At 55.2% G+C, this 44,018-nt stretch carries 30 protein-coding genes and 1 tRNA gene; 11 read left to right on the top strand and 20 right to left on the bottom strand.

Annotation, left to right across the window (positions count from 1 at the left end; translation table 11 throughout):
* Positions 1-146: 146 nt before the first annotated feature.
* Positions 147-2,243, bottom strand: coding sequence for a hypothetical protein (locus WKK33_RS03550; RefSeq protein WP_337932509.1), 2,097 nt, complete (start codon positions 2,241-2,243; stop codon positions 147-149).
* Between the two features lie 501 nt (positions 2,244-2,744).
* The gene (locus WKK33_RS03555; protein WP_215759445.1) at positions 2,745-4,379 is read right to left on the bottom strand and encodes an ABC-F family ATP-binding cassette domain-containing protein; all 1,635 of its coding nucleotides are present in this window, start codon (positions 4,377-4,379) and stop codon (positions 2,745-2,747) included.
* A gap of 279 nt (positions 4,380-4,658) precedes the next feature.
* On the opposite strand from WKK33_RS03555, the gene WKK33_RS03560 reads away from it, so the two are divergent.
* The gene (locus WKK33_RS03560; RefSeq protein WP_337932510.1) at positions 4,659-5,564 is read left to right on the top strand and encodes a tetratricopeptide repeat protein; all 906 of its coding nucleotides are present in this window, start codon (positions 4,659-4,661) and stop codon (positions 5,562-5,564) included.
* A 171-nt stretch (positions 5,565-5,735) separates the two neighbouring features.
* Here the strand turns inward: WKK33_RS03560 and WKK33_RS03565 are convergent, their stop codons facing one another.
* A complete protein-coding gene (locus WKK33_RS03565) occupies positions 5,736-7,370 on the bottom strand; it encodes a beta-N-acetylhexosaminidase (RefSeq protein WP_337932512.1) in 1,635 nt (544 codons plus the stop codon).
* 265 nt (positions 7,371-7,635) lie between these two features.
* Positions 7,636-8,319, bottom strand: coding sequence for a DUF4476 domain-containing protein (locus WKK33_RS03570; RefSeq protein ID WP_337932514.1), 684 nt, complete (start codon positions 8,317-8,319; stop codon positions 7,636-7,638).
* 300 nt (positions 8,320-8,619) lie between these two features.
* Here WKK33_RS03570 and WKK33_RS03575 point away from each other — a divergent pair, with 300 nt between their 5' ends.
* Positions 8,620-9,942, top strand: a complete 1,323-nt coding sequence (locus WKK33_RS03575; protein ID WP_337932516.1) for a DUF4421 family protein — start codon at positions 8,620-8,622, stop codon at positions 9,940-9,942.
* Positions 9,943-10,707: 765 nt separating this feature from the next.
* On the opposite strand, the gene WKK33_RS03580 is transcribed toward WKK33_RS03575, so the two are convergent.
* Complete coding sequence (locus WKK33_RS03580) at positions 10,708-12,051, bottom strand: MATE family efflux transporter (RefSeq protein WP_337932518.1); 1,344 nt, start codon at positions 12,049-12,051, stop codon at positions 10,708-10,710.
* Between the two features lie 215 nt (positions 12,052-12,266).
* Here WKK33_RS03580 and WKK33_RS03585 point away from each other — a divergent pair.
* A tRNA-Asn gene (locus WKK33_RS03585) sits at positions 12,267-12,340 on the top strand.
* A 417-nt stretch (positions 12,341-12,757) separates the two neighbouring features.
* Here WKK33_RS03585 and WKK33_RS03590 read toward each other — a convergent pair.
* Genes WKK33_RS03590 through WKK33_RS03605 form a run of 4 tightly spaced genes read right to left on the bottom strand, consistent with a single transcriptional unit; the run spans position 12,758 to position 15,019 of the window.
* On the bottom strand, positions 12,758-13,615 hold the full coding sequence (locus WKK33_RS03590; RefSeq protein WP_287770299.1) for a hypothetical protein: 858 nt from the start codon (positions 13,613-13,615) through the stop codon (positions 12,758-12,760).
* Positions 13,616-13,629: 14 nt separating this feature from the next.
* On the bottom strand, positions 13,630-14,079 hold the full coding sequence (locus WKK33_RS03595) for a DUF6108 family protein (protein ID WP_337570144.1): 450 nt from the start codon (positions 14,077-14,079) through the stop codon (positions 13,630-13,632).
* Between the two features lie 14 nt (positions 14,080-14,093).
* The gene (locus tag WKK33_RS03600) at positions 14,094-14,531 is read right to left on the bottom strand and encodes a hypothetical protein (protein ID WP_215759454.1); all 438 of its coding nucleotides are present in this window, start codon (positions 14,529-14,531) and stop codon (positions 14,094-14,096) included.
* Positions 14,528-15,019, bottom strand: a complete 492-nt coding sequence (locus WKK33_RS03605) for a sigma-70 family RNA polymerase sigma factor (protein WP_337932519.1) — start codon at positions 15,017-15,019, stop codon at positions 14,528-14,530. The genes WKK33_RS03600 and WKK33_RS03605 overlap by 4 nt, the downstream gene beginning before the upstream one ends.
* A gap of 247 nt (positions 15,020-15,266) precedes the next feature.
* On the opposite strand from WKK33_RS03605, the gene WKK33_RS03610 reads away from it, so the two are divergent.
* Positions 15,267-16,079 carry a hypothetical protein gene (locus tag WKK33_RS03610; RefSeq protein ID WP_337932521.1) on the top strand — a complete coding sequence of 271 codons (813 nt, stop codon included), beginning with the start codon at positions 15,267-15,269 and terminating at the stop codon, positions 16,077-16,079.
* A 376-nt stretch (positions 16,080-16,455) separates the two neighbouring features.
* Here the strand turns inward: WKK33_RS03610 and WKK33_RS03615 are convergent, their stop codons facing one another.
* The 3 genes from WKK33_RS03615 to asnB all read right to left on the bottom strand — a co-directional run bounded on the left by WKK33_RS03615 (position 16,456) and on the right by asnB (position 20,870).
* Positions 16,456-16,785: a heavy metal-associated domain-containing protein gene (locus WKK33_RS03615; protein ID WP_337932523.1), complete on the bottom strand. Its 330-nt coding sequence runs from the start codon at positions 16,783-16,785 to the stop codon at positions 16,456-16,458.
* Positions 16,782-18,830, bottom strand: coding sequence for a TonB-dependent receptor (locus tag WKK33_RS03620; RefSeq protein ID WP_337932525.1), 2,049 nt, complete (start codon positions 18,828-18,830; stop codon positions 16,782-16,784). Before WKK33_RS03620 ends, WKK33_RS03615 begins: the two co-directional genes overlap by 4 nt.
* A gap of 336 nt (positions 18,831-19,166) precedes the next feature.
* The gene (gene asnB / locus WKK33_RS03625) at positions 19,167-20,870 is read right to left on the bottom strand and encodes an asparagine synthase B (protein ID WP_337932527.1); all 1,704 of its coding nucleotides are present in this window, start codon (positions 20,868-20,870) and stop codon (positions 19,167-19,169) included.
* 326 nt (positions 20,871-21,196) lie between these two features.
* On the opposite strand from asnB, the gene dapF reads away from it, so the two are divergent.
* From dapF to WKK33_RS03640, 3 genes are all read left to right on the top strand, one after another.
* Entirely contained in the window at positions 21,197-22,045 is an 849-nt protein-coding gene (dapF, locus tag WKK33_RS03630; RefSeq protein WP_337932528.1) for a diaminopimelate epimerase, read from the top strand.
* A 208-nt stretch (positions 22,046-22,253) separates the two neighbouring features.
* Positions 22,254-23,486, top strand: coding sequence for an LL-diaminopimelate aminotransferase (locus WKK33_RS03635; RefSeq protein WP_337932529.1), 1,233 nt, complete (start codon positions 22,254-22,256; stop codon positions 23,484-23,486).
* 39 nt (positions 23,487-23,525) lie between these two features.
* Positions 23,526-25,712: a glutamine synthetase III gene (locus WKK33_RS03640; RefSeq protein WP_215759460.1), complete on the top strand. Its 2,187-nt coding sequence runs from the start codon at positions 23,526-23,528 to the stop codon at positions 25,710-25,712.
* 129 nt (positions 25,713-25,841) lie between these two features.
* On the opposite strand, the gene WKK33_RS03645 is transcribed toward WKK33_RS03640, so the two are convergent.
* A complete protein-coding gene (locus tag WKK33_RS03645; RefSeq protein WP_337932541.1) occupies positions 25,842-27,254 on the bottom strand; it encodes a hypothetical protein in 1,413 nt (470 codons plus the stop codon).
* A gap of 5 nt (positions 27,255-27,259) precedes the next feature.
* Positions 27,260-28,126, bottom strand: coding sequence for a helix-turn-helix domain-containing protein (locus WKK33_RS03650; protein ID WP_337932530.1), 867 nt, complete (start codon positions 28,124-28,126; stop codon positions 27,260-27,262).
* Between the two features lie 133 nt (positions 28,127-28,259).
* Here WKK33_RS03650 and WKK33_RS03655 point away from each other — a divergent pair, with 133 nt between their 5' ends.
* From WKK33_RS03655 to WKK33_RS03665, 3 genes are read left to right on the top strand one after another with little or no spacing between them, the layout of a single operon-like run.
* Positions 28,260-29,570, top strand: coding sequence for a TolC family protein (locus WKK33_RS03655; RefSeq protein ID WP_337932532.1), 1,311 nt, complete (start codon positions 28,260-28,262; stop codon positions 29,568-29,570).
* Positions 29,567-30,646 (top strand): HlyD family secretion protein, encoded by a 1,080-nt coding sequence (locus WKK33_RS03660; RefSeq protein WP_337932534.1) that lies wholly within the window; start codon positions 29,567-29,569, stop codon positions 30,644-30,646. Before WKK33_RS03655 ends, WKK33_RS03660 begins: the two co-directional genes overlap by 4 nt.
* Positions 30,647-30,690: 44 nt before the next feature.
* A complete protein-coding gene (locus WKK33_RS03665; RefSeq protein WP_337932535.1) occupies positions 30,691-32,244 on the top strand; it encodes a hypothetical protein in 1,554 nt (517 codons plus the stop codon).
* A gap of 457 nt (positions 32,245-32,701) precedes the next feature.
* Here WKK33_RS03665 and WKK33_RS03670 read toward each other — a convergent pair whose 3' ends face one another.
* The 6 genes from WKK33_RS03670 to WKK33_RS03695 form a co-directional block, all read right to left on the bottom strand.
* Positions 32,702-33,865: a HAMP domain-containing sensor histidine kinase gene (locus WKK33_RS03670; RefSeq protein ID WP_337468922.1), complete on the bottom strand. Its 1,164-nt coding sequence runs from the start codon at positions 33,863-33,865 to the stop codon at positions 32,702-32,704.
* A 173-nt stretch (positions 33,866-34,038) separates the two neighbouring features.
* Positions 34,039-35,454 (bottom strand): glutamate synthase subunit beta, encoded by a 1,416-nt coding sequence (locus tag WKK33_RS03675; RefSeq protein WP_337932537.1) that lies wholly within the window; start codon positions 35,452-35,454, stop codon positions 34,039-34,041.
* 134 nt (positions 35,455-35,588) lie between these two features.
* On the bottom strand, positions 35,589-40,214 hold the full coding sequence (gene gltB, locus WKK33_RS03680) for a glutamate synthase large subunit (protein ID WP_337932538.1): 4,626 nt from the start codon (positions 40,212-40,214) through the stop codon (positions 35,589-35,591).
* A 535-nt stretch (positions 40,215-40,749) separates the two neighbouring features.
* Positions 40,750-41,691 carry an SPFH domain-containing protein gene (locus WKK33_RS03685; RefSeq protein WP_215759465.1) on the bottom strand — a complete coding sequence of 314 codons (942 nt, stop codon included), beginning with the start codon at positions 41,689-41,691 and terminating at the stop codon, positions 40,750-40,752.
* 38 nt (positions 41,692-41,729) lie between these two features.
* On the bottom strand, positions 41,730-42,209 hold the full coding sequence (locus WKK33_RS03690; RefSeq protein WP_215759466.1) for an NfeD family protein: 480 nt from the start codon (positions 42,207-42,209) through the stop codon (positions 41,730-41,732).
* Positions 42,210-42,274: 65 nt separating this feature from the next.
* On the bottom strand, positions 42,275-42,967 hold the full coding sequence (locus WKK33_RS03695; RefSeq protein WP_215759467.1) for a hypothetical protein: 693 nt from the start codon (positions 42,965-42,967) through the stop codon (positions 42,275-42,277).
* 239 nt (positions 42,968-43,206) lie between these two features.
* Here WKK33_RS03695 and WKK33_RS03700 point away from each other — a divergent pair.
* A partial coding sequence (locus WKK33_RS03700) for a DMT family transporter (protein WP_337932539.1) occupies positions 43,207-44,018 on the top strand: 812 nt, incomplete at its 3' end.

The following is a 44,018-nucleotide window of genomic DNA, read 5'->3' on the forward strand; positions in this document are numbered from 1 at the left end:
CAACCACCGTCAGTTCGTGTACTCCGAGATACATGTCACCGAACAGTCCTCCTATAGTGTCATAGTCGAGTGTTCTTTTTATTGAGGCAAGTATGTTGTAGCGTATTATGACCAATGAAACATGCGCTAGCCCTTGTTCATTTGCATTATTCCAATATCGCCGACCCGGCACCATTTTGCCGTGAAGCCTCATTGTTTTGTTTTACGTGTTTGCCGAAGCCGAACACATAAGAAGCGCCCAATTTTACATAGCAATGACTATCCACGCCATAACCAGACTGCTTTCGGTCGAAATACCTGCTGTTCATCTCATTGCTTGAATTCTTCCAGCTCCATGTGAATGGATTTGCAATCTGGGCCAATACATTCCATGATGAGTTTCCCCATCCTATACTCAAGGAGTAGGTTTCTTTATGTTTAGTCCATAATCCATTTATTTCACTTCCCGGTGCACTCTTATCTGAGAAATATTGAGCACCTATATTCCATCCACCGAAATACCAATAAGCTTGCAGCGAGTAGTTCACATCTACATGATCCGAGTTGAAAGGTTCGCCGTTATGGCAGAAAGGCATTGCTATTTGTCCTGCAATCTGCAATCTGTTTTGTAGCAGCCTCACTCGTCCGTAGGCTCCCGTTGTCAATGATGTGAAACCGCCCATAGGCTGTTCTATTGTTCGTAATATTCCGGTTGAGGATGGAGTATATACAAAGGCGTATCGGTCGCGTACCGACCATGCAGTGGCATAGACTGAAAAGCTGATACTGTTGTTCGGTATGCAGGTGTAAGTTATGCCATAGTCGAAACTCTTGTAGGGCTTAAGGGCAGGGTTGCCGGTATAGCTCATCAACGGGTCTGACTGTACGACAGCTTCGCTACGGTAAGACGAGAGTGGCACGGAGGTCATGTAATGAAATACGGCTGAGATATAATTCTTATTGTTGAACGAGTACTGAACCGATGCGTCCGCCCAAGGTTGGGTGGAATGTTCGATGGTTTGTCTATACTTCGAGTGGTCGTAATTGTATCCCACACCTAAATATATATAGTATTTGTTCTTTGAAAATGAATAACCCAATCCCGGACCTATACGGTATGTAGTGAGTCGGTCGTACATGTCTGTAGTTCCTGAATATCTTGTCGAAGCTCTGTAAAACAGACCCTGACAGAAGATCTTCAGATTTCCATAGTTGCCGAACGAGTGGTTGAACTGCAGTCTGGCGCGGATGGAATGAGAATCGTCCTCGGCATAATTTGGAAATTCAGCTGTCCCCTCCCTATAAAGGCTTGATTGCCGAGAATGGGTATATGAGTAGACGGGGTAGAAGTTGATTGTATTTCTCTTTCCCAGGATGAAATTCCAGTTGCCCGAATATGACAGAGAGTTCTGACGCATGGCTTCATTCTTGTCGAAACTGATCAAGTCTATATTGTCGGGATTAATGCCGACAGTTCCCGTAGTGTTATTGATAGGCGTATGGTCGAAAGCTGCTCCGACAATGTTGCTGATAGTGATTTTATCGGTATTGTAGACAACTTTCAGGGTAGGCCACAATAATCTGTTGTGTCTGTCGGCAGCTATGACCGATTCTGTCCGTCTGAAAGTATTTTCCGAGCCGTCATTCTGAGGAAGTCGGTAGGTCTCGAAGCTTTCTGCGAAATCATGTGTCGATTTACTATACGAAGCTCCCAATCCCAAATCAAAGGTAAATCTCTTTGACTGGAATTTACCAAAAAGGTTAAGCTGACCGTCATTGGCTATAAAGCGTTCCGAGCCTAAAGCCTTTAAATATCCTCCATATTCATACCGTTTCATGACAAAGTTCACAACATGTGCATTACCAAGAAATCTTGGGTCGGATGGATAGTCATAATATTCAACCTTTTTGACATCGGTAGTTCTCATGTTCTTTAAATCATCGGCAGTAGCAGGAAGCCTGTCTATGAACACGGCTACAGGTCTGTTGCCCACGGTGTTTATCGTTGTGCCTGCTCCAAGTGCCAACTGAGGAATCGCCATACGGTTCAGTAAATCTATTCCGCTTTGTGAGGCGTTCTTCTGTTTTGAAGTGGGGAAATATGTTGAAACAGAGGCTGATATGTTTTGTTGGTCGGCCTCAACCACCACCTCCTTTAATTGTATGGATAAAGAGTCTTTTGTTTTTACTTGTGCATCAAGGGTAAGGCAAAAGCTGATGCTGCCGAATAGCAAGAGTGCGATTTGAATTAAGAGATATCTCATAAGCAATCAAATTTTTGTTTCACCCCAATATCTTCCTTGGGGCTTATTAGACTAACGAATAAGGTATAGGATTATCAACAGTTATTAACGGTTCTTAACCATAACATGACATCCATCCTTATCTATTTCGCCAGTCTTTGTGATAAGAAATGCTAAGCTCGGGTTGGGGCAAAAAGGCGGAATGTCGTTGGCTGGTCTCACAGCAGCCCCGGCGATAAGAGGCTTATTCTGTCCGCTCGTGTGAGAGCGGCCGTTGCAATTCTTCGTCTTTGGTCGGGTTAGGCGTGGTTGGTTTGGTGGGCACCATGCGCTTTCGGGTCGGCAAGAGCTATGGGTCGGCAGGAGGAATATGAAGAACCGTTTGGGGTGGCATGGCCCCCAATGACAATCGGTCAAGCGAAGGCCGACCAACGAAGGGATTGGTGGGGCTTTGCTTGACCGATGTTTTTCCTGTAGCGAGGAAGGTGAAGGTTGGCGTTTGCCAGCCTGCCTGGGATGAGGCTATTTTCTTTCGAGTTCCTGCAGGCTCTCCATCTTCTTCGTTTCGAGGAACTCGTAGATGCCACACAGGTGTTCGCGTACGCGGCCATGGCCAAACTCGTAGACCTTGCTCACCAGACCATCGAGGAAATCGCGGTCGTGGCTCACCACGATGAGCGTTCCGTCGAAGTCTTGCAGGGCCTGCTTGAGCACATCCTTGGTCTTGAGGTCGAGGTGGTTGGTGGGCTCGTCGAGGATAAGCAGGTTCACGGGCTCCAGCAGGAGCTTGAGAATGGCCAGTCGGGTGCGCTCTCCGCCCGATAGCACCTTCACCTTCTTCGTGGAGTCTTCGCCTCCAAACATGAATGCGCCGAGGAGGTCGCGTATCTTGTTGCGTATCTCGCCCTTGGCCACATCGTCGATGGTTTGGAACACGGTGAGCTCTCCGTCGAGCAGCGAGGCCTGGTTCTGCGCAAAGTAGCCTATCTGCACGTTGTGGCCGAGCTCGAGCTTGCCCTCGTGCTGCAGTTGTCCCATGATACACTTCACCAGCGTCGACTTACCCTCGCCATTGCGTCCCACGAAGGCTATCTTGTCGCCTCGCTCCACGGTGAGGTTCACTCCGCCAAACACCTTCTTGTCGCCGAATGTCATGCCCACGTCGCTCATCTGCACGGGGTAGGCGCCGCTGCGTGGGCTTGGTGGGAATTTGAGTCGCAGGTGGCTGGTGTCCTCCTCGTCCACTTCGATGAGCTCCAGCTTCTCGAGCATCTTCACGCGGCTCTGCACCTGTAGCGTCTTGGAGTAGGTGCCCTTGAATCGCTCTATAAACTCCTTGGTCTCGGCGATCATCTTCTGCTGTTCCTCGTATTTCTTCATCTGCTGCTCTCGGCGCTCCTTTCTCAGCTCCAGGTATTGGCTGTAGGTGGCCTTGTAGTCGTAGATGCGTCCCATGGTCACCTCGATGGTACGTGTGGTGATGTTGTCCACAAACTTGCGGTCGTGGCTGATGACGACGACGGCCTTCGAACTGTTGCAGATGAAATCTTCCAACCATCCTATCGATTCGATGTCGAGGTGGTTGGTGGGCTCGTCGAGCAACAGCACGTCGGGCGACTTGAGCAACAGCTTGGCCAGTTCGATGCGCATGCGCCACCCTCCCGAGAACTCGCTGGTGGGACGGTCAAAGTCGGTGCGCTCGAAGCCCAGTCCGAGGAGCGTCTTCTCCACGTCTTCCTCGAAGTGGGTCATGTCGATGGCGTAGAACTTCTCGGAGAGCACCGACACCTTCTCGATGAGCTGCATGTAATCGTCGCTCTCGTAGTCGGTGCGCGTCGTGAGCTCGTTGTTGATGCGGTCGATCTCAGCCTGGATCTCGTGGAGGTGGGCAAATGCCTGGCACGTCTCCTCGAATACGGTTCGCCCGTCTTCGGTCATCAGGTGCTGAGGCAGGTAGGCAATGACGCAATCTTTCGGAGCCGAAACGCTACCCCTTGTGGCCGTTCTCACGCCGGCTATGATCTTGAGCAGGGTGCTCTTGCCTGCGCCATTCTTACCCATGAGGGCTATACGGTCCTTCTCATTGATCTGGAAGGAGATGTCTTTGAATAGGGTGGTGCCGCCAAACTCGACGGTCAGTCCATCAACTGAAATCATACTTGTTTCTTGGGCTTATGGTAAAAACGCTGCAAAATTAGGCAATTTTATCCGGATTTCCACGCATAATGCCAGAAACCTCACGGCCCCGTAACTTCCCAATCCTTTGCTCCCGTGCGGCATCCCCATTGCTCTCAGCCTGTGGTGACCCTCGGGCATGGGTGGGGCCTTGTGGCATGGGTGGAATGAAAAAATGGGGTGAAAGATTCTTTCGTTTAAGGGTTTTGTGCTAACTTCGCATCAACAAATAAGAATTCAAACCGAAACAATCCGATTGACATGAACTTTTTAAAGAAGCTGTTTGGCGTTCAGGATGCTCCTACCGACCCCAAACAAGAGGAAGAAAAGAATTTCGAGATGTTCAAATACGACGGCGTGCGCGCCCTCCAGCAGCATCAGTTTGAGTATGCCGCCAAGTGTTTTGACCACGCCCTTGAGCTCAACGCCGACGACCTCGAGTGCCGCGACTACCTTTCGCGGGCCTGTATCGCCACGGGCGACCTGCAGAAGGCTTACGGGCAACTGGAGGTGATCTCGCAGGCCGAGCCCGACAACGTGGCGGTGTGGCTGCGCATGGCCGAGGTGGCCTATATGATGGAAAACTACGCCATGATGGCTGAGGCTTGCCAGAAGGCACTTCCACTCGACGAGGAGAACGCCAACACCTATTTCATGTACGCCAAGGCTTGCAAGGGACTGGACGACGCCGCTAAGGCCGTGGACCTGCTCACCAAGGCCATCGACCTGCACGACGATTTCGACTCGGCCCGATTGTTGCGTGGCAATGTGCTGTTGGAGAGCGGCGAGCCCGACAAGGCTGCGCTCGACGCCAACTACCTCAACGAGCATATCGACGGCAACGAGGACGTGTTGCTGCTGACGGCGCGTGTGGAGAAAGCCTTGGGAAATCTTCAGGAGGCCGAGGCGTCATACGGCAAGGTGATCGACGCCAACCCGTTCTCCATCGAGGCTTACCGTGAGCGTGGCGAGGTTCGCAAGGCGTTGGGCGACAGCCAAGGCGCCAACGCCGATGAGGCTTACGCCCGCGAGATGGAGAGCAACGGCCCGGTTTCCACAGAAGGCATAGAGGAGAGCATCAAGCAGAAAATGCAGCAGATGGACCCCTACAAGGTGTTTTACAACGAATATCCAACGGCTCCGCCCGTACCCCCCAATCGGTCATAAGAACGAAACAGGTGAATTATTAGGGGGGATTTATTCTGATTTGCGGGAAAGAACTATCTTAACCACAGCGTGGGCTTTCGAGTCAAGAGGATGCGCATACTTGCACCCCTCTTGCCCGAAAGCCCACGCTGGCTTTTATCAATAGTTTAGGAAGATTCCTATCCTGTGTGTTTACTTCTTTTTGTCGCGCTTCCACATGTGCTTGGCGTAAACCAAGCCGTATGCGTCGTAGAGCTTCAGCATCCTGGTTTGGCGCACCTTGTAGTTCTCAAAGTCTTTCTGGCCCTGTGGGCGCCACTGCACCTCCGAGAGGGCACCCATGCGTGGCAACACCTGATACTCGGCCAACGACGGACCGGCGATATATTCGGTCCACAGGTTGCCCTGCACGCCAATGATGTGGCTGGCCGTCTCGGCGTCGGCTCCCTCGGGAACAGGTTCCAACGAATAGGTGCGCTCAATGGGCAGGTTGCCGCCAATGAGCAGAGGCTCTTCCCATTGCGACTCGCCCTGGCGGGTCTGATAGTAGTCGAAATAGACGTGCGACGAAGGCGACATGATGACGTCGTGGCCCATCTTGGCGCCGCGGGCGCCCGGAGCGGTGCCGCGCCAACTCATGATGGTGGCGCTTTGGTTGATGTCGCCGTCGAGAATCTCATCCCAACCGATGATGCGGCGGCCCTTGCTGTTCACAAACTTCTCGATGCGATTGGTGAAATAGCCTTGCAGCTTGCCCGGCGTGAGGTTCTCCTTGGCCATCAACGCCTTGCACTTGGGGCACTCCTTCCAGCGCACATTGGGCGTCTCGTCGCCACCGAGGTGAATGTATTCTGAGGGGAAGATGTCCATCATCTCGCTCAGCACATCCTCGCAAAACTGGTAGGTCTTCTCGTTGCCGAGGCAGAGCACATCGGGCATGATGCCCCAAATCGGGCTCACTTTATAAGGACCGCCCGTGCAACCCATGTCGGGGTAAGCAGCGAGCGCGGCGATCATGTGCCCCGGCATGTCGATCTCGGGAATGACGGTGATGAAGCGGTCGGCGGCGTACTTCACGATCTCGCGAGCCTCCTCCTGGGTGTAGTAGCCCCCATAGGGCGTGTCGTCGAACACGTCGGAGTTGTGGCCCAGCACCGTCTTCTCACGCACCGAGCCAATCTTGGCCAGGTCGGGATACTTCTTCACCTCGATGCGCCATCCCTGGTCGTCGGTGAGGTGCCAGTGGAAGACGTTCATGTTGTGCATGGCGATGAGGTCGATAAACTGCTTCACAAACTTCACGGGGAAGTAGTGGCGAGCGCAGTCGAGCATCACACCACGGTAACCAAACCGTGGAGCGTCTTTCAGCACCACGCCGGGAAGCGTTACCTCGGTCAGCGACTTGTCGACGGGGATCGACTTGCGAAGCGTCTGCACACCGTAGAACACGCCGGCTGCCGTGGCGCCCTCGATCACAACCCCCTTCTTGTCGACCGTAATTACGTAGCCTTCCTTGCCCTGCACCTTCTTGTTGAGGCGCAGGGTGATGGCGTTCTTCACCTTTGCCGAGGTGGTGGTGAGCCTCAATGCGGTAACGTCGGCAATGTAATCGCTCAGAAACTGTGCGTCATTCTTCAGTTGCTCGTCACCCTTGGGGTAGACGATCGGTGTGGCGCCAGTCAGCACGAAAGCCCCCTTCTGTGTGAGCGTAACCTCCTGAGGCAAAGGTATCACGTTGTAATCGGCCACACGGTTGTCGTCGGCCGCCATGGCTCCTGCAAACGACATAAAAGCCGCCAGGAGCACCATCAAGAATCTTTTGTTCATATCGAATGATTAATAGTTGTTTGCAACGGATCAAGGTAGCAGGGCCCGATGGCGCCCATCGCCCATCAAAGCCACAAGCAAAATTATGAAAAATACCGTTTGCAGCCAAACAAAACGGCAGAAATCGTTGTGGAGGGCGACAAGCGAAGGCATAAAAAACGTGGGCCATCGTTGGCGACGGCTCACGCTTTAGGGTTATATGGTGATGTAAGAAGTGTGATGTGGCGTGGTGGCCGCCGCATGGCAGAACGCCCGTTGGGGGCGATTAGTAGGCGCGGTTGGCTTGGCTGGTGCTTATGGTTATGATCTCGGCGGCCTTTTGCTTGTCGCTCTCAAACGAGAAGACGTTGTAAATGTCGATGGCGTTTTGCGGGTCTACGATGTAGGGCGCCATGAGGCTAAGGGCCTTCAGTTGGTCGCTACTGAAAGAGAGGAGCTTGATGATGCGCGCCGTTTGTGCGCACGAGAAGTTGTAGCCCAGGCAGGCCACCTCCAGCAGGTCGAGCTTGTTGTCGGCGAAGCTCGCTTTCTGCACCTTGCCATAGAGCACGTTGAAGGCGTCGTCGCTCAGTGGCCCGTTATAGTGGTCCGTTCCATCCGGGAGGATGTCGTCGCCGTAAGGGGGAAGCACCGGGTATAAGGGGCGGTTGGTGTTGCTGTCAGGCGTGCGGCTATAATAGGCCACCACTTGCTCGTTTCGGTCGAACACCACCGTGATGAGCTCGGTCGGCTTAAAGGGGCTCAACTCATTCTTGACATACTCCCATCTGTCGCCCGTAGCGTCGAAGCTGCGCATCTTGGGCTTGCCCAGAAGGTGCATCACCGCGCGCTTGGTCATGCCACGCTCCACGGTCTTGTTGTTATTATAGGTGTTGGCCGATGCCGACATGCATATAGCCAGCATCAGAAAGCTTGTGACGATAAGCGCCATCCATTCATTTCTCTTCATACGCTATGTGGTTTTGAGAGGGATTATGGTTTTATGATTCGCTTGCAAAGGTAGCGCAATTGTCGAAAAAGCGCAAGGTGCAAATCCCTATGGATGGGGTGGGGAATCCCTATGACCTTCAACCCAAATCGGTTATTAGGCCGAAATTGGGAAAATAGTAGGATGTTATACTAACAAGAATTGAAATCTAATGGCCGATTTGGGCTAAAAACAAACGGCCAACATGTAGATTTTTTGTCGCTTTTGCCTGCGGAAACAACGCAAAATATGTAACTTTGTAATCAACTATCATTACACAACATGGCAAGCAACAGATCGACATACACGCGCGGCAACGCCCATGGCGCCCTCAAGACTGCGACATTCAGACAAGCGAGAAGCCTCTTTCGCCCCTTCTGCGCGGGGCCAGGCATGGTCCTGCGGGTGGGATTGCTCCTCCTGGTCATGTCGTTGGCCATGCCGCTATGCAGCGTGGCCCAAAACAAGAAGCCCCGAAAGACGCTGCGCGAGATACTGCTGCGCGCCGACAGCCTGCGGCTCATGCTGAGACAGTCGGCCGACAAGGGCCACATGTTGCAATGGGGCGACTCGCTGGTCATGGAGGAAGTGAGGAAGGGCAACATGAGCGAGAAGAAGAAACAGAAGTTTATGGCCCGCTATGCCAAGCGCCGCATGAAGTTGGAGCGCTACGACAAGTTGCTCTTCCGGGGCGACTCGCTCCTGGCCGCCAACTACCGCAAGGTGAAATACGACACGGCCTACATCACGCGTCCCGACGCGCGGTGGACGGTGAAGTTCAACGGCAACCTGTCGGGCGCCCACATGGAAACGCGCGCCAAGACGGAGGACGCAACCAACCGCACCCGCCTGTTGGCCGAATTCAGGGGCACGCTCAGCATGGCGGTGGCTTACCGCGGACTGGGCCTGAGCCTGGCGGTCAACCCCGCCAAGCTCGTGGGCAAGAGCAAGGACTATGAGCTGAACCTCAACTCCTACAGCAACCGCTATGGCTTCGACGTGGTTTACCTCGCCTCGAAAACCTATCATGGCCATCAGGAGATGGGAGGCGAGCGAATCGACATAGACCGCGGACAGGTGTCGCAGAAAGCGCTCAACCTTAATTTCTACTACGCCTTCAACCACCGCCGGTTCTCTTTCCCCGCCGCCTTCAGCCAGAGCTACATACAAAGGCGAAGCGCCGGCAGTTGGATGGTGGGCGCCAGTTTCGACGGTTCGAAGACCACATTGGGCAACACCACCATCCGCCTCAACGAGTTTGCCGTGGGCGCGGGCTACGGCTACAACCTGGTGGCGCGGCCCCATTGGCTCTTCCACCTCTCGGCATTGCCCACCCTCACCGTCTACTCGCACGACTACACCAAGCAGACGCAGCCACAGGACGCCAGCGACGAGGACGCTGAACCCACCACCGAGCGCACCAACATGAAGTACCACTTCCCCTCGGCCATCGTTACCTGCCGAGGTGCCGTGGTCTATTCGTGGCGCAATAAGTTTATGGGCGCCCGAGCCATCTATAACTACTCGGTGGCCGGCGACGACGACCACCTGCAGGTCATGAGAAACAAGTGGCGGGTGAGAGCCTTCTTCGGCTTCAGGTTCTGAGGGTTTTAATGTCGGTAACGGTAGAACATTTAATGGAGAAAAGATAAGACAGTATCACAAAATTCCAATGGATTTGAGTCGAAAAATCACAAAATTCCATGGTTTTAACCTCTGTTTATCACAAAATTCCATGGTTTTTAGGATGTGAAATCACAAAATTCCTACTTTTCGGCCCTGTCAGATCACAAAACTCCTGTGCGCACCCCATAGCTTTTGTGATCCGACACGATGGTTGGCGCATCCCCATCCACTCCTTGCTTGACGCTTTGGGAGCCCCTGTCGCCATTCGTGGCTTGCGGTAAATATCGCAACAAACTATAGTGAAAACTACACACTTCTTTTCAACGACGGAAATGTTTGGCCGAAATACGCCATTCTCAGCGAGTTTACGCAATCTCCTAATATTCAGCGCTTTACGTTTTTAGCCCCGCGCTTTACGCATCGTGCTCTGCATTTTGCCTTGCCAAAGATGGCCTTTCGTGATGCGAAAGATGGCTTTCCGCAATGCGATACATGGTCTTTCGCATCACCGTTTGGCATGTTTGGCAACTCGATACATGGCTAACGGCAAACGCGCCGGGCGGTTTCGGCGACAAAATGGGGAAAAAACGGCGGGCCGGCACTCTGGTTCACGCAAAATCACGACACAACTTTTTGGCCAAATAACCCAACAAGTGGCGTTGCCATAAGGTAAAAAAGGAAGCACCCGCCTTACGGGCCGTTTGTACCGTAGGGCGGGTGCGGGTAAGATGGAAGGCCGTTGGCCTATGCGCGCGGTGTGGGTTGGCGCTGGGTCATTTGCCTGAACCGCCACCACATCATGATGCCCGCCGAGGTAAGGCCGAAGGGGAACGCCATCCAGACGCCCACCAAGCCAAACTTGAGCACAAAGCCACACAGGTAGCCCACGGGCAGCGAGATGATGAAAAAGGCGATGAACGCAATGATCATGAGGGGTTTCACGTCGGCTATGCCACGCAGGGCGTTGGCGTAATTGATCTGCAAACCGTCGCCAAACTGATAGATGAAGAACGGCAACATGAGCGTGAGCACCGTGGCCGACACCTCGGGCGAGTCGGTGAACCAACCGCCGATATGGTTGCGCAGCAAGAAGATGATGCCGCTCAGCACCAGCTCAAGCGCCACCATGACGTGCAAGCCCGCCGTCACCGTGTGGAGCATGTTCTTGTGGTCGCGCTGGCCATTGAAGTAGCTCGTGCGCACAGCCACGGCGGCCCCCAGCCCGTAATACACCATGAAGGTAAACTGCGATATGGTGCTCATCACCTGATGGGAGGCCAGGGCGATGGTGCCGAGCCATCCCACCATGATGATCGACAGCGAGAACGAAGCCGTCTCCATGCCCATCTCAAGGGCGATGGGTGTGCCGAGCGTGAACATGCGGCGTATCAATTGGCGTGGCCAGCCAAGGCTCCAGAAACCCTCGCGGTAGGGGCGCATGCTCTTGCGCATGAAGAACACGGCGAGAAACAGGCCCACCATGACCACGCGCGAGAGCAGGGTGGCCACACCGGCGCCCAGTACGCCCATCTCGGGCAGCCCGGCCTTACCATATATAAGGAGGTAGTTGCCCACAATGTTGATGAGGTTGCCCGAGAGCAGAATCCACATCGACGTGCGCGTCTCGGTGATGCTGTCGGTAAACTGCTTGAAGGCGTTGAACAACATCACAAAGGGCAGCGAGGCCAACAGCACGAGGTAGTAGGGGCGCATGTAGGGCATTAGCTCGTCGGGCTGGCCTATGTTGCCCAGGTTGAAGAAGAGCACCACCAGCGCAACCATCATCAGCAGGCCCGCCAGGGTGTTGGCCAGGAGCGCACAGCGCAGCGCATTGCCCGCCTGCGGCAGTTCGCCTCGTCCGAAGAGGCCGCCCACAATGGGCGTGAGGCCGTAGGAGAAGCCCGTGGCGGTGATGATGACGAGGTTCATGATGTTGTTGACAAACGAGGCCGCTCCCAGCTCCGTGGTGCTGTGGTGCCCCACCATCATGGTGTCGGCAAAGCCCAGGATGATCATTCCCAACTGCCCAATCATGATGGGCAGACCCAGGGAGAGAAGCGATCGGTAATGGTATGGATAAAATTTCATGTTCTTGTTTAGGATGAATGTGTGGCGTAACGGTGCCCGATTTCAAGGGTGCAAAATTAGTGCTTTTTATCCATATATACCCCCTAAAAGGCCCTCGAAGGGGGTGAAAACAATGAAAAATCACTTTTTTGATAAAAAATCTCTCGAAATGTTTGGTGGTTTCACAGAAAGTCCCTACCTTTGCAACCGCAATTCAGAAATGGATTACACATCAAGCTTCAGTAGCTCAGTTGGTTAGAGCACCTGACTGTTAATCAGGGGGTCGTTGGTTCAAGCCCATCCTGGAGCGCATCTAAAGGAGTTAAAGTTCAAAACTTTAGCTCCTTTAATTTTTTTGTCACTTGCCGTTTATCCCAAATAGCTCATTAGATTTCAGTGCTTGTTTGTGCTTGCCAACCCTTTCGTCGACACAAAAAATCCCTGCCAAGTCCTTGGTTTGTCGCCGATGGGGGCGCCGAGGAGGTGGCAGGGAAGAGAGAATGTGGAGAAATGGTGTGTTTGTGGTGGGTTAACCCCAAATCGGTCATTAGATTTCAATTCTTGTTAGTGTTTGTTTCGAGCAGGTTGCGACAGTCGCGTTGAAGGCATAGCGGGCTATGTCGAAACGCGAATGGAAGCAAGATGCCGAAAGAAACGCTGACAAGAGTTGGAAAGAATCAATAACAACCTACAATTTTACCTATTTCGGTCTAATGACTGATTGGGGTTAAATCATGAATCCCAACGACACGCTTTGGAACTTGGGCGCATACTCGGTGTCGAGGATGTTGCAAGGGTTGTACTTCACGTAGAAGTTGACAACGGGCGTGGTGATGGTGCCCATAAGGTCGATGGTGACCGGGTTGTGGTGAAGGTCCTTGTACTTGTCCTTGTGTTTCTCACCGTCGAGGCGATAGCGCGTCTTGACAGACGAGTGGCTGGTGCAGTTGATGACCGGACCGAGCGAGAAGCCCCAGTCTTTTTTCGAGTAGCTGTACATGATGGGGAAGATGAGGCTGAAGGTCTTCACGCGCGAGAATTTCGGGTCGGCGCCCTCGGGCAGCGGCACTACCGATACCGTTCCGTCGTTGGCCTTCACAAACTGGTTGCGGTTGGTCATGCGCCAGTTGCTCCATTCCACACCACAGCCAAAGGAGAAACGGTTGCCGTCGCGCCAAGGGTGTATGCCCCAGTCTACGTACATGCCGATGTTGGCGCCGCCCCAAAGGTTGGTCTTCACCACATCGTTGTTGCCTGTGGCACCGTTGAAACCGAGGAACACGTGGAACTCAGAGTCGTACAAGGGGCGGCGTGCGCGCTTCTTGCTAAACTTGTTGCCAAACCCGAAACTGAAGAGGTCGCCCGTGACAGACGTGCTCTCGTAGTTGCCGTCGGTGTTGCGAAGTGTGGTCTGGTAGTGGTAGTCGGGCTGTCGGTCGGTGCCGTCGACCTCCACTTGGAGCAGTGAGTCGTTGCTCACAACGGTTACCTTATGGGCGTTGTACACCGTTACGGTGTCGTCGGGTTCTGCGGCTTGTGCAATCGAGGCGGTCAGCAGGGCTGCCATGAGAATCATTGTTTTCATTTTTATGTTGCGTTTTAATTGTTTATTCTCTTCTTGAGTTCGGCGATGTTCTTCACCGTTCCCTCCATGTAGATGACGATGGTGTTGTACTGGTTGTTGCTCTCCTTGGAGCAAACGAAGCTAATGAAGCGGTTGGTGGTGCCTTGCGGTTTGAGCATGAGGGTGATCGACGTGTGCTTTTCCGACCGTTTCGTGGATGAGCCAAGCCTGTTGTTGGCCATGTCGTTCTCCACGATGGCGATACACTGGTCGCGCTCCCATCGCGTGGCCACGAAGCGTGCGCTGCGATAGTAGGTGAGGCCATACTTGCTGAGCGACCGTCCCTTCACCCTGGTAAGCACCATGCGCTCCTTGGGAACAACCTTGCCGTCGAATATTTGGTTCACCTTCAGGTTGGCCGATTGGGCGTGGCCCAGGGTCACCGACAGGGTTAGCAATAGTGATATGACGAATTTGAGTTTCATGATATATGGTATTTTTAGTATTGTCCGAATGCGTCTTTCAGTTCAGCCCCTACATTGGGTGCGGCGCTTTTGGCGTCGCCGAGGGTGCGTTCCACCTCGTTCATCACCGTCTCGCGGTCGGTCTGGCGCACGCCGTAGGCCACAATCTCATAGTCGCTGGTGTTGCGCTGGCTGAACCATAGCGTGGCGATGATGCCCGCCGTGGCCACGAGGGCGGCGGCTGCGGCGATGCGACGCCAACGGCGGCGGGGCTTGAGCGTGGCCACCTGGGCCTTGGGCGTGGGCTCGCAACCTTGCAACTGGCACATGTCGAGAAACATCTGCCGCACAGGCATGAGCTCGGGGCCGACGTTGGGCGACGTGAAATAGTCGTACAACTGTTGCTCCTCGCTGAGCGTGGTGGCACCCTCGAAGAACTTATCGATCAGCTGTGTTGCTTTAGTCTCATTCATATTGCTTTTTCTTGATAGCGTTTCACATATTCGTTTCTTACGGCCATGCGCGCTCGGCTGAGCGCTTTGCGGGCCGTGGCCTCGTTCATGCCCAGCGTGTGGGCTATGTAGGCCATGTCGCGCCCTTCGATGTGGCGCATGCGAAGCACCGTTTGTTGCACCAAGGGCAGCTCCGTAACGATGTCCATCATGCGGTCGACGGCCTCGTGGCGCTCGGCGGTTCCGTCGGCCTCGTCGACCTGGGGGAGCTGCGCCACGTCCTCGGTGTGGGGCGTGCGGCGAACGAAGTCGAGGCAGAGGTTGCGGGTTACAACCCTCGCCAGCGCAGCCATGGGGGAGCGCAGGTCGCCGTGCATGTCCCATAGGCGCACCAGGCAGTCTTGTACAATGTCCTCGGCCACGTCGGCGCGGCGGACATATTGCATGGCTTCGCTTACCAGGCTCTGGCGCAGGTGGGCTGCTTCGTTTTGGAATTCTTCGGGCGTCATTTCTTTCTTTTGTTCGCTTATAATACGCAAAGGTAGGTGGATTGTGACATGAAAACAAGCACTTTTTTGTTTTTTTTCTACACATCATTAACAACTTTCCCATATTGAACATGAGACGTTTCATAGGTTATTCTTTCAAATAATGCGTATTTTTGGATAAAAAGTTTGTTTGTCTTTGTCTTTTTTTGAAACAAACTTTAATTTTGCAACTGACTAAATTTAAGTACCAATTAAAACTAAACTGACAATGAAAAGAATCTTCCTGCTTTTAGCAACTATAGGATCAATGTTCCTTACGGCTTGCTCTACCCAAGATGACACTTCGCATTTAGAGATTAAGTCTTCTGCATCTACATTTGAGAATCCATACCTGTTCATTGGACAGCTTCATAATGAAGCTATGGATTCTGTAAAAGCTCAGAACGTAAGCATTGGAAATATTAAGGAATTTACGAAGGAATTTACGAATAGACATTATCACCAAGTGTCAAATTATTCCGAGGAGACACCGGTAGAAAAGGTCGAAATAGATAGCACCTTTAGATCTATTGATAATGGATTTGATATTGGTATGAAAACAAGATTGGCCAAAACAAGGGCAACTGTTGATCATTTGACAGATAGCCTTATTATGGCTTTTCCAGTAGAAGGAAAAAAATATATTGAAAGAATATATGATGTCTGCGATAGGGAAATGTACGATACTGTACAGATAAATATTATTTTCGATGATTTGGATAATTCAATACACGAAGACATCAACATCGATGACACATTAAGACATACTTTACTTGCAATTAGTTCAATTGGAAGAGCAACAAATATATACAATGCTCATGCAAATACAAACAAAACTCGGGGAGCGTCTGCAGGTTCGGTGTGCAGAGCGGATGTTTCCGGGGCAATATCTGGTATTTTCGGAAGAGCAGCTTTTGTCAGAGCAGCTTTTAGTGGTTTTGTGTTTGGTCCAGGTGGGGTAGTCACTAGTTTTGCGAGGGATGCTGTAAGAGGAGCTATAGTCGGTAGTGCAGTGAATCTGATAAGTGGTGGAAAATTTTGATTTCTTGCCATCCTATATTTAATGTAAGTATTTTAGAACTTATATAAGCATGGTGTTTTGTATAATTACTATTATAGTCTTGTCTTTAACGATAGTGGCGATTTATGCTCGTGATTGCAAAAGGAAGCATGAAGTTCTTCCTTTATTGAGCGTCTTAGTCTTTATTTTTTTAGGTAAGGTCTTGCGAGAGTCGTTTGATTTAAGCTTTGTAGAAATTATATTGATTTCCACTTTGTACATTTCCCTATTGGCTTTAGTAATAAAGATGTTCCTGTCCAAAAAATAAAGAGATGGGACACAATCGCACAAAGGGTGTGTCATTCCGTTTGGGGAATGACACGCCCTTTGTTGAATGGTACGAGGCAGGAACTCAGGCTTACATGTTGCTGCAACCCTGTGATGCCTCGCGCTCCACCTTCTCGTCGGCCTTCACCTGGCGAGCCTCGTAGCCAAACTTCTTGAATGCTTTCTGCAACTTCTCGGCTGAGGTCTTGTCGGCGTCATACTTCACCGTGACCTTCTGCTGCTCCACGCTGGTGTCGATGCGCTTCACGCCCTTCTCGTAGCGGAGGTTGCCCTTGATCTTCTTCTCGCAGCTGGCGCAGTGCATTTGTGGCTGGGTGGTGAAGATGACGGTCTTGATGTCTTTTGCTTGTACTGCCACACCCATCAGGGCGATGGCCAGCGTCATGATAACTTTTCTCATAATCTGTGTCCTATGTTAATTCTTATGCCTATATATCCAGTGATGCCCGTGATGGGAGCGTAGACCAGTGTGGGCTCGAAGGTGTGGGCCCAGGGGTTGTCGGCGCCAATGATGGGCTGTTTCTGCTTGTGGTTGGTGAGGTTCTCGCCGCCTATGTAGAGCGAGAAATGGCGGAAGTGGCGCGTCACCTGGGCGGTCAGGTTCTCGTAGGCCCTGAAGTGGGTGCCCCACGAGGGCGTGCCGTCGCTGGTGGTGTAGGGGCGGGGCAGGCGGCCGCCGCCGTTGAGGGCCAAGGTGGCGTCCAGTTGCCAGAGTTCCAACGGGTCGTGGTAGGAGGCGCTCACCAGGGCCTTGTAGCGGCTCTGCAGCGGTTTCCACAGGCGTTGGCCGCCATACGTCGACTTCACGAGGTTGTAGCGGTAGGCCGCTGTAACGTCCAACCCTTGGGCCACGGGGTAGGAGGCGTCCACTTGGATGGTGTGCGAATAGCTGCGCCCATCGAGGTTGGTGAGGTGCAACGTGTGGGGATCGCTGTCGTAGTCGATAACGAGTTGGCGGGTGAAGTGGGTGTAGTAATATTCCGCATTGATCTTCAGGGTGTTGCCGGCCACGGGCACATAGAGCGCAATGGTGGTGCCATAGTTCCATGCGGCTTCCTGCTGAGGCTCGTCCACGACTATCTGCCGACCGCTTGCCAACAGGTAGTTGTTCTCTGCAAGAGGGTGGGGCGAGCGGTAACCCTTGCCGGCGCTCAGCCGAAGGGTGAGAACGTTGTTGACTTGCCATTTCAGGTGGAAACGCGGTGTGAGAAACGTGCCGTACACATTGCTGTGGTCCACACGCAGGCCGGCCATGGCGATGAGGCGGTTGTGGTGGTTGAAGGTGTACTGGGCGTAACCGCCGGGGGTGGTCTCGCTCACGATCAAGCGGGCGGGCGCGTCGCCGAGGTTGTAGTCTTGGTGAAGGTAGTCGTAGTTCAGGCTCAGTCCGGCCGACAGGTTATGGTCGGATCCGATGCCTGTCTCGTACATCAGTTGGGCGTTGGCGTTCTTCTCGTTCACGTTGTAGGTCCGTAGACCGTAGTCCGCATCTTGCTGGTGCATCGACATGCGCCCCATGAGCGCAAGGTTGCCGCCGTGGGCCGCGTCGGTGATGAAGGCGTGCTTCATGTAGGCGCCATAGTGGTTGTTCTCCACGCCGATGTGGTACAGTCCCATGTCCTTCATGGCTTGTGCGTGGCCTTCCACCTGACCGCTCGACCGCTTCTCGTGGATCATTTCCACGCCGCCGTGGAACAGGTAGCGGCCCGCCTTGGCGTACCAACGGTTTTGCAGGTTGTATTGTCGCACGTTGGGCTCATCCTGGAAACCGTCGCCATTGCCGTCGTGGTGGCTCCAGTTGTTCTCGAAATGGCCCAGCAGTTCGGTGCTGAGGTTCTTGTTTCCTCGGATGTGGAAGTTGGCGTCGGCGTCGGTCACGAGGCGGGTCATCGTATTGCCGTAAACGCTGAGGTCGGCGCCGGTGTCTTCCTCAGGCTTCAGATACTCCACATTGATTTGTCCGGTCATGGCCTCATAGCCGTTTTTCACCGACGAGTTGCCTTTCGACACCTGTATGCTCTTCATCCAATTGCCTGGTATGTAGCTGAGTTGGTAGGGCAGGGCGGTGCCCCGGTAGGCGGGTTGCGCCTCGGTGAGGAGCTGCACGTAGGTGCCACTCAGGCCGAGGAGCTTGATCTGTTGGGCGCCTGTGGTGGCGTCGCTGTAGTTCACGTCGACGCTGGGATTGGTGACGAAGCTCTCGCCAAGGTTACAGCAAGCTGCCTTGAACAGTTCGTCGCGACCGATGTAAAGTGAGTTTTCTGCTCCCGACAGGCGGCGTGAGGTCATCATTCCTTTGCTTACGACGACCTCGTGGAGCTGTGTGGCGTGCCCAAGGGTGTCGGCAGGCGTGGCATGGTTGTTGCTGGGCGCTTGCGCCATGGCGTAGGCGGGAACCAGCATGCAGATGGCGGCAGTGTGTAATTTGCGGATGTTGTGTGTCATATTGTCATGATGTTTGGGGTTGCGTGGGGCGCGAAAGGCTGTTACGCCACTCATGGCTTATTTGTGTTTGCGGTTGCAAATTTACAACACGAAAGCGTCTGTCGTGTTACAATATTTTGGAAATGATTTATGTATGCGCCACCTATGTTGGTTTCTGCTGTCATGCGAAGGCTCTCTTGTTGCCACCTATGTTGGTTCCTGCTGTCATGTAAAGGCACCCTTGCTGCCATGAATGGCCGCTAAGGGTGCCTCGCGTTGTTTGACGAGTGAGCCTATGGTGACTGACCGACTCGTCTGGTTTTTGGGTAAAAGGCAATTGGTTGTATTGTTTTTGGATTAGTAAGCTTGCTCGTGCACGCCCTTCACGGCGCGACCGCTGGGGTCGTTCAGGTTTTTGAACGAGGCGTCCCAAGCCAAGGCTTCGGCTGTGGAGCACGCCACGCTTGGCACGCTTGGCACTGAACGGGCGGCTGAGTCGCTCGGGAAATGCTCAGCGAAGATGGAACGATAGCAGTATTCCTCCTTGTTGCGGGGTGGGTTGATGGGGAACCGTTCGGCGGCGTGCGCCATCTGCTCGTCGCTCACACTGCTCGCGGCGATCTGCTTCAGCGTGTCGATCCACGAGTAGCCCACTCCGTCGGAGAATTGTTCTTTTTGTCGCCATGCCACCTCTTCGGGCAATAGGTCGGCAAACGCGTCGCGCACTATCTTCTTCTCAATGGTGTGGCCGGGGCACAACTTGTACTCGGGGTTGAGGCTCATCGCCACGTCGAGAAACTCGCGGTCGAGGAACGGAACGCGCCCTTCCATGCCCCATGCCGACAAGCTCTTGTTGGCGCGAAGACAGTCGTAGAGGTGGAGCTTGGAGAGCTTGCGCAACGTCTCCTTGTGAAACTCGGTGGCGTTGGGTGCGCGGTGGAAGTAAAGGTATCCGCCGAAGATCTCGTCGGCGCCCTCTCCCGAGAGCACCATCTTGATGCCCATCGACTTGATGACGCGCGCCAGCAGGTACATGGGGGTAGAGGCGCGCACTGTGGTGACGTCGTAGGTCTCGATGAAATAGATGACATCGCGGATGGCGTCGAGACCTTCCTGGATGGTATAGTTGATCTCGTGGTGCACGGTTCCAATGTGATCGGCTACCAAACGGGCCTTGGCCAAGTCGGGAGCGCCTTTCAGGCCCACGGCAAACGAATGGAGGCGTGGCCAGTAAGCGGCCGTCTCTCCATCGTTCTCAATGCGTTTGGCCGAGTATTTCTCGGCGATGGCTGAGATGACGCTCGAGTCGAGACCGCCCGAAAGCAGCACGCCGTAGGGCACATCGCTCATCAACTGGCGCTTCACGGCGTCCATGAGGCCCTTGCGCACGGCTCGCACGCTATCGTTGTAGCTCAGTTCCGACACGGGCTTTCCTTCAAATTCCACATCCTTGAAACCTTGTGCGCCGCCCTCGCCAGTGAAGCTGTAGTAGGGCTTCATGCCAGGGTCCTTGCTCCAATAGTAATGCCCAGGCAGGAAAGGCTCGTAGCGATCGCACTGTCCTTCGAGGGCTTTCAACTCAGAAGCCACATAGACCGTGCCGTCGTTGTCGTAGCCTATATAAAGTGGTATGACGCCTATCGGGTCGCGGGCGATGAGGAACGAGTCGTCGTTGCGGTCGTAAAACGCGAAGGCAAAGATGCCCGAGAGGCGGTTTAGGCCATCCACGATGTCGCCCTTATGCATCAAGGGCAGGATCACCTCGCAGTCGGAACCGGTCTGAAACTGGTAATCGGCAAACTCAGCGCGCAGCGCTTGGTGGTTGTAAATCTCGCCATTGACGGCCAACACCTGCTTTTTGTCGGGCGAGAACAACGGTTGACGTCCCGACTCGGGGTCCACAATGCTCAGGCGTTCGTGGCAAAGGATGGCCGATCCGCCCGTGTAGATGCCGCTCCAGTCAGGTCCGCGGTGCCTGATTTTCTGGCTCATTCGCAATGCTTTCTGTCTCAAACCAGGGGTCTGCTCCTGGATATTGAATATTCCTACTATTCCGCACATGGTTGTTAAAGTTGTGAGTTAATAAGCAATATTGCTTTCTTTTTGTTATGTTGTAGGCGCAAAAGTACGACGTTTTGCTAATATTATGTTAATAATAGCTACTATTTGAAAGTTTGGTTTTGTGTTTTTCGCCAAAGTGTAAGCATTTGTAGATTGTAGCCTTACAGATTGCTTGCAAAGCAATGGCTGATGCTTTCAAATTCGTATTTTAACTAAAATAAAAGGTAGAAAACTGTGTTTGCGTAACGAATATCCTAACTTTTTGTTTTACCTTTGCAACGTATTTCAGACAAAAGGTTGATTGAAACGTTATAATTTGACGCAAAATGACACAGTTAGTTCACTTCACAAAGATGCATGGCGCGGGTAACGACTATATTTACGTTGACACCTCTTTATATGATGTGCCCAATCCCGCAGCCCAATCCATAGCTTGGAGCCGTCCCCATACGGGCATCGGAAGTGACGGATTGGTATTGATCGGCCGACCTCACGACAACACACAAGCAGATTTTTCGATGCGCATCTTCAACGCCGACGGTTCGGAGGCGATGATGTGCGGCAACGCCAGTCGCTGCATAGGCAAGTACTTATACGAGAAGGGCGTGTTTCATAAGCCTGTCATCAGGCTGCAAACACTCTCGGGAGTTAAGGTCTTGCAACTGCACATCACGGCTGACGACAAGGTGGAGAGTGTTACAGTCGACATGCTGGAGCCGCGGTTCGAGCAGCTCGAGCAGTACACCGGAGCTGAAATCAAACTGCCGGCCGACTTCGACGGACATGTTGTCGCGGCCAAGTTTGTGTCGATGGGCAATCCCCACTACGTGATATTTGTGGACAGAATGGAAGGACTCGATATTGCCCGAGCCGGCAAATTGTTAGAGAGAGACGAGGCGTTCCCCGAGCGTTGCAACATTGAGTTTGCGCAGCTTGTGGGCAACGACCAGATCCGCACGAGGGTTTGGGAGCGTGGCAGCGGCATCACCCAGGCTTGTGGCACGGGCGCTTGCGCCACGGCAGCCGCCGCGGCAAGCCTCGGTTTGGCTTCGCGCCATCCCGCCGTCCTCATGGATGGTGGTACGCTTGACATCCGATGGTCGGCCAACGACGACCATATCTATATGACAGGCCCGGCCGCATTTGTCTTCGAAGGCGACATCCCAATGGGCTGATTGGCCAGAAGGCGCGGTCGGTAGAACGCTTGCTTCGCAGGAATAGCTTGCTCGCCACAATGGCGGAAGTAGCAGGTTGCAATGGCGGAAGTCGCAAGAAGTAATGGCGGAAGTCGCAGGTTGCAATGGCGGAAGTTGCACGCCGTCGTGGCAAACCATCAGGACAACGACAACACGGACTTACAACAACATAAAAGGAATAGGTAATATGGCATTAATCAACGAGCATTTCTTAAAGCTACAGAAGAACTATCTCTTTGCCGACATAGCCAAGAAGGTGAATGCTTTCAAGGCTACCCACCCGAAGGCCGATGTTATCAGCCTGGGCATTGGTGATGTTACGCAGCCGCTTTGCCCCGCTGTCATTGAGGCGATGCATAAGGCTGTCGACGACATGGCGCACAAGGATACATTTCATGGCTATGGTCCCGAGCAGGGTTACCTCTGGCTTCGTGAGGCCATTGTGAAGAACGACTTCTTGCCGCGAGGCGTGCACCTCGACCCCGACGAGATCTTTGTGAACGACGGAGCTAAGAGCGACACGGGAAATATCGGCGAGTTGGTGCGGTGGGACAACTCCATGGCCGTAACCGATCCTATCTATCCAGTTTACGTCGACTCAAATGTGATGAACGGAAGGTCGGGCTATTTTGAGAACGGACATTGGAGCAACGTCACGTATATGCCCTGCACCGAGGACAACAACTTCATTCCGGTCATTCCCGACCATCGTGTCGACATGATCTACCTGTGCTATCCCAACAATCCCACAGGCATGGTCATCACTCGCGAGGAGTTGCGCAAGTGGGTCAATTATGCCATCCACAACGATTCCATCATCTTTTACGATGCAGCCTACGAGGCTTTCATCCGCGATGAGAACATACCCCATTCGATCTATGAGATCCGTGGCGCCCGCAAGGTGGCCATCGAATTCCATAGCTATTCGAAAACAGCCGGTTTCACCGGAGTGCGTTGCGGTTACACCGTTGTGCCCAAGGAGCTCACCGCAGCCACCATGGACGGCAACCGCCTGCCGCTCAATCCCTTCTGGTTGCGCCGCCAATCCACCAAGTTCAACGGCACCAGCTACATATCGCAGCGCGCCGCAGAGGCCATCTACACACCCGAGGGTAAGCGACAAACGCAAGCAACCATCAACTATTACATGGAGAACGCCCGCATCATGCATGAGGCGTTGAGCCAGTTGGGCTTCAAGGTCTATGGTGGAACCGACGCTCCTTACCTCTGGGTGAAGACCCCTGGCAACACCCCCTCCTGGCAGTTCTTCGAGGAATTGCTCTACGGAGCACAGATCGTTTGCACGCCGGGCGTGGGCTTCGGTCCATCGGGCGAGGGCTTTGTGCGACTCACCAGCTTCGGCGATCGCGCCAACTGCATTGAGGCCATGGAGCGAATCCGTAAGTGGATGAACAAGTAACAGAGAATAACGAACAAGCAAAAGAAATATCAAGTAAGTATGGAAAATCAAAGATTTCAGGCAGTAGCCGACGCTTCCAAGAAGAAGCCTGTGTCCGTGATGACTCCAGTAGAGAGACCATCGGAGTATTTCGCTAAGAAAGTGTTTAACCGCCAGAAGATGTATAAGTATCTTCCCGCCGATGTTTACAGCAAGCTCATCGACGTGATCGACAATGGCGCACAGCTCGATCGCAGCATCGCCGACGAGGTGGCGAAGGGCATGAAGCAGTGGGCCGACGAGAATGGCGTGACCCATTACACCCACTGGTTCCAGCCGCTGACTGAGGGAACGGCCGAGAAACACGACTCCTTTGTGGAGCACGACGGCAAGGGCGGCATGATCGAGGAATTCTCTGGCAAGTTGCTGGTGCAGCAGGAGCCCGACGCTTCGAGCTTCCCCTCAGGTGGTATCCGCTCCACTTTTGAGGCTCGCGGCTACTCGGCTTGGGACCCTACGTCGCCTGTGTTTATCATCGACGACACGCTTTGTATCCCCACCATCTTCATTTCCTACACGGGTGAGGCCCTCGACTACAAGGCTCCGTTGCTCCGTGCCCTCCACGCTGTGAACGTGGCCGCTACGGATGTGTGCCATTACTTCTATCCTGATGTGAAGAAGGTTACCTGCAACCTGGGTTGGGAGCAGGAGTATTTCCTCGTCGACGAGGATCTGTATGCCGCCCGTCCTGACCTCATCCTTACCGGTCGCACGCTGATGGGCCACGAGAGCGCCAAGAACCAGCAGATGGACGACCACTATTTCGGTACCATCCCTGAGCGTGTGGTGGCTTTCATGAAAGACCTGGAGATACAGGCCCTGGAGTTGGGCATCCCCGTTAAGACCCGCCACAACGAGGTGGCCCCCAACCAGTTTGAGTGTGCCCCGATCTTCGAGGAGACCAATCTGGCTGTCGACCATAACATGTTGCTCATGAGCCTCATGAAGCGCGTGGCCCACAAGCACGGCTTTGAGGTGCTGCTCCACGAGAAACCGTTTGATGGCATCAATGGTTCGGGAAAGCACAACAACTGGTCGCTCTCTACCGATACAGGCATCTTGCTCCATGGAACAGGCAAGACCCCCGAGGACAACCTGCGCTTTGTGGTGTTCACCGTGGAGACCCTGATGGGCGTATATCGTCATAACGGCCTGCTGAAGGCCTCTATCATGGATGCCGGCAACGCCCATCGTCTGGGCGCCAACGAGGCTCCTCCCGCCATTATCTCCTCATTCCTGGGTCGCACGGTGAGCGATGTGCTGAAGCATATCATGCAGGCCGACAAGGATGCGCTTGTCATCACGGGCAAGGAAGGTGTGCAGATCGACATCCCCGAGATTCCCGACATCATGCGCGACAACACCGACCGCAACCGCACCAGTCCGTTCGCCTTCACCGGCAACCGCTTTGAGTTCCGTGCTGTGGGTTCAAGCGCCAACTGCGCCAGCGCCCAGATCGTGCTCAATACCGCTGTGGCCGAGGCACTCAACGACTTCAAGGCCCGTGTGGACAAGCTCATTGCCGAGGGCGAGGATAAGTTTGCCGCCATCCTCAGCGTGGTTCGCGACGACATCAAGACCTGTGCGCCCATCCACTTCGATGGCAACGGATATTCCGACGAGTGGGTTGAGGAGGCTGCCAAGCGCGGTCTCGACACCGAGAAGTCGGCCCCCGTCATCTTCGATCGTTATCTCGACCCCGAGACCATCAAGATGTTTGAGTCGACCGGTGTGATGAAGAAGAACGAGCTGGAGGCCCGCAACGAGGTGAAATGGGAGACCTACACCAAGAAGATCCAGATTGAGGCACGTGTGCTGGGCGACCTCTCGCTCAACCACATCATCCCTGTGGCCACCCACTACCAGTCGATGATTGCCAAGGATGTGCAGAACCTTATGGTCATCTACGGAGCCGAGAAGGGTAAGAAACTGTCGGAGCGCATCATGAACATCATCGAGCAGATTTCCGAGCGCACAGCCGTCATTGAGGAGAATGTGGAGGCAATGGTTGAGGCCCGCAAGGTAGCCAACAAGATTCAGAATGAGCGCGAGAAGGCTATTGCCTACCACGACACCGTGGAGACGTTCTTCCAGCCCATCCGTTACCAGATCGATAAGCTCGAGTTGGTAGTGGCCGATGAGCTTTGGAGCTTGCCTAAGTATCGCGAACTGTTGTTCGTGAGATAAGCCAAAAGGCAATAATTAAATATAAGACTAAAAGAAACAGACAATCTATTTCTTTTATTGGTTGTTTAAGTGATGCGGAGCGTGGTTGTGAAATCACGCTCCGCTTTTGGTTGTTGTGGTTGTTTGGGCTTAGTAGATGGCGTCGATGGCCACGGGGAAGATGCGGCAGGGATCGAAGTATTCGGCGCAACTGTTGACCATTGCCTGCAGGTTGGGCTTGGCCATGCCCTGAAACACCTGCTTGCCGTTGATGGTAAGGGTGATGGGCTCATTGAGGTTCACCAGCTCATGGTTGAGATAAACCCTCAGTTTGCCGCCTGTGGCGGGTGTGTAGTTGCGGTTAAACTTCATCTCGATGCCCCACTGCTTGTCCTTCTGCGTGGTGATGTATTCCACGTTGCTCACGTTGATGTCGACGCGGTTGTTGTCGATGTTCATCTCGTAAAAGGTTCTTGCCTCCGACGGGCGCTCCAAAACCTGCAAGTTGTAGAAGCCTGAGCGGTGGCGTCCGTCCATCTCATAGTCCTCCCACAGCACCGTCTTGGGGTAGGGATTGCGCACAAATTGTTTGAGCCACGGAGTGGTGAGACCGTAGGGAACGTAATGTTGCATTTCAGGAAGGAGCTGTATGCGATGCCGGAAGAGCGGCTGCTTGTCTGTCGACAGCGGCCGAGCCAACTGCAAGGAATCGAACGCCACTTGCGTGTACCAGGTGAGTTGGTTGCGGTAGAACCCCCTGTCGTCGGCGCCCGTGAGGAACGAGAAACCTATGTTGGCGCAGTTTTCCACAGGCGCGTTCTTCAGTGGCTCACCGCCCGCCATGGGACCCGCTGCCGCCCAATAGTCGGCGTAGAACGACGCCAGGCGCTGACTGCCATATCCTCCCTCACTGATACCGAACACGTAGAGCCGGTTGGCGTCGACCTCACCGCTTGCCAAGGCCTGCCGAATCAGTTTTTCCCACGCATACTGCTTGGCCAGTTGCCACCAGCGATAATACTCGCCCTCGTTGGGAATCTGTGGGATGAAATAGATGGATGGTGCGTCTTGGAACCGTTGGCCCAGTTTGATGCCATTGGCCCATTCCGTTTGCTTGGGTCCCGACCCATGCAGATATAGGAAGAGCGGCGCCTTTGTGGTTGTCCCGTTCTCTGCCGAAGCACCCTTGCGGCCGTAGTAATAAGGCATCGTGGCGTTGGGTTCCAGGCAGGTGGGCAGGTTCCATGCGCTGTGCTTCTCCTGTTGGAGGTCGTCGGGCGCTATGAGTTTCTCTTCCTGTAGCCCCTTGTTTGCCTCACACCACGCCGTCCAAACCATCGCTTGGTAGTTGGCCACATTGTTGCCCTCTATCGGCGTTTGCAGTTGGGTGTCGGTCGGATGGTTTCTCACGAAAGCCTCTCGGCCGTCGTTCTCGAGCGTTTTCTGTTGTGTGGTCAACGACTGTAGGAAGAAGCCTTTCACCTTTTCCTGCAATCTCTTCGATTGCGCCGTGGCGTTGGTGGCGCAGGTAAGCGACACGAGGGTCGCCACCATGCAAATCATCTTGTTCATGATCTATTTAGGTTGTTAGTGTGTTTATTCTTTGATGAAGGGCTCGGCGCCGGCAGCACCTGTTGCAAATAGTGCTTCGGCGTGGTGCCACAGTGCTGCTTGAAGTAGCGTGTGAGCGCCGACTGATCGGGGAAATGAAACTCCGCTGCCACCTCTTTCAGGCTCATTGTGGTGTTGTAGAGCGTGAGTTTCAGTTGCTCCACGATGTAGTTGTCGATAATGCGCTTGGGTGGCAACCCCGTGTGTTCGCGCGACATCCGGCTCAGGTATTTCCGGCTGATGTTCATCATTTGCGCGTAAGCCGACACCTCGTGGCAATCCTTATGGTGCTCCTCGATGAGTTTCATAAACTGAGCGAAGAGTTGTTGGTTGCGTTGCGAGTCGCTGTTCTTTGCGCTGTGGCTCTTGGGGTTGAGGCGTATGTAATCGGCAAACCCGATGAAGAACGATTGCAGTTGCAGGCTCACGATGCGGCTTATCGACGGTGTGTACGGATCGTTGAAGTAGAAGTGGAGTATGTGAAAGATGCTTTTCATCACGCCTATCACCAGTGGCTCGTCGTGGCACAGTCTGTCTTCGCGAAGCTCCTGGTACACCTCGTGCTCAATGTTATGGCTTGCGCTACGCAGTATGTCTTGCGAATAGCGCAGTATGTCGGCCTCGAAGTCGTCGCTCACATCGCTCCACCGTATGACGTCGCCCGGGAAGAAGATGATGACACAGTCGGCATGCAACAGCCACGAGTCGAAATTGATGGTTACCGTGGCCGTTCCCTGTCGGCAGATAAGCAGCGAACCGTGCCCCACCGCATGCTGGCAGACGTGTATGTTGTTAGGTAGAAGGTGTGCGAGTTCTGTTTCCATTTCGTCTGCAAAGATAGCGATTTTTTCTTTATGTTGTTCCCAAATTGTCAAAAGCATGCGTTTTTTAATGATGCGCCGCCTGCCGAAATGACCGTACCTTTGCATCCGAAAAAAGAGAAAACATCATTTTATTATGCTTAAACGACAATTGTTGGCCACGGTGTTTGCCGTTGCCTTGTCGGTTGCTGGCACCGCCCAAACCACCCGCCAGCTCACCATCAGCGAGATGTTTGGCCTTTTGGAGCATGCCAATCGCAGCATACGCGCGAGCCAAACGAGTGTTGAGGTAGCCCGCGAGGGGGTGAAATCGGCGCGCAGCCAGCGCCTTCCCGACATCAACGCTCGCCTTTCCGCCAGTTTTATTGGCAACGCCCTGCTCATGGATCGCGACTTCAGCGAAGTGCATGGGCTCCACTCTCCCCACCTTGGCAACCAGTTTGTGGTCGACGCCCAGCAAACCATTTACGCCGGCGGAGCCATCGACGCCGGTGTGCGCCTCTCCGAACTGGGGCTGGAGAAGGCAGAGCTCGCCACCGACCTCACGCGCCAGCAACAACGCCTGTTGGTCTTGGGGCAATACCTCGACTTGGAGAAGTTGGCCCACCGCGAACGTGTTTTGCAGAGCAATATCGAGCTGACGGAGCGCCTCATAGCCCATATCGAGGAGCGCCACCAGCAAGGAGTGGCCCTGAAGAACGACATCACACGTTATGAGTTGCAGATGGAGACGTTGCGCCTGAACCTCACCAAACTGCGCAACCAGCGCGCGGTGATCAGCCATCAGCTATGCAACGCCCTCGGCATTGAGGGCGATGTGGCCCTGGAACCAGCCGATGATGTGTCGGCCATGACCTTCAGCCAGGATGGCGAGGCCCATTGGCAGCAGTCGGCGGCGGTGAACAGTCTGCAGTTGCGCCTGGCGACGGTCGACGAGCGCCTTTCGGGCCAACAGGAGCGTCTGGCCCGCAGCGCCATGCTGCCCAAGGTGGCCCTGGTGGCCTCCAACGATTTCAACGGCCCCATCACCTTCGAGTTGCCTCCCATCAACAAGAACCTGAACGTGTGGTACGTGGGCGTAGGTGTCAGCTACCCTCTCTCATCGCTTTTCAAGAGCAACAAGCGCGTGCGCCAGGCCCAACTGGAGACACGCCAAGCCACCGAGCGCAAGGCCGTGGCCCAGGAGCTACTGAACAACCAGATGCAGGCGGCCTGGGTGGCCTACCAGCAGAGCTATGTGGAGCTCGAGACCCAACAGAAGAGCGTGGAGCTGGCCCGCGAGAACTATGAGGTGGTGAACAATCGCTACCTGAACCAACTGGCGCTCATCACCGACATGCTCGACGCCAGTTCGATGCGCCTCGACGCCGAGCTGGCCGAGGCCGACGCGCGCATCAATATCGCTTACGCTTATTATAAAATGAAATTTATCGCAGGAGAATTATGAACAAGAAGAAACAAATATTGAGAGCCTACAACATCGTAGTCGTCGCCCTTCTGGTGCTTGGCGCCATCTATGTGTGCAGCCGTTTCGTGCATTTCGGCCACGTGGAGTTTACCGACAACGCCATGGTTCACCGCAACCAGACGCCGGTCAACACCCGTGTGCAGGGGTTCATCAAGGAGATCCGTTTCACCGAGTTTCAGCATGTGAAGAAGGGCGACACGCTGGTCATCATCGAGGATGCCGAGTATCGCTTGGCCTTGGCTCAGGCTGAGGCAGGCCTGAAAGGTCAGAAGAGCGGCAGCGGAGCCGTTACGGCCAGCATGGGCACCACGCAGCGCAACGTCAGCGTGGCCAGTGCGGGTGTGCAGGTGGCCCACGCCGGCATTGCCGAGGCGCAGGAAGGCATGGACAATGCGCGCCGCGACTATGAGCGTTTCAACGCCTTGCTCGCCAAGGGCGCCGTCACCCAGCAACAGTTCGACAACGCCAAGACACGCTATGAGCAGGCCCGCTCGCGTTGGCAGGCCGCCCGTGCCCGCATGGCGCAAGCCTCGGCCAGTAGAACCGCCACACAGAGCCTGACAGGCGAACAGAACCATCGGCTCGGTCAGAGTCGCGCAGGCGAGAGCGTGGCCGAAGCGCAGCTTCGTTTGGCGCAGCTCAACCTGGGCTACACAATCATCACGGCGCCTTGCGATGGCTATGTGGGCCGTAAGACGATCTATACCGGACAACTCGTGCAGCCGGGCCAACTGATGGTCGACATCGTTGATGACGGCAGCGTGTGGGTGGTGGCCAACTACCGCGAGTCGCAGTTGCGCCATATCCAACCGGGCGCCGCGGTGACGTTCGAGTGCGACGCCGTGCCTGGCGTGACCTACAAGGCGCGTGTGAAGGCCCTCTCGGCCGCATCGGGAGCCGCCATGGACCATATACCCGTAGACAACGCTACCGGCAACTTTGTGAAGGTGGAGCAGCGTGTGCCTGTGCGCATCGAACTGACGACCGACAATGAGGCCGCCGATGTGCGCCGTTTGCTCAGTGGCCTGAATGTGGAAACTCGGGTGGCCTATTAAGTCCGGGCGTAATCATTGTCAACCATCATAAACCCTGTTGCCCTATGCCCGGACCCATGATCGGACAGCCGTTTGCCATGCCCATGGTGAAGCCCTTCCTACCGAAGGCCCTTCAGCCTTGGCTCTATTTGGCGTGCGCTGTTGTCTTCCAACTTGTCAACACCATCTTCCTGGGTTCCATACAGCAAATGGTGGGCTCCACCCAGCTCATGCAGGAAGACATCATGTTTGTCTTTATTTGTGGCGAGGTGGGCGTTGCCATGCCCTTCCCCTTGCTGTTCCGCCTGAAGTTTCGGTTCACCAACCGCCAGTTGGAGCTCTTCGCCGTTGGCGGCATGACGGCTTGCCTGTTGCTCACCTTGGCCCTGTTCAACCTCACCGACGTGCACCAAACCATGCCGCTGCTCTGCCTGTTGTCGTACGCCTGTGGCTACTTCAAGCTCATGGCCACCTTCGAGATATTCAGTAACATACAGTTGTGGATGACGCCCAAGCGCGACTTCCGCATCTTCTTCCCCTTGCTCTACATGGTGGTGCTGGGCGACATCAGCGCCAGCTCGTGGATCAGTCAGCAGCTTACCTACTACACGGGCTCGTGGCAGAGCATGCAGTGGCTCCTTGTGGCACTGCTGCTGGTGGTGCTGTTGTTCATGTACGTGGCCACGCGTCCCTTCCGATTCATGAAACCCCTGCCGTTCATCTCCATCGATTGGCTGGGCTTGGTGCTGTGGTCGTTGTCGCTCCTCATGGCCATTTGGATCTTCCTCTATGGCGAACATTACAACTGGGCCGACAGTGGGGTGTGGCGAAGCGTGCTGCTTGTCGAGGTGGCTGTGGTGGTGCTCACCCTTTGGCGCATGTTCCACATACGCCATCCGTACATCTCGCCGCGCGCCTTTGGCTATAAGACATTGGTGCCTATCCTGCTGATGTTTGCCGCAGCCGAGGTGATGAACTCCACGCCCCAGGTGTTGCAAAACGCCTATACCGGTGCCGTTATGCACTGGGGTATGCTGTCGCTGTCGGGGCTCAACCTCGTTTCGTTGGCGGGATGCGTCACAGGCTGTCTCTTCTGCCTGTGGTGGATGAAGATGACCCGCCAACCCTACACGCGCCTGCTTACCGTAGGCTTTGGCCTGTTGCTCTGCTATCAGGTGGCCATGTACTTCCTGGTGTTCCCTGGTTTGCCCTTGGAGGCGCTGGTGGTGCCCACGTTCCTGCGTTCGTTTGGCTACTCCATCTTCTTCACCACGCTCACCGTTTACCTGGAGGAGCTCATGCCGTTCCACCATTTCTTCATGGGACTGACCATCTGTGGCTTCATTCGCAACGGCTTGGTGGCCAACATCACCGAGGGCGTGTACGGCTATCTGTTGCGCCTGCATGTCATGGACAATTTGGTGAGCGCTCATCCTTATACGCCCGAGATGAGCCTGCTCGCCGCCATCAAACTGCTGTTTGGCGTTACGTGCCTGGGAGGATGCGCTTTCATGCTCCTGTTGATGCTGTGGCATGTGGGGCCTGTGCGCTCCACCCTGAAGCGCCTGCCCTATTGGGGCAAGGTGGGGCAGGCCATGCGAAAGGAGTTGGGCCGATAGCCTTCGGTAATTAGGGGGGAATAACGGTTGTTGGGTATTTTGGTAAAAAAGTTGGTTCGGGATTTTTGATGAACCAGCGTATGAAACCGCCGTTTTTTCCCCATTTCATCGTCGAAACAGCCCGCTGGTTTTGCCATCGGGCATGTTTCGAGTTGCGGAAGATGCCTAACCTTGGCTCGATCGGGCATGTTTGGCGGTGCGATCGGGCATGTTTCGCAGTGCGAAAGGCCATCTTTCGCAAGGCGTCATGTGGAATGAGGGGTGTGGAATGTTTGCTTTTGAATGTAAGGCGCTGAATGTAAGGCAATTGCGTAAATGCGCTGAGAATGGCGTATTTCGGCCAAATATTTTCGTCGTGGAAAAGAAGTGTGTAGATTGATATGTAGATTGTTGCGAATTTACACAGGGTTTTTCATTCCCGTTCTGCCACACGTGGCGTGTGTCCCAAGGCGGAACGTTACTTTTTGAGTTCTATGCGGAATGTGGTGCCGTGGCCCACCTCGGAGCTCTTCACCCAGATGCGCCCCTTGTGGTACTCCTCCACGATGCGCTTGGCGAGGCTCAGGCCGAGTCCCCATCCACGCTTCTTGGTGGTAAATCCGGGCTTGAACACGTTGCTCAAGTCTTTCTTTCGTATGCCCTTGCCGGTGTCGCTCACCTCGATGATGGCTTTGGTGGGCGTTTCCTCTACGTGGAGCGTAATGGTGCCCGCCTCGCCTCCCATGGCGTCGACGGCGTTTTTCGAGAGGTTCTCAATGACCCACTCGAAGAGCGAGGCGTTGAGGTTCACCGTGATGTCGTGGTCGGGAAACTGCTTCACCATCTTCACCCGCTTGCTCGTGCGGCGGTCCATGTAGTCGATAACATGATCCATCACCTCGTTGAGGCTCGTGGGTACGGGCTCGGGCAGCGATCCTATCTTCGAGAAGCGGTCGGCTATGAGTTGCAGGCGCTTCACGTCCTTGTCGAGCTCGGGTATGAGGTCGTCGGCGGGATATTGCTCCTTCAGAATCTCCACCCAAGCCATAAGACTGCTGATGGGTGTGCCCAGTTGGTGTGCCGTTTCCTTGGATAGGCCCACCCACACCTTGTTTTGCTCGGCGCGCTTGGAGGTGAGCAGGGCGAAGATGGCCACCACCACGAAGAGCAGCACCACACCCAGTTGGGCGTAGGGGTAGAGGGCCAGTCGTTTCAGCACCAGCGAGTCGTCGTAGCAAACGTCGATATAGTCGTGCGTGTGCTCGTCGAGCGTGATGCGTATGTTGCGGTGTGCGGCCAGTAGGCGGTGGCCCTCCTGGGTGGCGCGTGCGAGACTGTCGGCGTAGTTGTCGGCCTGTATGTCCACGTTGCGGAAGACGGTTACCTTGCCATGCGAGTCGATGACAATAACGGGAATGGTGTTGTTCTCGTTGAGCACGGTGAGCACCAGTCCGAGGTCGGTGTTCTCATCGGCGTTGTTGAGCGAGCGCATGGCCTCGGCCCACACCTCCATGCGCGAGCGTTCTTGTTGTTCGAGGTCGTGTGTCAGAAAATTCGACACGACGAGTGAGCCTACGGCAATCAAGATGGCCGCGACAACAAGGATGATTTTCACCTGTCGTATTCTGTCAGTCCACTGCATGTTATCTAAACGTCGGTGTGGTGCCAATTATTGTTTTGTGGCCATTGATTTCTTCCTGCCGTGGTTTGACGACAAAAAATGGGCATTCCCCTGTGTCACAACTGACCTTGGAGGAATGCCCCGAACAAGTAATGATAGGAAAATCGTTACCGTCTATTGTTATGGCCTGAATACTATTCTTTTGGGCTTAGGAAAACATCGACCTTCTTGGCTGCGTCGCGACCGCTGGCCATGGCGCGCACCACGAGGCTTGCGCCACTGGCCGCGTCGCCGGCGACAAAAACGTTGCTTGCTAATTGTGGTTGCTCAGGCCGCAGGAAGCCCATGGCCAGTAGCACGACCTGTGCCTTGATGACCTCGGGCTTGCCAGCCTCCACCATGATGGGACGGCCCCCCTCAGGGTTGGGCTTCCAGTCGATGGGCTGCACGCGCACCCCCGTAAGCTTGCCATCCTTGCCCAGGAACTCCAGCGAATTGATGTTCCAACGCCTCACGCAGCCCTCCTCGTGCGACGAGGTGGTCTTCAGCGTGCGTGGCCAGTTGGGCCAGGGGTTCTTCGGGTCGTCGGGACCCACGGGCGGCTTGGGCATGATCTCGATCTGCGTAACGCTGCGGGCGCCCTGTCGGTGGGCCGTGCCGATGCAGTCGGAACCGGTGTCGCCACCGCCGATGACCAGCACATCCTTGTCCTTGGCGTTGACAAGCTGGTCTTTCTTGATCTCCTCGCCGGCCAGCACACGGTTTTGCTGGGCCAGCATCTCGAGGGCGAAATACACACCCTTGAGGTCGCGTCCTGGGATCTTGAGGTCGCGTGCCTGCGGTGTTCCGGTGCTCACCACAACGGCGTCGAACGCAGTGGAGAGCTCGTCGAATGTCATCACTTTGTCGGCGCTCAGCGTGGGGTCGTTCTGAATGTCGCCCACAGCCTTCTTGTCGCTCACCACATGCACGCCAAACACAAACTCGATGCCCTCCTCGCGCAGCATGCGCAGGCGGCGGTCGATGACCTCCTTGTTGAGCTTGAAGTTGGGGATGCCGTAGCGCAGCAGGCCGCCGGCGTTCTCGCGAGCTTCGTAAACGGTTACCTTGTAGCCCATGCGGTTGAGGCGGTTGGCGGCCACCAGACCAGCGGGACCAGCGCCTACGACCGCCACTTTCTTGCCGTTGCGCTCGGGAACGACGGGGCGTATGTAGTCTTCCTCCCAGGCATGCTCGGTGATGGCGGCCTTGTCCTCGCGGTTGGTGGTGGGCTGGTGCTCGATGAGGTTGAGCACACACGCCTTCTCGCAGAGGGCCGGGCAGATGCGGCCCGTAAACTCGGGGAAGTCGTTGGTGGCGTTGAGCAACTCGTAAGCCAGTCGCCAGTCGCCTTTGTAGAGGGCGTCGTTCCACTCGGGTGGCTTGTTGCCCAACGGGCAGGCGCTGTGGCAGAAGGGCACGCCGCAGTCCATGCAGCGGCTCGCCTGCAACTGGCGGTCGTGCGAGTTGAGGGTTTGCTCCACCTCGCCATAGTCGTGTATTCTATCGTGTATGGGCCGGTAGCCGGCCTCTTTGCGGTCTATTGTAAGAAATGCTTTTGGATTTCCCATGATTCCAAATGTTGATGATTGATGGTTGAATGTTGGGTTGTCGCCTTCGGCAATGTGGCGTGAAGCTTTGTCGCCTTCGGCTGCGTTGAATGAGGTGTGCCGCATGTGGCGTTATAGCCTTCGGTCATGTGGCCTCAATAGTCTCTCTGCATGTCGGCGATCTTCTGCTGCAGTTTGCGCACCTGCTCCTCTTGCAGCACACGCTTGTACTCGATAGGCACCACCTGGATGAAGTCCTCGATGTAGCGGTTCCAGTCGTCGAGCATGGTACGGGCCAATTTCGATCCGGTGTAGAGGTAGTGTTGGCGGATGAGTTCGTGCAGTTCCTTGCGGTAGCTGCTCTCCTCCACGAGGTTGATCTCCACCATGTCCATGTTGCAGAAGTAGTCGAAGTTGTGGTTCTTGTCCCACACGTAGGCCACGCCACCGCTCATGCCGGCTGCGAAGTTGCGGCCCGTCTCGCCGAGCACCACCACGCGTCCGCCGGTCATATACTCACAGCAGTGGTCGCCTGCGCCTTCCACGACGGCAATGGCGCCCGAGTTGCGCACACCGAACCGCTCACCCACCTTGCCGTTAACATAGAGCTCTCCGCTGGTGGCTCCGTAGAGGCCGGTGTTTCCGGCGATGATGTTGTCCTCGGCGGCGAAGTTGGAACGGATGGGCGGCAGTATCGATACGCGACCGCCTGAGAGGCCCTTGGCGAAGTAGTCGTTGGTGTCGCCCTCGAGCTTGAAGTCGACGCCGTTCACGAGGAATGCGCCGAAGCTCTGTCCGGCCGAACCCTTGAACTTCACGTTGATTTGCGCCCTGCGGGCCTTTGCCATCCGTTCGACCACGGCGCTCACGCTCTCGCCCGTGGCGTGCATCTCACGCTCGATCTTCTCGGTGCGCTGATGCTCCATGTAGCCCGAGAGCATGGCACCCACGGCGCGGTTGGTGTTGCGTATGCTATAGTCGAGGTCGATCTCGCCACCCGTCTCAATGGTGTTGGCGGCGGCCTTGATCATCTGCTCGTCGAGCACCCCTTCGAGGTCGTGCTCCTGCGCCTTGGTGCAGTAGAACGAGGTGTCGCCATGCTCCTGGTGCAGCAGGCGGGTAAAGTCGAGAGCGTTCCACTTGCGTGTGACGGCAGCCGCCTTGGCCTTGTCGGCGGCAAGCGGTGTGGCGGCCTTGGCCTCCAACGGCTTGCGCACGATGAGCTCCGTGTGGCCGATGATGTCGTCGAGGCGACGGTAGCCCATCTGTGCCAGATACTCGCGCACCTCCTCGGCGAGGAAGGTGAAGAAGTTGACCACGTGCTGGTAAGTGCCCATGAAATGGGCGCGCAACCTCGGGTCTTGGGTGGCAACACCCATGGGACAGGTGTTTTGCGAGCACTTGCGCATCATGACACATCCCAAGGTGATGAGCGCTGCTGTGCCAAAGGCATACTCCTCGGCGCCGAGCAGGGCCGTCATGATGACGTCGCGACCGGTCTTGAGTTGGCCATCCACCTGCAGGCGAACGAGCGAGCGGAGACCATTCTTGACCAATGTTTGTTGCGTCTCGGCCAGTCCGATCTCGGGAGAGATACCGGCAAAACGCATGCTGGAGGCAGGGCTGGCGCCCGTTCCGCCCTCAGCGCCCGATATGACGATGAGGTCGGCCTTGGCCTTCACCACACCGGCGGCGATGGTTCCCACACCGCTCTCGGCCACCAACTTCACGGATATGGCTGCGCGGGGATTGACGTTCTTCAAGTCGAAGATCAGTTGCTTCAGGTCTTCGATGGAGTAGATGTCGTGGTGAGGTGGGGGCGAGATGAGCGAAATGCCTGGAATGGAGTGGCGGGTCTTGGCGATGATCTCGTTGACCTTGAAGCCTGGGAGCTGGCCGCCCTCGCCCGGCTTGGCACCTTGGGCCACCTTGATCTGTATCTCCTCGGCGTTGACGAGATACTCGGTGGTGACACCGAAGCGGCCGGAGGCCACCTGCTTGGTCTTGCTCGACAGCGAGATGCCATCGACCGAGGTATGGAAGCGCTCCTCATCCTCGCCGCCCTCGCCCGTGTTGGAGCGTGCGCCGAGCTTGTTCATGGCCAGGGCCAAGGCTTCGTGGGCCTCCTTGCTCAGGGCGCCGAACGACATGGCGCCGGTGACGAAATGCTTGACGATAGACTCTACCGGCTCCACCTCGGCCACGTCGATGGGCGTGGCGGCGCGCTTGAAGTCGAAGAAGTCGCGAATGAAGATGGGCTCTTCCTTGTCGTCGGCCATCTGGGTGTACTTCTTAAACAGAGGATAGTCGCCGCGGCGGGTGGCCAGTTGCAACGTGGCGATGGTGTCGGGGTTCCAGGCGTGGCGAATGCCGTCGCGGCGCCAATGGAACTGTCCGAGCGTGGGAAGGGGCTTCTCTATGTAGGAAGGCTTCTTGCTCGCCTCCTCTTCGCGGAACGCTTCGTCGTGAAGGGCTATGGCGTCGTGGGCGATGGTCTTCAGGCCCACGCCACCGATGGAACTGTGGTCGGTGCCGAAATAGGTCTTCAGCAGCGACTCGGACAAGCCGATGGCCTCGAATATCTTAGCTCCCCGATAGCTGCGGATGGTGGATATGCCCATCTTGGCCATGATTTTGAACAGGCCCTTCTTTACGGCCTTGATGTAGTTGGCCTCGGCCGTGGGATAGTCTTCTTGTATCTTGCGCTGCTTCACGAGGTCGTCGAGGATGGCGTAGGTCATGTAGGGGCAGAGAGCCGACGCGCCATAGCCCAGGAGAAGGGCGGCGTGCATCACCTCGCGTATCTCGCCCGACTCGACGATAAGGGCCGTCTGTACGCGCTTCCCCACGGAGATGAGGTAATGGTGGACGGCGCTCACCGCCAGCAACGATGGGATGGCGACATGCGTGGTGTCGACGTCGCGGTCGGTGAGGATGATGTAGTTGTAGCCTTCGTCGACACTCTTCTCGGCGTCGTGGCAAAGGCGGTCGAGCGCGTCGCGCAAACCACTCTCACCTTGTTTGGCCTCAAAGACCATGGGCAACTTGATGGTGTTGAAGCCCTTGTAGCGTATGTTGCACAGAATGTCGAGCTGGGTGTTGGTGAGGATGGGGTGGGGAAGGCGCACCATCTTGCAGTTCGACTCGTTGGGATTGAGGATTCCTGTTCCCACGCGACCGATGTACTCGGTGAGGCTCATGACGAGATTCTCGCGGATGGAGTCGATGGCGGGGTTGGTAACCTGCGCGAACTGCTGGCGGAAATAGTTGAAGAAGATCTGCGGGCGGTCGCTGAGCACGGCAAGCGGCGTGTCGTTGCCCATCGAGGCCGTGGGCTCCTGGCCCTTCACGGCCATGGGAACGATGGTGTCTTCGATGTCTTCACGACCGAAGCCAAACTCCACACATTTGCTCTGGAGGTTGTCGACGGCGTTGCTCACCTTGCGTCCGCTGCGTATCTTCTCGAGCTGGATGCGGTTGGTGTTGAGCCATTGGCGGTAAGGATGCTCGTTGGCCAATTGCTCGCGAATCTCGCCATCGTAGTAGATCTTGCCCTCCTGGGTGTCGATGAGCAGAATCTTTCCGGGTTGCAAACGACCCTTCTCGGCAATCTCCGTGGGGTCGAAGTCCATGACGCCGACCTCCGACGCCACCACCATCGTGTCGTTCTTGGTGATGGTGTAACGCGCTGGGCGCAGACCGTTGCGGTCGAGCATGCCGCCGGCGAAGCGTCCGTCGGAGAAGAGCAGGGCGGCGGGGCCATCCCAAGGCTCCATGAGGATGGAATGGTACTCATAGAAGGCCTTCAGGTCTTCGGATATGGGGTTCTTGTCGTTGAAGCTCTCGGGAATCATGATCGACATGGCATGGGGAAGCGACAAACCGCTCATGACGAAGAACTCGAACACGTTGTCGAGGCTCGCCGAGTCGCTCATGCCCGGCTGTACGATGGGTGAGATGTTGCGGATGTCGCCCAGCGTTTCGCTCGACAGCACCGACTCGCGCGCCTTCATCCATCCACGGTTGCCTCGGATGGTGTTGATCTCACCGTTGTGGGCCACCATGCGGAAGGGTTGCGCCAGGCTCCACGTGGGGAATGTGTTGGTGGAGAAGCGACTGTGGACAATGGCCAGGCCACTGGTGAAGTAGTTGTTGGTGAGGTCGGGATAGTACTGCCGCAGTTGCAAGCTGGAGAGCATACCCTTGTAGATGATGCTCTTGCTCGACAGGGAGCATACGTAGAAGTCGTTGATGGGCATCTCGGGATGCTGGGCGCCCAACTGGGCCACGCGGTTCTCGATCTTCTTGCGGATGATGTATAATGTGCGCTCGAACGTCGTCACCTTGTCGTCGGTGACGCCGGTGATGAACACCTGTTTGATGTCGGGCTCGGTAGCCAGGGCAGCCTCGCCCAGACAGCCCGGGTTGGTGGGCACCGTGCGCAGGTGGGTGAGCGACAGGCCCTCGCGCTCGATCTCCTCGATCATGATTGAGAGAATGAGCTGTTGGCAGTTGGCTTCCTTCGGAAGGAACACTAAGCCGGTGCCATACTTTCCCTTCTCGGGCACCGGAATGCCTTGAAGCAAGATGAACTCGTGTGGTATTTGCAGCAAGATGCCAGCACCATCGCCCGTCTTGCCGTCGGCGCCTTCGGCACCACGGTGGCGTAGGTTCTCGAGAACCTTCAACGCGTTGTCGACGAGATCATGGCTCTTGTTTCCGTGGATGTTCACGACCATGCCCACACCACAAGCGTCGTGCTCGTAGGCTGCATTATACAATCCTTTCCCCCATAGAAATTACAATTAATCAGTAAAACAATAACTTTTCCTATCAAAGTGGTTGCAAAAATAACATTTTACTTTCGTTTTGAACACTTACAGATGTTGCAATCTATCTAAAAAATACAACAAAGTTAGAATTTAACATTTCTTTATTGCTTTCAAATCGTAAGATTATGCCCCATATTTTACGCCAATACTTTTAAGTTGACGTTTTGTAAAGGATTATCCCAAATCGGTCATTAGATTTCAATTCTTGTTAGTGTTTGTTTCGAGCAGGTTGCGACATTCTCGTTGAAGCCATAGCGGGCTATGGCGAAACGAGAATGGAAGCAAGATGCCGAAAGAAACGCAGGCAAGAGTTGGAAAGAAACCATAACATCCTACTATTTTCCTTATTTCGCTCTAATGACCGATTGGGGATTATTAGTTGTGATGGGACGAAAACGAAAAGGCGCAAGCCCTTGGGAGAAGTTGCTCCCGGGTTTGCGCCTCATTATGATTAAGAGAAAATGTATGGATTGCTGATGGCTTCCTACTGATTGAACAGTTCCTTGATGCCGCCCAGGCTTCCCATGAGGTTAGATGCCTCGTAAGGCAGGAAGACGGTCTTCGCCTTGTCGCCTGAGGCCACCTCCTTCATCATGGCGATATAGTTCTTGGCCAACAGATAGTTGGCGGGGTTGGTGGTCTTTCCTACGGCCTCGGTGATGCGGTCGATGGCTTGCGCCTCGGCCTCGGCCTTGCGGATGCGGGCCTGCGCCTCACCCTCGGCCAAGAGAATGGCCTGTTGTTTCTCGGCCTCGGCACGGTTGATCTTGGCTTGCTTCTCACCCTCCGACTGAAGGATTTGGGCCTGCTTCGTGCCCTCCGAGTTGAGGATGGTGGCGCGCTTGTCGCGCTCGGCCTGCATCTGCTTCTCCATGGCCTGCAGCACGCTTGCGGGTGGGATGATGTCTTGCAGCTCCACACGGTTTACCTTGATGCCCCATTTGTTGGTGGCGTCGTCGAGGACGGCGCGAAGCTTCGTGTTGATGATGTCGCGCGAGGTGAGTGTCTGGTCGAGCTCCATGTCGCCGATGATGTTACGCAGGGTGGTTTGCGTCAGCTTCTCGATGGCGTTGGGCAGGTTGTTGATTTCGTAGACGGCCTTGAAGGGGTCGACAATCTGGAAATAGAGCAGGGCGTTGATTTCCATCTGGATGTTATCCTTGGTGATAACGTTCTGGCGGGCGAAGTCGAACACCTGCTCGCGGAGGTCGATGCGACTGGTGTAGAGGTAGCGGCCATTTGCCATGGTGACGATCTCCTTGGCGCGGTCGATGAAGGGAATGATGACATTGATGCCGGGGTTGAGCGTGGCGTAGTAACGGCCGAGACGCTCAACGATCTTGGTTTCCGATTGTGGTATGATGACCAACGCCATCTTGGCGAAGATCAACACGCACACCACGAGTGCAATAAGTACGTAAGACATGGTAGTTATGTGTTAGAGGTTTGTAAATAAGCTGATTGTTACGCGGGTTTGTTGGTGGGGTTGGGGGTGGTTGCGGGCACCACGTCGATGATGATGCTCTCGCGTCCTACCACCTTGACCAGTTGCCCGACGCTGATGTCGTGCTTGGTGGTTGAGGCTTGCGCCTTCCAGTCGTCGCCATCGATGGCCACACGCCCGAAATGTCCGGCGGTGATGGTCTCGCTGACGCGGCCTATGCGCCCGATGATGGCGTCGGCGTTGCTCACGGGCGCAGGCTTGTCGTCGTGCAAGTATTTGAGCGCGAAGGGGCGCACCAAGAAGATGCTGAGAGCCGAGAACACAACGAAGGCAAACACTTGCAGGCCCAGTCCGCCGATGAGGGTGGTGAGGGCGGCGGCCACTGCTCCTACCGAGAAGCAGATGATGAAGAAACCGCCAGAGACAAGTTCCATGATGAGACAACCGACGGCGAGGACCGTCCAGAGCTGCCAAAGGTTGGATGTGATGTAGTCTAACATAGTGGTATGGGTTATGATGTTCTGTTTGGTATGATCGGTGTGGAATGGTGAGGTGTGTGTGAGGGTCAGAGGGAGAGCACGAAGTCGTCCCACTCCTTGGTGGTTCCTTTGCGCTGAAACACCTTGTGGAATAGGCGGCTGCGCGTGCTGGCCACGCTCTCCTTGCTATGGGCCGTGAGGGTGGCTATGTCCTTTGGGGCGAAGCGAGCCTTGATGAGCAAGCACACGGCATACTCTTGTGAGGTCATGCGGTAGAGGCCATAGAGTTGCGAGGTGAAGCCCGTATAGACCGAGTTGATCACTTTGTCGAGCTGCGACTGTTCCTCGTTGCTCATGCTCTCGCCCCGGTCGAGCAGGTCTTGCAGGCGGATGTAGACTGGTGATGAGAAGATGATGTGGTCGGCTTTGCTGCGTTTCTCGTTCTCGATGACCGCAACCTTGTTGTTGTAGTCGAGTCGCGCTTTCTTCTCCTCCAGCTCCAGGCGCAGTACGTCGTTCTCATCGTCGAGCTTTTGGATGAGCTCTTCCAGTTCGGCCACTCGCTTGTGGTTGGCCTCAAGGCTCTGTTGGCTCATGGCCTGCTGGTCGGCTTGTATCTGTCGGGCCTTGTCGAGGCGGTCTCTGAGTATCTGCATCTTGCGCCGGCTGTTTTGTATGGTTACCACCAACAGGGCGGCGTAGGTAACCAGGAAGATGCCCACCAGAAACCACTCGCGGGTGGTGAAGGGTGCGAAGGGAAGTAGGTCGTAACTCGTCATGCGGCGTTTGGTTTTTGATTTTTACGCTGGCAAAGATAGTTGAATTATGCAAAGAAAGCAAGAAATGGGGTTTGCAATTGTGCGCAATATGGGGGTTGGGTTCGCAGGTGTTCGCAAATGAGTGGAAAATGCGGTCCTTGGAACGCTTAGGGCGACAAAATGTCGATAAACTTGGCAGAAGGGAATCTTATTGTCGGTGGGGTGTTTCTGTTTCTGACGAAAGCGTTAACTTTGCACGCATGATGGACAAACATAAGATAGAAGGCCACTCTGCCGTGTTGTTGGCCAATGTGATTTTCGGTCTCGGAGTGCCCGTGACCAAGTTGCTTCTCGACGAATGGGTGTCGCCCATGGCTTATATGGCCACGCGCTGCATGGGCGCCGCCGCCATATTTTGGCTCATCTCGCTCTTCATGCCACGCGAGCGTGTGGAGCGTCGCGACCTCCTGGTCATCATGGGTGGGGGCTTGTTGGGCTTCGTGGTCTCGCAAACGCTCACCGCATGGGCCTTGCATTTCACCACCCCTGTATATTTTAGCATCATCGCCACACTCACGCCTGTGGCCACCATGGTATGCGCAGCCTTGCTCATTGGCGAGCGCCTTAGCCTGCGTGGTGCCTTGGGAGTGGCGATCGGTGTGGTGGGCGCGCTGCTCATGGTGATGGTGGGCTGGCAGGGTGGCTCGGGAATGAACGACCTGTTGGGCATAGGGCTGGCGGTGCTCTCGCTGTTGACGTGGGCTGTGTACCTCATCATTACGCGAAAGGTGTCGGTGAAATACACGGCCGTGACGCAGATGAAATGGGTGTTTTTGGTGTCGACCCTCGCCGTGTTGCCCTTCTCATGGACCGACTTGCAAGCCTCGCGGCTCTATTCAAGCCAATGGGCGTGGAGCGGTGTGGCCGAGATGGCCTTTATTGTGGTGTTTGCCACGGTGGCCGGTTTCTTCGCCATCCCGTTCGCCTTGCGCTATCTGAAGACCACCACTGTGTCGGTTTATCCCAAATCGGTCATTAGGATTTCTCTGTGTCGTACGGCAAAGAGAAATCC

The sequence above is a fragment of the Hallella sp. genome, from assembly GCF_037460745.1.
Taxonomy (GTDB): domain Bacteria; phylum Bacteroidota; class Bacteroidia; order Bacteroidales; family Bacteroidaceae; genus Prevotella; species Prevotella faecis.

What these genes read in the sequence shown, in the direction of transcription:
- WKK33_RS03690 (WP_215759466.1), bottom strand. Translation starts at nt 42,209, where the DNA reads ATGTTAGACTACATCACATCCAACCTTTGGCAGCTCTGGACGGTCCTC.
- WKK33_RS03590 (WP_287770299.1), bottom strand. Translation starts at nt 13,615, where the DNA reads ATGAAAACAATGATTCTCATGGCAGCCCTGCTGACCGCCTCGATTGCA.
- WKK33_RS03565 (WP_337932512.1), bottom strand. Translation starts at nt 7,370, where the DNA reads ATGAACAAAAGATTCTTGATGGTGCTCCTGGCGGCTTTTATGTCGTTT.
- WKK33_RS03615 (WP_337932523.1), bottom strand. Translation starts at nt 16,785, where the DNA reads ATGAGAAAAGTTATCATGACGCTGGCCATCGCCCTGATGGGTGTGGCA.
- WKK33_RS03640 (WP_215759460.1), top strand. Translation starts at nt 23,526, where the DNA reads ATGGAAAATCAAAGATTTCAGGCAGTAGCCGACGCTTCCAAGAAGAAG.
- WKK33_RS03560 (WP_337932510.1), top strand. Translation starts at nt 4,659, where the DNA reads ATGAACTTTTTAAAGAAGCTGTTTGGCGTTCAGGATGCTCCTACCGAC.
- WKK33_RS03665 (WP_337932535.1), top strand. Translation starts at nt 30,691, where the DNA reads ATGCCCGGACCCATGATCGGACAGCCGTTTGCCATGCCCATGGTGAAG.
- WKK33_RS03635 (WP_337932529.1), top strand. Translation starts at nt 22,254, where the DNA reads ATGGCATTAATCAACGAGCATTTCTTAAAGCTACAGAAGAACTATCTC.
- WKK33_RS03600 (WP_215759454.1), bottom strand. Translation starts at nt 14,531, where the DNA reads ATGAATGAGACTAAAGCAACACAGCTGATCGATAAGTTCTTCGAGGGT.
- WKK33_RS03655 (WP_337932532.1), top strand. Translation starts at nt 28,260, where the DNA reads ATGCTTAAACGACAATTGTTGGCCACGGTGTTTGCCGTTGCCTTGTCG.
- WKK33_RS03555 (WP_215759445.1), bottom strand. Translation starts at nt 4,379, where the DNA reads ATGATTTCAGTTGATGGACTGACCGTCGAGTTTGGCGGCACCACCCTA.
- WKK33_RS03550 (WP_337932509.1), bottom strand. Translation starts at nt 2,243, where the DNA reads ATGAGATATCTCTTAATTCAAATCGCACTCTTGCTATTCGGCAGCATC.
- WKK33_RS03645 (WP_337932541.1), bottom strand. Translation starts at nt 27,254, where the DNA reads ATGATTTGCATGGTGGCGACCCTCGTGTCGCTTACCTGCGCCACCAAC.
- WKK33_RS03695 (WP_215759467.1), bottom strand. Translation starts at nt 42,967, where the DNA reads ATGACGAGTTACGACCTACTTCCCTTCGCACCCTTCACCACCCGCGAG.
- WKK33_RS03575 (WP_337932516.1), top strand. Translation starts at nt 8,620, where the DNA reads ATGGCAAGCAACAGATCGACATACACGCGCGGCAACGCCCATGGCGCC.
- WKK33_RS03605 (WP_337932519.1), bottom strand. Translation starts at nt 15,019, where the DNA reads ATGACGCCCGAAGAATTCCAAAACGAAGCAGCCCACCTGCGCCAGAGC.
- WKK33_RS03650 (WP_337932530.1), bottom strand. Translation starts at nt 28,126, where the DNA reads ATGGAAACAGAACTCGCACACCTTCTACCTAACAACATACACGTCTGC.
- WKK33_RS03570 (WP_337932514.1), bottom strand. Translation starts at nt 8,319, where the DNA reads ATGAAGAGAAATGAATGGATGGCGCTTATCGTCACAAGCTTTCTGATG.
- WKK33_RS03620 (WP_337932525.1), bottom strand. Translation starts at nt 18,830, where the DNA reads ATGACACACAACATCCGCAAATTACACACTGCCGCCATCTGCATGCTG.
- WKK33_RS03685 (WP_215759465.1), bottom strand. Translation starts at nt 41,691, where the DNA reads ATGTCTTACGTACTTATTGCACTCGTGGTGTGCGTGTTGATCTTCGCC.
- WKK33_RS03670 (WP_337468922.1), bottom strand. Translation starts at nt 33,865, where the DNA reads ATGCAGTGGACTGACAGAATACGACAGGTGAAAATCATCCTTGTTGTC.
- WKK33_RS03675 (WP_337932537.1), bottom strand. Translation starts at nt 35,454, where the DNA reads ATGGGAAATCCAAAAGCATTTCTTACAATAGACCGCAAAGAGGCCGGC.
- WKK33_RS03580 (WP_337932518.1), bottom strand. Translation starts at nt 12,051, where the DNA reads ATGAAATTTTATCCATACCATTACCGATCGCTTCTCTCCCTGGGTCTG.
- dapF (WP_337932528.1), top strand. Translation starts at nt 21,197, where the DNA reads ATGACACAGTTAGTTCACTTCACAAAGATGCATGGCGCGGGTAACGAC.
- WKK33_RS03610 (WP_337932521.1), top strand. Translation starts at nt 15,267, where the DNA reads ATGAAAAGAATCTTCCTGCTTTTAGCAACTATAGGATCAATGTTCCTT.
- asnB (WP_337932527.1), bottom strand. Translation starts at nt 20,870, where the DNA reads ATGTGCGGAATAGTAGGAATATTCAATATCCAGGAGCAGACCCCTGGT.
- WKK33_RS03595 (WP_337570144.1), bottom strand. Translation starts at nt 14,079, where the DNA reads ATGAAACTCAAATTCGTCATATCACTATTGCTAACCCTGTCGGTGACC.
- WKK33_RS03660 (WP_337932534.1), top strand. Translation starts at nt 29,567, where the DNA reads ATGAACAAGAAGAAACAAATATTGAGAGCCTACAACATCGTAGTCGTC.